The sequence below is a fragment of the Rhodanobacteraceae bacterium genome, from assembly GCA_024234055.1.
GTDB lineage: Bacteria > Pseudomonadota > Gammaproteobacteria > Xanthomonadales > SZUA-5 > JADKFD01.
Genome location: JACKOW010000011.1, coordinates 57672 through 115342, shown reverse-complemented (window position 1 = coordinate 115342; position 57671 = coordinate 57672). Strand labels below are relative to the sequence as shown.

The 57671-nt window shown below is 64.2% G+C and carries 43 protein-coding genes (1 of these 43 only partly in view); 25 read left to right on the top strand and 18 right to left on the bottom strand.

Annotation, left to right across the window (positions count from 1 at the left end):
* Positions 1–2765 carry the 5' portion of a translocation/assembly module TamB domain-containing protein gene (locus H7A19_16425; protein MCP5476417.1) on the bottom strand. Its footprint begins 904 nt before the window's first position, so the window shows 2765 of its 3669 coding nt (coding positions 1–2765); it begins with the start codon at positions 2763–2765; its stop codon lies off the left edge, out of view.
* Positions 2762–4585: an outer membrane protein assembly factor gene (locus H7A19_16420; GenBank protein ID MCP5476416.1), complete on the bottom strand. Its 1824-nt coding sequence runs from the start codon at positions 4583–4585 to the stop codon at positions 2762–2764. Before H7A19_16420 ends, H7A19_16425 begins: the two co-directional genes overlap by 4 nt.
* Before the next feature lie 290 nt (positions 4586–4875).
* On the opposite strand from H7A19_16420, the gene H7A19_16415 reads away from it, so the two are divergent.
* Together H7A19_16415 and H7A19_16410 are read left to right on the top strand one after the other, a co-directional pair.
* The gene (locus H7A19_16415) at positions 4876–6258 is read left to right on the top strand and encodes a DegQ family serine endoprotease (protein MCP5476415.1); all 1383 of its coding nucleotides are present in this window, start codon (positions 4876–4878) and stop codon (positions 6256–6258) included.
* 358 nt (positions 6259–6616) lie between these two features.
* A complete protein-coding gene (locus tag H7A19_16410; GenBank protein ID MCP5476414.1) occupies positions 6617–8263 on the top strand; it encodes an alpha-D-glucose phosphate-specific phosphoglucomutase in 1647 nt (548 codons plus the stop codon).
* A 26-nt stretch (positions 8264–8289) separates the two neighbouring features.
* On the opposite strand, the gene H7A19_16405 is transcribed toward H7A19_16410, so the two are convergent.
* A complete protein-coding gene (locus H7A19_16405; protein ID MCP5476413.1) occupies positions 8290–8637 on the bottom strand; it encodes an HPF/RaiA family ribosome-associated protein in 348 nt (115 codons plus the stop codon).
* A 291-nt stretch (positions 8638–8928) separates the two neighbouring features.
* Here H7A19_16405 and H7A19_16400 point away from each other — a divergent pair, with 291 nt between their 5' ends.
* The gene (locus H7A19_16400; GenBank protein MCP5476412.1) at positions 8929–10173 is read left to right on the top strand and encodes a polyhydroxyalkanoate depolymerase; all 1245 of its coding nucleotides are present in this window, start codon (positions 8929–8931) and stop codon (positions 10171–10173) included.
* 336 nt (positions 10174–10509) lie between these two features.
* Here H7A19_16400 and H7A19_16395 read toward each other — a convergent pair whose 3' ends face one another.
* Complete coding sequence (locus tag H7A19_16395; GenBank protein ID MCP5476411.1) at positions 10510–11271, bottom strand: glucose 1-dehydrogenase; 762 nt, start codon at positions 11269–11271, stop codon at positions 10510–10512.
* 112 nt (positions 11272–11383) lie between these two features.
* Here H7A19_16395 and H7A19_16390 point away from each other — a divergent pair, with 112 nt between their 5' ends.
* Complete coding sequence (locus tag H7A19_16390) at positions 11384–12661, top strand: MHS family MFS transporter (protein MCP5476410.1); 1278 nt, start codon at positions 11384–11386, stop codon at positions 12659–12661.
* Between the two features lie 416 nt (positions 12662–13077).
* Here H7A19_16390 and H7A19_16385 read toward each other — a convergent pair whose 3' ends face one another.
* Together H7A19_16385 and H7A19_16380 are read right to left on the bottom strand one after the other, a co-directional pair.
* Positions 13078–13398 carry a hypothetical protein gene (locus H7A19_16385; protein ID MCP5476409.1) on the bottom strand — a complete coding sequence of 107 codons (321 nt, stop codon included), beginning with the start codon at positions 13396–13398 and terminating at the stop codon, positions 13078–13080.
* A gap of 98 nt (positions 13399–13496) precedes the next feature.
* Positions 13497–14246: a hypothetical protein gene (locus tag H7A19_16380; protein ID MCP5476408.1), complete on the bottom strand. Its 750-nt coding sequence runs from the start codon at positions 14244–14246 to the stop codon at positions 13497–13499.
* A 205-nt stretch (positions 14247–14451) separates the two neighbouring features.
* Here H7A19_16380 and H7A19_16375 point away from each other — a divergent pair, with 205 nt between their 5' ends.
* The 5 genes from H7A19_16375 to H7A19_16355 all read left to right on the top strand — a co-directional run bounded on the left by H7A19_16375 (position 14452) and on the right by H7A19_16355 (position 22436).
* Positions 14452–15867 carry a histidine--tRNA ligase gene (locus tag H7A19_16375; protein MCP5476407.1) on the top strand — a complete coding sequence of 472 codons (1416 nt, stop codon included), beginning with the start codon at positions 14452–14454 and terminating at the stop codon, positions 15865–15867.
* Positions 15864–17783 carry an aromatic amino acid lyase gene (locus H7A19_16370; protein MCP5476406.1) on the top strand — a complete coding sequence of 640 codons (1920 nt, stop codon included), beginning with the start codon at positions 15864–15866 and terminating at the stop codon, positions 17781–17783. Before H7A19_16375 ends, H7A19_16370 begins: the two co-directional genes overlap by 4 nt.
* A gap of 737 nt (positions 17784–18520) precedes the next feature.
* Positions 18521–20335, top strand: coding sequence for a translational GTPase TypA (typA, locus tag H7A19_16365; GenBank protein MCP5476405.1), 1815 nt, complete (start codon positions 18521–18523; stop codon positions 20333–20335).
* 11 nt (positions 20336–20346) lie between these two features.
* Positions 20347–21234, top strand: coding sequence for an Hsp33 family molecular chaperone HslO (locus H7A19_16360; protein ID MCP5476404.1), 888 nt, complete (start codon positions 20347–20349; stop codon positions 21232–21234).
* 185 nt (positions 21235–21419) lie between these two features.
* Complete coding sequence (locus H7A19_16355; GenBank protein ID MCP5476403.1) at positions 21420–22436, top strand: hypothetical protein; 1017 nt, start codon at positions 21420–21422, stop codon at positions 22434–22436.
* 216 nt (positions 22437–22652) lie between these two features.
* On the opposite strand, the gene H7A19_16350 is transcribed toward H7A19_16355, so the two are convergent.
* The gene (locus tag H7A19_16350) at positions 22653–22967 is read right to left on the bottom strand and encodes a hypothetical protein (GenBank protein MCP5476402.1); all 315 of its coding nucleotides are present in this window, start codon (positions 22965–22967) and stop codon (positions 22653–22655) included.
* Between the two features lie 286 nt (positions 22968–23253).
* On the opposite strand from H7A19_16350, the gene H7A19_16345 reads away from it, so the two are divergent.
* Positions 23254–25191 carry an oligopeptide transporter, OPT family gene (locus H7A19_16345; protein ID MCP5476401.1) on the top strand — a complete coding sequence of 646 codons (1938 nt, stop codon included), beginning with the start codon at positions 23254–23256 and terminating at the stop codon, positions 25189–25191.
* Between the two features lie 899 nt (positions 25192–26090).
* Here H7A19_16345 and H7A19_16340 read toward each other — a convergent pair.
* A complete protein-coding gene (locus H7A19_16340) occupies positions 26091–26822 on the bottom strand; it encodes a TerC family protein (protein MCP5476400.1) in 732 nt (243 codons plus the stop codon).
* Between the two features lie 4 nt (positions 26823–26826).
* Entirely contained in the window at positions 26827–27207 is a 381-nt protein-coding gene (locus H7A19_16335) for a diacylglycerol kinase (protein MCP5476399.1), read from the bottom strand.
* 244 nt (positions 27208–27451) lie between these two features.
* Here H7A19_16335 and H7A19_16330 point away from each other — a divergent pair, with 244 nt between their 5' ends.
* From H7A19_16330 to H7A19_16320, 3 genes are all read left to right on the top strand, one after another.
* Complete coding sequence (locus H7A19_16330; GenBank protein MCP5476398.1) at positions 27452–28105, top strand: DUF533 domain-containing protein; 654 nt, start codon at positions 27452–27454, stop codon at positions 28103–28105.
* A gap of 140 nt (positions 28106–28245) precedes the next feature.
* Positions 28246–29250, top strand: coding sequence for a TIGR00266 family protein (locus H7A19_16325; GenBank protein MCP5476397.1), 1005 nt, complete (start codon positions 28246–28248; stop codon positions 29248–29250).
* A gap of 8 nt (positions 29251–29258) precedes the next feature.
* On the top strand, positions 29259–30527 hold the full coding sequence (locus H7A19_16320) for an NAD(P)/FAD-dependent oxidoreductase (GenBank protein ID MCP5476396.1): 1269 nt from the start codon (positions 29259–29261) through the stop codon (positions 30525–30527).
* Between the two features lie 11 nt (positions 30528–30538).
* Here H7A19_16320 and H7A19_16315 read toward each other — a convergent pair whose 3' ends face one another.
* The gene (locus H7A19_16315) at positions 30539–31567 is read right to left on the bottom strand and encodes a GGDEF domain-containing protein (GenBank protein MCP5476395.1); all 1029 of its coding nucleotides are present in this window, start codon (positions 31565–31567) and stop codon (positions 30539–30541) included.
* A gap of 196 nt (positions 31568–31763) precedes the next feature.
* Between H7A19_16315 and H7A19_16310 the strand changes: the two genes are divergently transcribed.
* Entirely contained in the window at positions 31764–32504 is a 741-nt protein-coding gene (locus H7A19_16310) for a hypothetical protein (GenBank protein MCP5476394.1), read from the top strand.
* Between the two features lie 41 nt (positions 32505–32545).
* Here the strand turns inward: H7A19_16310 and H7A19_16305 are convergent, their stop codons facing one another.
* A complete protein-coding gene (locus tag H7A19_16305; GenBank protein MCP5476393.1) occupies positions 32546–36046 on the bottom strand; it encodes a response regulator in 3501 nt (1166 codons plus the stop codon).
* Between H7A19_16305 and H7A19_16300 the strand changes: the two genes are divergently transcribed.
* Genes H7A19_16300 through H7A19_16290 form a run of 3 tightly spaced genes read left to right on the top strand, consistent with a single transcriptional unit; the run spans position 36045 to position 39501 of the window.
* Positions 36045–37589: a 50S ribosome-binding GTPase gene (locus tag H7A19_16300; GenBank protein ID MCP5476392.1), complete on the top strand. Its 1545-nt coding sequence runs from the start codon at positions 36045–36047 to the stop codon at positions 37587–37589. The genes H7A19_16305 and H7A19_16300 overlap by 2 nt on opposite strands.
* Entirely contained in the window at positions 37586–38188 is a 603-nt protein-coding gene (locus tag H7A19_16295; protein MCP5476391.1) for a polyisoprenoid-binding protein, read from the top strand. Before H7A19_16300 ends, H7A19_16295 begins: the two co-directional genes overlap by 4 nt.
* 14 nt (positions 38189–38202) lie before the next feature.
* Positions 38203–39501 carry a DUF697 domain-containing protein gene (locus H7A19_16290; GenBank protein ID MCP5476390.1) on the top strand — a complete coding sequence of 433 codons (1299 nt, stop codon included), beginning with the start codon at positions 38203–38205 and terminating at the stop codon, positions 39499–39501.
* 123 nt (positions 39502–39624) lie between these two features.
* Here H7A19_16290 and H7A19_16285 read toward each other — a convergent pair whose 3' ends face one another.
* Positions 39625–41118, bottom strand: coding sequence for a hypothetical protein (locus H7A19_16285; GenBank protein ID MCP5476389.1), 1494 nt, complete (start codon positions 41116–41118; stop codon positions 39625–39627).
* Between the two features lie 140 nt (positions 41119–41258).
* On the opposite strand from H7A19_16285, the gene H7A19_16280 reads away from it, so the two are divergent.
* Complete coding sequence (locus tag H7A19_16280) at positions 41259–41510, top strand: hypothetical protein (protein ID MCP5476388.1); 252 nt, start codon at positions 41259–41261, stop codon at positions 41508–41510.
* A gap of 133 nt (positions 41511–41643) precedes the next feature.
* Here H7A19_16280 and H7A19_16275 read toward each other — a convergent pair whose 3' ends face one another.
* Positions 41644–42702 (bottom strand): saccharopine dehydrogenase NADP-binding domain-containing protein, encoded by a 1059-nt coding sequence (locus H7A19_16275; GenBank protein MCP5476387.1) that lies wholly within the window; start codon positions 42700–42702, stop codon positions 41644–41646.
* 112 nt (positions 42703–42814) lie between these two features.
* On the opposite strand from H7A19_16275, the gene H7A19_16270 reads away from it, so the two are divergent.
* Positions 42815–44671 (top strand): ATP-binding cassette domain-containing protein, encoded by a 1857-nt coding sequence (locus tag H7A19_16270; protein ID MCP5476386.1) that lies wholly within the window; start codon positions 42815–42817, stop codon positions 44669–44671.
* 388 nt (positions 44672–45059) lie between these two features.
* Here H7A19_16270 and H7A19_16265 read toward each other — a convergent pair whose 3' ends face one another.
* From H7A19_16265 to H7A19_16250, 4 genes are all read right to left on the bottom strand, one after another.
* Positions 45060–46370, bottom strand: a complete 1311-nt coding sequence (locus H7A19_16265) for a HAMP domain-containing histidine kinase (GenBank protein ID MCP5476385.1) — start codon at positions 46368–46370, stop codon at positions 45060–45062.
* 405 nt (positions 46371–46775) lie between these two features.
* A complete protein-coding gene (locus tag H7A19_16260; protein ID MCP5476384.1) occupies positions 46776–47579 on the bottom strand; it encodes a tRNA threonylcarbamoyladenosine dehydratase in 804 nt (267 codons plus the stop codon).
* A 78-nt stretch (positions 47580–47657) separates the two neighbouring features.
* Positions 47658–48179 carry a two pore domain potassium channel family protein gene (locus tag H7A19_16255; protein MCP5476383.1) on the bottom strand — a complete coding sequence of 174 codons (522 nt, stop codon included), beginning with the start codon at positions 48177–48179 and terminating at the stop codon, positions 47658–47660.
* A gap of 226 nt (positions 48180–48405) precedes the next feature.
* The gene (locus H7A19_16250; GenBank protein ID MCP5476382.1) at positions 48406–49260 is read right to left on the bottom strand and encodes a hypothetical protein; all 855 of its coding nucleotides are present in this window, start codon (positions 49258–49260) and stop codon (positions 48406–48408) included.
* Positions 49261–49441: 181 nt separating this feature from the next.
* Here H7A19_16250 and H7A19_16245 point away from each other — a divergent pair, with 181 nt between their 5' ends.
* Genes H7A19_16245 through H7A19_16230 form a run of 4 tightly spaced genes read left to right on the top strand, consistent with a single transcriptional unit; the run spans position 49442 to position 54261 of the window.
* On the top strand, positions 49442–50371 hold the full coding sequence (locus tag H7A19_16245; GenBank protein MCP5476381.1) for an ABC transporter ATP-binding protein: 930 nt from the start codon (positions 49442–49444) through the stop codon (positions 50369–50371).
* On the top strand, positions 50368–51102 hold the full coding sequence (locus tag H7A19_16240) for an ABC transporter permease subunit (protein ID MCP5476380.1): 735 nt from the start codon (positions 50368–50370) through the stop codon (positions 51100–51102). The genes H7A19_16245 and H7A19_16240 overlap by 4 nt, the downstream gene beginning before the upstream one ends.
* A 15-nt stretch (positions 51103–51117) precedes the next feature.
* On the top strand, positions 51118–52992 hold the full coding sequence (locus tag H7A19_16235) for a Gldg family protein (GenBank protein MCP5476379.1): 1875 nt from the start codon (positions 51118–51120) through the stop codon (positions 52990–52992).
* Between the two features lie 3 nt (positions 52993–52995).
* The gene (locus H7A19_16230) at positions 52996–54261 is read left to right on the top strand and encodes a DUF4340 domain-containing protein (GenBank protein ID MCP5476378.1); all 1266 of its coding nucleotides are present in this window, start codon (positions 52996–52998) and stop codon (positions 54259–54261) included.
* Positions 54262–54430: 169 nt separating this feature from the next.
* Here the strand turns inward: H7A19_16230 and H7A19_16225 are convergent, their stop codons facing one another.
* Positions 54431–55534 (bottom strand): WD40 repeat domain-containing protein, encoded by a 1104-nt coding sequence (locus H7A19_16225; GenBank protein MCP5476377.1) that lies wholly within the window; start codon positions 55532–55534, stop codon positions 54431–54433.
* Positions 55535–55820: 286 nt separating this feature from the next.
* Between H7A19_16225 and H7A19_16220 the strand changes: the two genes are divergently transcribed.
* A complete protein-coding gene (locus H7A19_16220) occupies positions 55821–56006 on the top strand; it encodes a hypothetical protein (protein MCP5476376.1) in 186 nt (61 codons plus the stop codon).
* A gap of 429 nt (positions 56007–56435) precedes the next feature.
* The gene (locus H7A19_16215; GenBank protein ID MCP5476375.1) at positions 56436–57248 is read left to right on the top strand and encodes a hypothetical protein; all 813 of its coding nucleotides are present in this window, start codon (positions 56436–56438) and stop codon (positions 57246–57248) included.
* The last annotated feature ends 423 nt before the right edge of the window (positions 57249–57671 follow it).

The following is a 57671-nucleotide window of genomic DNA, read 5'->3' as shown; positions in this document are numbered from 1 at the left end:
CGGATGGTGATTTCGGACCCACCCTCCTCGTCCAGACCGATCAGTCCCTGCAGATGCAGGCGGCCAGGCGCGATGCCCAGATCGCCCTCCAGTCGCAGCAAGCCATCATTCTCGAACAACACGGTCAGACTGCCGTCAGTGGCCTTCAGGCCGGCAGCCGGCAGCTCGAAGCTGAGGGCAGTGGCTTCGAGCTGTCCCTGCACACTCGACGGTTCTGACAGTGGCGCCCGCAACTCGCCGGAGAGCGCGCCGCGCATGGACTGGACTTCAGCCGTCAAACCATCCACCAGACTGAGATCGCTGATGTCCAGATTGGCCACATATTCGCCCTCGGGCGTGTTCAGACCGGTGGCCCGCACCTGGACCTGTCCGTGATCGATCAGGTTGATCCGGGCTCTGAATTCAGCCGCGGCGCTGTCGAAACTGGCCAGACCATCGAAGCCCAACGGCTCCTCCCCTTGGGCGGCGCCGCGCAGCGTGCCGGCTTCAATGCCGAAATCGAGCTTGCCGCCGAACTGGCCCTCGGGATTGAGGCTGAGCTGGCCGCCACCACTGAGCTTGCCGGTGACGGTCCAGTCGCTGGGCGGCGCCCAGGCTTGCAGCTCAGCGAGCGCCAGATCGACCAGATTGATGTCGATCAGCGTCTGCTCGGCGCTGCGCTGCAAGCCGATGCAGGCCCGTGCCGGCTCGGCGCGGAGGCACAAGGGCGCCATGCTGGTAGAATCCGCGGCCAGGCGCAGCGCCGCCGGTTCCTCCAGCGACCAAGCGGCGCCATGGATCGGAGCCAGATCTACCTTGTCGATCACCCCGGTCCAGACCTCGTCGACCAAGGAGCCACCCAGGCCCACCGCGATCTTGCCTCGCGCTTCGCTGGCGACCAGCAACAAGCGATGCTCGGCCTGATTTCCGCTCAAGCTCAGCGTCAGCGGCTTGATCACGGCGCCATCCCGCGTCACTTCCGAGGCGGTCAGCTCCAGCGCCCAGTCGCTACCCTTGCTGATCTCGATCAGGCCGGCGCTGATGCCGTCGCTCTCGAAGTCGCGCAACTGCAGCGTGGCCTCGGTGGCATTCACCCGATCGCCGTCCAGCCGGGTGCTGATTCGGCCACTCACTGTGCCACTCATCGGCGCCAGCAGAGACAGGTCGACATCATTCAGATCGGCGCTGATGGCAGCGTCGTCGGCCACCTTCAAGCCGAGTTTCCCCGAGCCCCAGCCCAGATCCAGCTTTCCGGCCGTGGGACTGGCGTCTGCCCCATCCAGGGCACCGCTCAGAGCAAACGCCTGATCGCGCAGCGTACCCTTGAGGTCCACCTCGCCCAGCGACCAGCGCGTTGCTTCGCCGATGGATACCGATACATGCAGCTTGCCGTCCAATGCGCCCGGCCACTCTGGCACCAACAAGCCGGGATCGAGTGCCGCCAGCGCCAAATCGGCTTCGATGCCCATGTTGTCGCCCAAGGCAATCGCGCCGGACAGGTCGACCCGACTCTGCGCCCAGCTCAGTTGCGAGGGGGCAATGACGATGCGTTCGGGCGTGCCTGCAGCACTGAGCTGGATGGGGCCGGTGGCCTCTCCCTGTTGCCAGCTGCCGACCAGATCCAGCTGCCAGTCGTCAGCGCGACCGCCGAGCTTGAGATCGCCATCCAGACGCGGCGCCGGCTTGGGTAGATCGCCGCGCCAATCGCCCAACCAGAGCCCCTTCATCGTGCCCGTGATCTCACCCGGCTCGGCTTCGGCCGAGAGCGGCCAGAAGCCGCTGAAGGACAGGCTGCCGATGGCACGCGATTTGAGCTCGGCGCGTTCCAGATGGACCTGATTGTCCTCGATACCGATACCGGCTACGGTCAGATTGAGGGTCTTGCCATCGACCGTCACCGGTCCCTGGATGCCGAGCTTTTCATTGGCATAGTCGAAGCTGAGATCGATATCGAGCATGCGCACCGGCGCATCCAGACCAAAACTCCGGAGATCCAGCGACGTGGCGCCAAAGCGTCCCTGCACGCCGGGTGTTTCCAGCGGCTGAGCCAGATTGGCCTCGACATTGACGGCGCCGCCGCCCTCCAGGGACAGATCGACACTGACCTCGTCGAGATCGCCGGACAAGGTCAGCTTGCCGCGATGGGCAATGGCCGGCAGCGTCCACTCACCTTCGCTGGCCAACTCGCCGGCCCAGTCGGCATTGGTATCGACCGCGGCACTGGTGCGCAAGGCGAATTCGCCCTGGCTGAGCGACAGACCCTCCACCTTAAGCTTGCCATCCCGCAGCGCAATCTCGCGCGCCCCCACGGAAAACACGACCGGCGCGTCGCCACCGAGATTGATCTCGTTGGCCAGGAGTTCGATGTTTCGAAGCACCACATCCACCGGCAGGTCGAGCCCACCGGGACGTCCCGCCGCCTCCGCCTCCCGATCTGCCGAGGTCTCGCTGGTCTCTTCAAAGGTATAGCGGGCACCCGAGAGTCGCAGCGATTCCAGACTGAGCTCGCCACCCAGCAATGCCCAGGGCTGCAGCTTCATGCGCAGCTGCACGGCGCTGATACGCACGCCCGGAACCTTGATCACCGGCGTGTCCAGTTCGAAACCCTGAGCCACGCTGCCGCGCAGCTGCTGGTACTCGATGCCGCCGCCAGCCGCGCCCAGCCCGCGTTGCAGGGTCCAGCCCAGCCCGGATTCGGTGTAGAGCAGCCAGTACAGGGCCAGGGACATCAACAGCAGCAGCGTCGCTGCCGCGATGAGCACCCATTTCAGGATGCGCCGCCTCACAGCTCTGGCCCGATGGTCAGGTGCAGGCGAATGCCGGAGCCGTCTCCGGCCACCGGATGCGCCAGATCAACCCGAACCAGTCCCACCGGGGAGCGCCAGCGCAGGCCGACACCGACACCCGCGGCCAGCTCGAAATCACCGGCGTTGAAGGCGTTGCCGGCATCCACGAAGCCAGCCAGACCGAAGTCGCCGAAGAGATGTTTTTCGTACTCGAAGGAGCCTACCGCCAGATAGCGTCCACCGCCGACGTTTCCAAGGGCGTTGGGCGGTCCCAGGGTCTGGTAGGCGAATCCACGCAGACTGCGATCACCGCCGGCGTAGAAGCGCAGCTCCGGCGGCATCTGCTCGAAATCATCGGTCCACAGGGCACCCAGCGCCAGCCGCGCGAACCAGCGATTGCGCTCGCCCTGGGGTCGCAGCAGCTTGGCCTCGGCCCGCACCTGGGCAAAGGCAGCATCGCCCAGCCCGGCGGGCGCGCCGCGCGCCTCCAGGCTCAGGGACCATCCCTGGCGCGGGCTCAGGAAATCGTCGGCCAGACGCCGGGTCCAGCGCACTTCCGGGTAGAACAAGGTGCTTGAGCCTGGAATCTCGCCGGCCACGAAGTCGCCCAGCTGGGCGGCGAGCCCGTAGGCGAACAGACCCTCGTCGTTCTCGCGGATCTTCGAGATCTGCAAGGTGGTGACCTTCTGCGTCGAGGTATCGGTTTCCTCGTCTCGGTAGCCGAGGTTGATGCCAATCGATTCGCGATCCGCCGCGCGCAGGGGGATCAGGTACTGGCCACTCACCGAGTTCAGTCGTTGGCTGAGTTCGGCGCGGCTGGAGAACTTGTGCCCGGATTGGTTGACCCAGCGTCGGGTCATGCCGCCGAGCAGACCAACGCCGCTGTCGGTGCCAAAACTGACACCGCCGGTGTAGACGCTGCGCTTGGCCGGGGAGACGCGAACCACGATGGGCACCGTTTCGCCCACGGCATTGGGCTTGTCAGCAGTGACCTCGACTTCGCTGAAGTAATCGCTGTCAAGCAGACGCTGCTGCAGCTCGATCAGCTTGTCGAGCCGGTAGGGCTTGCCCTGCTCGTAGGGCAGATAGCCACTGAGCACCTCATCGGGCAGCTGCGAGCCCTGATAGCTGGTCGGGCCGAAGGCAAAACGCGGCCCGGACGCGAACTTCAGTTCGACCTGAGCGCTGTGGTCTGCCAGTCGCACGGCGACGCGCTTGCGCAGGATCTCGGCGTCCAGGTAGCCGCGCTCGGCCAGCGCGTCCTCGATCCGGGCCTTGCTGGCCTCGTAGATCCGATGGTCCAGCTGCGCGTCGACAGCGGGCGCGAACTCGGCCACCGCCTGTTTCACCGCCTTGTCCTCGCCCCCCGGGCCGTCCACCGCCAGGGACACCGCGCTGACCTTGGTCGGCTCGCCGGGATCGACCGCAAAGCGCGCCATCCAGGTGCTGCCGTCCAGATCCAGCGTGCTCTTGACCTCGGCATGGTAATAGCCGAATGGCTGCAGCGCCTTGCTCATCTGTGCAGGCGCACGCCCGTAGACGCGACGCACGAGGGCATCGCTGGCATCGCTTCGGGACATCAGGCCCTTGAGCTCCAGTGATCCCGACACAGCCTGGCGCATTTCACCCTTGACCCCGGTGATGAAGATGCGCACCCGCTGCTGGCTGCGGTCCCTGGGTGCAGCACTGCCGGCGGAATCGACCGGCGGCGCCTTTTCCTGGTCGCCCCACAGGGTGGCGCACGCAGGGAGCGTCAGCGCCATGCCCACCAGCAGCAGCTGCCGAAATCTGTTCTTCTTGGGCTTGTGTTTCAATGTCATGGGCCAAACATAGCGCGACTGGCGTCAATATGGACTGACGTGGGCGCCACTGCCCTGAACAGCTCCGGCTAGTCGACGCCACGAATCGTTAAATCTGTCTGATTGGCTGGGCCTGCCGCGGAACCTGAACACCGATTGCTGTCTAAGCCCCGGTATCCCCCTTCCCACTAGAAGATCCTGATCCTATGTCTCAAGCTCGAGTTGGAGTGGTTGTGACCCTGGTGGCCATCGCGATCGGCGCCGGTCTGTACGCGCAATCAGGCACCCGCGCCGAAGCCCAGGCCGCGGAAATGTCGCGCCCGGCAGAGTCGGCTGCGGCCATTTCCAGCAGCGGCATCGCCCTGCCCGATTTCCGTGACATCGTGCGCCGCAACCGCGAGGTCGTGGTGCAGATTGCCGTGCGCGGTGAGGACCGCCGATTCCACCAGCAGTTCGGCGATGACAGTCCCTTTGGCGAGTTCTTCCGGCGCTTCGGTGTCCCCGGCAACCCGGGCGCACCTGATGGCGGCGGACAGGCTCCCGAGCGCCGCGGTTCGGGCTCGGGCTTCATCATCGGCAGCGAGGGCCGCATCCTGACCAACGCCCATGTGGTCAAGGACGCCGACGAAATCACCGTGACGCTGTCGGACAATCGCGAGTTCAAGGCCAAGGTGCTGGGCTCGGATGAACGCACCGATGTGGCCCTGATCGAGATCGAGGCCAAGGATCTGCCGGTCGCCCGCCTGGGTGATTCAGACCAGATCGAAGTTGGCGAATGGGTGCTGGCCATCGGCGCACCCTTCGGCATGAGCTACACCGCCACGCAGGGCATCGTCAGTGCCACCGAACGCCAGCTGCGCGAAACCTATGTGCCCTTCATCCAGACCGATGCTGCGGTCAATCCGGGCAACTCCGGTGGTCCGCTGTTCAACGCCCGGGGTGAAGTGATCGGCATCAACTCGCAGATCCTCTCAGGCAGCGGCGGCTACATGGGGTTGAGCTTTGCCATTCCGATCAACACCGCCACCCTGATCGCCACGCAGCTGGCGGACAAGGGCTTTGTTGAACGCGGCTACCTTGGCATCCAGTTCCAGCCGGTGGGCGGCCGCGAGGCCCGTGCCTTTGGCCTGGATCGTCCGCGCGGCGCGCTGGTGGCCTCGGTGGAACCCGACGGTCCGGCCGAGAAGGCCGGTATCCAGCGCGGCGACATCGTGCTCAGCTACAACGGCAAGGTGCTGGAGACCTCGGGCGAATTGCCGCCCCTGGTGGGCGCCACCCCGGTGGGTGCCAAGGCCAAGATCAAGGTGCTGCGCGATGGCAAGACCAAGGAACTGACCGTCACCATCGGCAAGCTGGATGAAGAAGCGGTGGCGGGCGCTGGCGGCAGCAAGCGCGGTGGCGAGCCGGCCGAGGAGCGCGAAAGTCGACTCGGCCTGGCGCTGTCCGATCTGACCGACGAGCAGCGCGAACAGCTCAAGATCGATGGCGGCGTATTGATCACCGGCGTACAGCCCGGCCCGGCGGCACGCGCCGGCCTGGCCCGCGGCGATGTCATTCTCGAAGCCAACCGCAAGAAGGTCGATTCGATCAGCGCCCTGCGCAAGGCCATCGGCGACGCCGACGAGAATGACGCCACGCTGCTGCTGGTCAAGCGCGGCGCCGGCTCGCTGTTCATCGTGATCGAGCCGGAGTAGGGGCTGGTTGTCGGTTGTCGGTTGTCGGTGAGAGCCAAGCGAGGGCAAGAGGGTACGAAGCATCTTGCATCGTGCTGGCGTCATTGCGAGCGTAGCGAAGCAATCCAGGAGTGTGCGGCGCTACCCTGGATTGCTTCGTCGCTGCGCTCCTCGCAATGACGCCGAGGTAGTTTGTGCTCTCTTGCCGTCGCGTCGTCCCGCCCTCGTGCCCTCATGCCCTCATGCCCTCGCTGAACGTGCCCTCGTGACCTCGCTGAACGTGCCCTCGTCCAAGCCTTCCCGACCTGCTATACCGGCGGCCTTGATTTGACGGAGTCGCGGCCTTGATGTCGCGCTCCCCTTGCCGGAGCCGACCCGCTTGCCTTCCCACTTGAGCCCGCTGGCCGGGCAGAGCGCGGCGCAATTGCCGCCGCTTGATGTTTCCGCACTGCTGAGCGCCTACAGCGATCTGCGACCCGATCCGGGCGTGGCGGCGCAGCGGGTGTCCTTCGGGACTTCGGGCCATCGCGGACGTGCGCTCTCGTGCAGTTTCAATGCCTGGCACGTGCAGGCGATCGCCCAGGCGGTGTGCGAATACCGCCATGCCCAAGGCATCGACGGTCCGCTGTTCGTTGGTTGCGATACCCACGCGCTGTCGCAGCCAGCCTTCGAAAGCGTGATCGAAGTGCTGGCAGGCAATGGTGTCCAGGCCATGATCTCGCTCGGCGGCGAGTACACGCCCACACCTGCGGTCTCGCACGCCATCCTCAGCCACAACCGCAGGCGCAACCAGGGACTGGCCGACGGACTGGTGATCACGCCCTCGCACAATCCGCCCGAATACGGCGGCATCAAGTACAACCCCAGCGACGGCGGTCCGGCCGGCACCGACATCACCCGCGGGATCGAAGCACGCGCCAATGCCTTGCTGGAGGCCAAGCTGGCCGGCGTACGCCGGGTCTCGCTGCGCCAGGCGCTGGCGGCGGACACCACCCGCGAGTACGACTACCTTGGCAGCTATGTCGCTGATCTTTCTTCTGTTCTGGATCTGGACCTGATCGCCGCTGCAGATCTTAACATCGGCGTCGACCCGCTCGGAGGCGCCGGACTGCGCTACTGGCCGCGCATTGCCGAGACTTACGGCCTGAGACTGAACCTGGTCAGCCAGGACCTGGACCCGAGCTTTGCCTTCATGAGTCTGGATTGGGATGGTGCGATCCGCATGGACCCGTCCTCGTCCTGGGCGATGCAGCGTCTGCTCGGCATGGCAAGCAATTTCGACATCGCCTTCGCCTGCGACACCGATTACGACCGCCATGGCATCGTCACCCCCAGCGCCGGTCTGCTGCCATCCAACCACTATCTGTGTGTGGCCATCGACTACCTGTTCCGCCAGCGCACGGGCTGGCGTGCAGGCGCGGCCATCGGCAAGACCGTGGTCAGCAGCGCGCTGATCGATCGCGTGGCGGCACGGCTGGGCCGGGAACTGTACGAAGTACCGGCTGGCTTCAAGTGGTTTGCCGAAGGCCTGCATCGGGGTGAACTCGGCTTTGCCGGCGAGGAAAGTGCCGGTGCGACCTTTGTCCGCAAGGACGGCAATGCCTGGACCACCGACAAGGACGGCATCACGGCGGCGCTGCTCTCAGCCGAGATCACCGCCCGCTGCGGTCGCGATCCCGGCGAGCTCTACCGCACGCTGACCGGCGAACTCGGCGAGCCGCACAGCCGACGGGTCGAGGCCGCGGCCTCCGGGACGCAGCGCGCCCGACTGGGCCGCCTGAGCGCTGCCGATCTGCAGGCCCGCACGCTAGCCGGAGACCCTATTCTGCAGACGCTGGATCGCGCCCCCGGCAACGATGCGCCGCTGGGCGGCATCAAGGTGATCACCGCCCAGGGCTGGTTTGCGGCACGCCCTTCGGGCACCGAAGACATCTACAAGATCTACGCCGAGAGCTTCTGCGACGAGCAGCACCTCGATGCCATCATCGAGCAGGCGCAGCAGGTGGTCGACGCCGCGATCGCCTGATCACGGCGTCAGTTCAGTCGCTGACTTCAGATTTCAGCCGGTCGCGTGTCATCCGCACGGCGGCGGTCTTCCAGCCGACCGAACTGACTGTCGATGACCCTGAGCAGCTTGCTGGTCGCGCCGCTGACCGATAGATCCAGGGTGGCGGCATGATGGGTTACGGCCACCGGCTGGCGCCGCTCCAGACGGGCCTCCAGCGTGCAGCGATGATCGTGCTGACCGTTCTTCTCGCCGTTTTCGTCGCTCAGATGAACTTCGATCCGGGTGATGTGATCGCTGATGCGCGCGAGCGCGCGGCTCAGATCTGCACTGACTCGGGCCACCAGCGCCTCGCGGGCTTCGATGTGGTGACCGGCATTGACCTGAATCTGCATGGTGCTCTCCTGTGGTAATTCAGCGGACGACCTGACTCATCCCGAGCCAGTCCGAGCGCCTTTCCGGTGCTTCAGTAGACGATATATCAGGAAGCCAGCCGCAATCCTCCAACCTTGATCAATGTTGCAACTGACCCCGTCATCGGCGCTCAGCCGTGGCCTCTGCGTGAAATCTGACAGCAATAGGGCCGGTTTGGGCTCAACGATTGCAAATGTAGACCTCTGGCCACTGGCGCTGGTTCCTTGTGCACTGCAACATAGGCTCTGCACCAATTCGGGGAGCGCGCATCCGTGCTGTATCAGATCCATGAGTTCCAGCGATCGCTGATGAGTCCCTTCGTCGCCTTCTCTGACGCGGCGGCAAAAATGTACTCGCAGCCAAGCAGTTTCATGTCGCGACTTCCGGGTGCATCCCGTCTGGCGGCCACCTACGAGCTGCTGTATCGCATCGGCAAGGATTACGAGAAGCCCGAGTTCGGCATCCGCAGCGTTGAGTCGCATGGACACCAGGTACCGATCGTCGAGTTCACGGTGCTGGCCAAGCCCTTCTGCAACCTGATCCGCTTCAAGCGCTTCTCCGACGATCCCGCTACCGTCAACGATCTGAAGGATGATCCGCCGGTGCTGGTCGTGGCGCCGCTGTCAGGCCACCACTCGACGCTGCTGCGCGATACCGTGCGCACGCTGCTGAAGGACCACAAGGTCTACGTCACCGACTGGGTCGATGCGCGCATGGTGCCGGTCGAACAAGGTGCCTTTCATCTGGATGACTACATCGACTACATCCGGGAGTTCATCGCCCATATCGGAGCCGAACGGCTGCATGTGATCAGCGTGTGCCAGCCAACGGTGCCGGTGATGGCAGCAGTGTCGCTGATGGCCAGCGACGGCGAGCAGTTGCCGCGCTCACTGACGATGATGGGCGGCCCCCTCGACACCCGAAAGAGCCCGACCCAGGTCAATGACCTGGCCACCACCAAGCCGCTGAGCTGGTTCCAGAACAACGTGATCCACGAAGTGCCGCGCAATTATCCCGGCCACCGCCGCAAGGTCTATCCGGGCTTTCTCCAGCATGCCGGCTTTCTGGCGATGAATCCGAGCCGCCACATGTCCTCACACTGGGACTTCTATCAGGATCTGCTGCGCGGAGATCTGGAAGACGCCGAATCCCATCGTAAGTTCTACGATGAGTACAACGCCGTGCAGGACATGCCGGCCGAGTATTACCTCGACACCATCCGCGTGGTCTTTCAGGAACATCTGCTACCGCGTGGCGAATGGCATGTGCGCGGCCAGCGCGTCGCCCCGGAAGCGATCAGGAACACCGCCATCTTCACCATCGAGGGTGAGCTGGACGATATTTCCGGGGTCGGCCAGACCCAGGCTGCCCATGCCATGACGCCCGGCGTTGATCCGGCCGACAAGCGCGATCTGACGGTCAAGGGCGCCGGCCATTACGGCATCTTCAGCGGCCGCCGCTGGCGCGAAGTGGTGTACCCGGAAGTGCGCCAGTTCATTCGCGAGCACGCGGGCTAGTCTCAGCCGGCGGCGGCGACGATGGACAAACCATGTTGTCCGCAAAGGACGCCAAGGGCGCAAAGAGAGCAAGGGCCAGCAAGTAGCCCGGGTAAGCCAAAGGCGCACCCGGGGCTCTTCGGCACGCCGTCCCAGGTGCGCTTGCGCTTACCTGGGCTACGAAAAGCCGGTAGCCCGGGTAAGCCGAAGGCGCACCCGGGGCTCTTCCGCAGGCCGTCCCAGGTGCGCTTGCGCTGACCTGGGCGACGAGAGCGTCCAGACAAGTCTGGACCCACAACAGCCTCATGCCCGCAGCCTTTCCCGTGCCCCGTGCCTCGTGCCCCAACAACCAACCTCTCAAATCGCGGTCATGCCGCCATCGATGGTCATGCTGTGCCCGGTCATGAAGGCCGCCTGCTCCGAGCACATCCAGAGCACGGCGCCGGCGATTTCCTCGACCTCGCCGATGCGCCCGATCGGATGCAGGCGACGAATACTGTGCTCATCAGCCAGGCCCTGATCGATCATGCGCTGATACATGGCGGTACGGATGACGCCGGGGCAGACGGCGTTGATGCGGATGCCGGCCTTGCCGTATTCGGCCGCCGCGCTCTTGGTCAAACCGATCACCGCATGCTTGCTGGCGCCGTAGATGGCGTGTTTGGGCGCACCCACCAGGCCTGCCACCGATGCGGTGTTGATGATCACGCCGTGCCCCTGAGTCTTCATCACCTGCAACTCGGCTCGCATGCAGGCCCACACGCCCTTGACGTTGATGGCCATCATGCGATCGAACAGGGCCTCGTCGGAATCGCCCAGGCGCGCGTTTTCTTCCTCGATGCCGGCGTTATTGAAGGCGAAATCCAGGCTGCCGCCGTAGCTCAGTGTCTGCGCCACCAGCGCCTCGATCTGCTCGATGCGGGTGACATCGGTGCGCACGAACCAGGCCTTGCCGCCCTGATCGACGATGGATTGCGCCAGCTGCGCCCCTGAATCGGCAATGTCGGCCAGCACCACCTTGGCGCCTGCCGCTGCAAAAGCCAGTGCCGTGGCGCTACCGATGCCGCCGGCGGCACCGGTGATGAGCGCGGTGCGCCCGGCGTAGTCATATCGAGTCATGGCTGGATCCCGGCAAATTCGAAAGCGCCGATGCTGTTGGATGCCGGCGCAGCGCGCAAGCCTGGGCGGCAAAGATGGCAGAATCCGCCGCCTGCCCGAAGAACACACCGCCATGTCCAGCCACGCCCGTGGAGCCTCCAACAGCACTTCCCGGGTGCTGTTCGCCAGTCTGATCGGCACCACCATCGAATTCTTCGATTTCTACATCTATGCCACGGCGGCGGTGCTGGTGTTTCCACAGTTGTTCTTCCCGGCCAGCGATCCCACCTCGGCCACGCTGCAATCGCTGGCCACCTTCGCCCTGGCCTTTTTCGCCCGCCCGCTGGGGTCGGCCCTGTTCGGGCATTTCGGCGATCGCATCGGCCGCAAGGCCACGCTGGTGGCGGCGTTGCTGACGATGGGGCTGTCCACCGTGGCCATCGGCTTGCTGCCCACCTATGCCAGCATCGGCGTCGCCGCGCCCATCCTGCTGGCGCTGTGCAGGCTGGGACAGGGATTGGGGCTGGGCGGCGAATGGGGTGGCGCGGTCCTGCTGGCCACCGAAAATGCGCCGCCGGGCAAGCGCGCCTGGTTCGGCATGTTCCCGCAACTGGGCGCGCCGATCGGCTTTGTCTGCTCCACCGGCATCTTCCTGCTGCTGGGCGCACTGCTGACCGAGGAGCAACTCTTTGCCTGGGGCTGGCGAGTGCCCTTTCTCGCCAGCGCTGCCCTGGTCTGGGTGGGCCTGTACGTGCGCCTGCGCATCGAGGAAACCCCGGATTTCAAGAAACTGGAAGCGCATGAACGCGTGCGCCTTCCAATATTGTCGGTGATGACTGCGCATCCCCTGACGCTGGCACTGGGCACCGCTGCGGCGCTCGCCACTTTTGTGCTGTTCTATCTGATGACCGTGTTCACGCTGAGCTGGGGCACTTCGGCACTCGGCTACACGCGCCAGGAATTCCTGGAACTGCAGTTGCTTGCAGTGCTCTGTTTCGGCGCGACCATTCCGATCTCGGCGTGGTTGGCAGATCGCCATGGCCGCGGGAGCATGCTGATTGCCGCCAGTCTGACCATTGCCGTTTTCGGAGCCGCATTTGCGCCGTGGTTCGGATCGGGCTCCAGCACCGGCGTGCTGATCTTCCTGGCCGTGGGTCTGGGCCTGATGGGCATGACCTATGGCCCGCTCGGCACTGCACTCGCCGAGCTCTATCCCACCGCCGTGCGCTACACCGGCGCCTCGATGAGTTTCAATCTCGCCGGCATCTTCGGTGCCTCACTGGCGCCGTACATTGCCACCTGGCTGGCCACGAACCATGGTCTGCCGGCAGTTGGCTACTACCTCAGCGGCGCCGCGCTGCTAAGCGCGATGGCCTTCATGCTGCTGTATCGCAAGCGCGCGCCCAGGTGATTCAAGCCGCGTCTCGAGCGGCTGGGCGAAGGCCCTGTCCTGAGGCGTGTGCTGTCAAGAAGCCGGACGCAGAGAACACAAAGGAAAAGCAGAGAGGACGCGAACAAGGGCGTTCAGATTGTTGAGACCCACGAGTTCTGCCGTGCCTGCGTGCCACCTGTTTCGGCCCGAAACTGCGCACGGGCCATGAACCCGGTGTCGTAGGTCATGTTGTCCGCGTCAGCGGACTACGTGACATCCATTTGCGTCACGTAGCTCGCTACGCGAGCAACGTGACCTACAACAGCAAATCAACAACTTGCGATACGGGTTCATGGAGAGCGCAGGAAGGCCGGAGAGCCGCTCGGCGGCTCCGCGGCGATTCTCGCATCACTTTCCGGGAGAGCGCTTCGCGCACTTCCGGGCCACGACACAGATCAGCGTGTCCTACGGAAGCCAAACCGCGCCTTCCACGCATATGCCGCGCCCGGAACTCCTATGAACGCCAAATAGAGAACGGCATTGAGAACCGATGGCTGTGCTCGTGATGAAGATCCGCTCGGGCCCGCGAACAGCATGGATGCCAGGTACCAAATGCCAACGGCAAAGATCAGAAGGCCGACTGCGCTGCCCAGAAACTGACGAGCTCGGCCGCGAGCGAAACATGCGGCGCAGATCAGGAAACAGAATCCGCCGAAGCCATACAGGAAAACCTGCTTGTCACCTTCTTCCGGCCCTGCAACCAGCATCATCATCATGCCCAGCAAGAAGCTGGCCCCGGCCAGGACTGTCCGCGGACCCAAGCCCAAGCCTTCTGCGATCCTGTCGTTTGCCTCGGAATACATCGCACGCGGGCCTATCGTTCTGTCCTCGGCACTATCCCCGGCACGCAACTCGGCACACCATAGAGCGCGCCGAGAAAGGCTGAACTGCCCATTTCGCCATTGGCGCGGCGCTCGTTGTAGGCGGTCTTGCACTGGATCGGGCAGCAATTACGCCCGCCTTTCCAGGGCTCGTTGCGATCACAGGTCGGCACCTGGGTCACACACGAATCGGGGTTCGCGCCCTCCACATCCGTGCACGAACGCCAGGTCTGCTCGCAGCGATCAAGCAGCGCCAGCGGCGTATCCGGATCGTTCTGGTAGGACACCATGCCGCCCCTGATCTGTACCAGCTTGCCGTCGACCGTGGCCACGTGCTCGACAATCTCCTTGGCGAAGGTGGGCAGGCACAGGTGCACCGAATCGTCAGCACCTCGTCCCCAGCGCGCCCCCGGATGCTCGCCCTTGCGGGCGTATTCGGCCAATACGCTGGTCACGGCATCCCGTTGCGCCTTCGGCAGGGAGCCCAGCAGCTTGCGATTGAGCGCGCCCAGCGCGCGGCGGGCGCCGTCCTCGCTGGCGCAGAGCGGTTGAATCTCGGCGATATCCGGCACCCGCGCCGGCTCGATCCGGATCTGCTGCATGTCCTTGGCGGCAGCGCAGGGCTTGTCGCTGAAGACGTGCGAACCATCGCGGCTCTTGCACTTGTAGATCGTGTCTTCGGCAGTTGCGATGCCGGCGGCGCCCAGCAGCAGGAGCATCAGGCCGATGTGGATGCGCGTCATGGATGCAATCCGACGAAAGTCAGCCCGGAGTGTAGCAGTCCGATGAAGCCAAATAATCAAGTCAGAACAAGGGCTGATCGCCCGTTTCCGAGCTTGCAGCCGCCCCTTCTCTCGTCCCTGGCAATCCGCCGACCCACGCGGGGGCGCGAACTCCACCCTGCTCGGTGTAGCCTACGCGGCCTTGTGTACTCTGCTTTGGCTGACCATGAGCATCTTGAAGCCCCGCACGCCCGCCGGCACCATGGAATTGCTGCCGCTCGACCAGATCGCCTTTCAGGATCTGCTCGACACCATTCGCCGCAACTACGAGCGCTTTGGCTTCCTGCCGGTGGAAACGCCGGTCTTCGAGTTGTCCGATGTGCTGTTGACCAAGAGTGGCGGCGAGACCGAACGCCAGGTCTATTTCGTGCAATCCACCGGCAGCCTCAAACAGGGCGATGCGCCGGAACTGGCCCTGCGTTTCGATCTGACGGTGCCGCTGGCGCGCTACGTTGCCGAGCACGAACACCAGCTCAGCTTTCCCTTCCGCCGCTATCAGATGCAGCGCGTCTATCGCGGCGAAAGCGCCCAGCGCGGACGCTTCCGCGAGTTCTATCAGTGCGATATCGACATCATCGGCAAGGATGAGCTGTCGATCCGCTACGACGCCGAAGTGGTGGCGGTGATCGCCAGCGTCTTCCGCGAACTCAGCGTCGGGCCGTTCACGATCCAGCTCAACAACCGCAAGCTGATGCGCAGCTTCTTCGAGCGCGCCGGTGTCGCCGATGTCGAGCAGCAGACGCTGGTGCTGCGCGAGGTCGACAAGCTCGACAAGCGCGGTGCCGACTATGTACGCCGCACGCTCACCGGCGAAGGTTTCAATCTGGCACCGGAGCGGGTCGAGGACATTCTGGCCTTCGTGCAGCTGCGCTCCAGCAGTCACGCCCAGGCCCTGGCCATGCTGGCTGGCATCGGTGGCGGCAATGCCCAACTCGAAGAAGGCATCGCCGAGCTCACCGAGGTGCTGAATCTGGTCAAGGGCTTCGGTGTGGCCGAGTCCAACTACGCCCTGAACTTCTCGATTGCCCGCGGTCTGGATTACTACACGGGCACGGTCTACGAGACGGTGTTGACCGACCATCCGCAGATCGGCAGCGTCTGTTCGGGTGGCCGCTACGAGAATCTGGCCAGCCACTACACCAAATCCAGGTTGCCCGGCGTCGGCATCTCCATCGGCGCCACCCGGCTGTATTTCCAGCTGCGAGAGGCCGGGTTGATCGGCACGGCCGAGAGTACCGTCCAGGTGCTGGTGACGCAGATGGATGCCGCGCTGATGCCGACCTATCTCGACATTGCCACGCAGTTGCGCAATGCCGGGATCAACACCGAACTGGTGCTGGATTCGGCCAAGCTCGGCAAGCAGCTCAAGTATGCCGACAAGGCTGGCATCCGTTTCGCCGTGATCATCGGCGAAAACGAGGTCCAGACCCAGGCGGTGGTCATCAAGGATCTGATCAAGCAGGAGCAGTTCGAGGTGCCGCGCGAAGAGCTGATCAAGGCTCTGCGAGTGGAGATCGAACAGGCCGAGGCACTGGGTGAGCTCAAGCGCCGCGGCCGCAAGTTTTCAGACACCGACGCATGAACAGCAAGCCCTCCAATCGCAAACCCATCGACCTCGACGGCAAGCGCCTGAGTCTGCAGGCGGTGCTGGATATCGCTGCGCGCCGGCGCACGGTACGGCTGTCGAAGGCGGCTCTGCGCAAGGTCCAGGTCAGTGCCGATTTTCTGGCGAAGGAGCTGCAGCGCGGCGAGCCGATCTACGGCGTCACCACCGGCTTCGGTTCGAACGCTGATCGCCTGCTGGAGGACTCCCGGCGCCGCCAGCGCGAGGATGATCAGCAACTGCCGATCGTGGCCGAACTGCAGCGCAATCTGATCATCAGCCACGCCGTCTGCGTGGGCGATCCGCTGCCGCTGGACCTGGTGCGGGCCATGCTCGCCATCCGCATCAACACCCTGTTGCGCGGTCATTCCGGTGTGCGCGTGGTGACGCTGGAGCGGCTCTGCGACCTGCTCAGGCTGGACCTGATTCCGGTGGTGCCGGAGAAAGGCTCGGTCGGCGCCAGCGGCGATCTGGCGCCGCTCTCGCATCTGGCGCTGGCGGTCATCGGCGAGGGCGAAGTCTTCGAGCAGGGTCAGCGCGTGCCCGCGGCCGAGGCTCTGGCCCGGGCCGGGCTGGAGCCACTGACGTTGTCCTTCAAGGAAGGCCTGGCGCTGAACAATGGCACCGGCCAGATGCTGGCTTCGGCGATCCTGGCCGTGGGCCGGCTCGAACACCTGGCCAAGCTCGCCGACATCAATGCGGCGCTGGCGCTGGAGGCCTTCTGCGGACGCTCCGCCGCCTTCGACGCCCGCGTGCATCAGCTGCGCCCGCACCCGGGGCAGATCTCGGCCGCCAGCAACATCCGCCAACTGACCGCGGGATCGCGCCTGGTCGACATTCCCTATCACCGCGTGCCCCGTTTCCACCCCTGGAGCCCGCAGTCGTGGACCGGCGACGAGAGCGATCCGCGCACCTTCGATGTGCGCTGGGACTATGTGCCCAAGGCCGAGCGCGGCGCCCGCTCCCGCCACTACCAGCGCCACCTGCCCTTCCGCGGCGGCAAGAAGATCCAGCCGCAGGACGCCTATTCGCTGCGTTGCGTGCCGCAGGTGCATGGCGCGGTCAAGGACACCCTGGAGCGGGTGCGCGAGATCGCCGAGATCGAGCTGAATTCGGTCACCGACAATCCGCTGATCTTCCCGGAAGCACGTGAAGGCGAGGACTGCGTGGTTTCGGCCGGCAACTTCCACGGCATGCCGATTGCGCTGGCACTGACCCAGCTCAAGTGCTGCATTCCGGTGCTGGCCTCGATCAGTGAGCGCCGACTGGCCAAGCTGGTCGATCCTGCCACCAACGATGGCCTGCCGCCCTTCCTGATCGGCAACGAGGACGGCACCGATTCGGGCCACATGATCGTCCAGTACACGGCGGCGGCACTGGTGAACGAACTGGCCACCAAGGCCCACCCGGCCACGGTCTATTCCATCCCCACCAGCGCCAATGCCGAAGACCATGTGTCCATGGGCACCACCGAAGCCCGGCACGTGCTGGAGATGCTGGGCGACCTGGAAAAGGTGTTGGGCCTGGAACTGCTGGTCGGTACCCAGGCGCTCGAATTCCGGCTGCAGATCCTGGGCGCCAGCTATACCCTGGCCACCAGCCTCGGCGTACAGGCGCTGCGCTCGAAGTTGCGCAATCTGTCGCAGGTCAGCCGCGAGGAGAGCGTGACCCTGGCCGAAGACGTCAAGCGCCTGCAGGCCGATCTCAAGCAGCTCAAGGACGCCCGTCCTGCAGCGCCCATCGCTGCGGTGCTGAAACTGGTGCGTGAACGCGGCATCGAGTTCCTCGCCCACGACCGGTTGCTGACACCGGATCTGGAAAAAGCCATCGCCCTGGCCGAATCCGGCGAGGTGGTGGCGGTTGCCGAGACCGCCATCGGCGAGTCGCTGCTGTAGCGACTCGCGTCGCCCTGCAGTAGGAGCGACCTCGCGTCCCGCTGCCGTAGGAGCGACCTCGCGTCCCGCTGTCGTAGGAGCGACCTCGCGTCGCGACCGTCCTCGCCAAAATCTGGAGCGCATGTGAGTTGCGGCCAGGAGCAAGACGCAGAGAACACGGAGAACCGCAGAGAACGCTGAGAGGAGCAGTAGCCAATTTGTTGGGCTTGTCTCTGCACTTTTCTCGCTCCTCTGCGGTGACCGTCAAGTTTGCGGGCAGAGCACCACTGGCCTGCACAGACTGTGGGAGCGGACTCTGTCCGCGACAGCTTTCCCCAGAACTTTCGATTGCTCTCCACCGATCCTCAAAGGCCGAGCTGTCACGTAGACCCGTCGGATCAACCTGACCTGCTTCTTCCGACCAGGGCCCGTTCGCGGGCAGAGCCCGCTCCCTCCGTGGAGCGAGAGCCATTCTGATTCGGCTTGGATCCGCGTTCTCTGGGCCCCTTCGCGTTCTCTGCGTTGGAGCTTCTGCTTCGGGGAACCCGTCAGTACAAATGGGCGGCGCCCGGGTGGAGCCTCCGGACCAGTCTGGACCAACAACAACTTCGTCACCGCCCGCGGATGAACCTCACCTGAGATCCTGACGCGCGACTCAGTGCGGGTCTGGCTATACTCCGCGCCCGTCTTCCCTGCCCGCCCTGCCCAAAGGCGATGCGCATTGCGCGTTGCACGTACCGGCTGTGCCATCCGAGCCCATGATCGAAAAGCTGCGCAACATCGCCATCATCGCCCACGTTGACCACGGCAAGACCACCCTGGTTGATCAACTCCTCAAGCAGTCCGGCACCATGGGCGATCGCGCCATGATTCCGGATCGGGTCATGGACTCGAACGATCTCGAAAAAGAACGTGGCATCACGATTCTGGCCAAGAACACAGCCATTCGCTGGAATGACTGGCGCATCAACATCGTCGACACCCCGGGACACGCCGACTTCGGTGGCGAGGTCGAGCGCGTGCTGAGCATGGTCGATTCGGTGCTGCTGGTGGTCGATGCCATGGACGGACCGATGCCGCAGACGCGCTTCGTGACTCAGAAGGCCTTCCAGAAGGGCCTGAATCCGATCGTGGTCATCAACAAGATCGACCGCCCCGGCGCGCGCCCGAACTGGGTGGTGGACCAGGTCTTCGATCTGTTTGATCGCCTGGGTGCCACCGAGGAACAGCTCGATTTCCCGGTGATCTACACCTCGGCGCTGAATGGCTACGCCAGCCTGGATTCGGATGCCCGCGAAGGCAACATGGATCCGCTGTTCCAGATCATCACCGAGCGCGTTCCGGCGCCGCCGGTGGATCCGGATGGTCCGTTCCAGATGCAGATCAGTCAGCTGGCCTATTCCAGCTACGTCGGCATCATCGGCATCGGTCGCGTGCAGCGCGGACGGGTCAAGACCAATACGCAGATCGTCGCCATCGATCGCGAGGGCAAGAAGCGCCCTGGTCGCATTCTCCAGGTGCTCGGCTTCATGGGTCTGGAACGCACTGAAGTGCCCGAAGCCCAGGCGGGCGACATCATCGCCATCACCGGCGTCGAAGGCATCAGCATTTCCGACACGCTGTGTTCGCCGGACATGCCGGAGGCGCTGCCGACCCTGACGGTCGATGAACCCACCATCAGCATGTTCTTCTGTGTCAACTCCTCGCCCTTCGCCGGCAAGGACGGCAAATTCCTGACCAGCCGCCAGATCCGCGATCGCTTGATGCGTGAGTTGATGCACAACGTCGCCATGCGGGTGGACGACACCGAGGATGCCGACAAATTCCGCGTTTCCGGTCGCGGCGAGCTGCACCTGTCGATCCTGATCGAGACCATGCGTCGCGAAGGTTATGAACTGGCGGTCTCGCGACCGGAAGTCATCGTCAAGGAAATCGACGGCGTGATGCAGGAGCCATACGAGCTGCTGGTCATCGATCTGGAAGAGCAGTATCAGGGTGGCGTGATGGAGCGACTGGGCATCCGTCGCGCCGAAATCCGCAACATGGAACCGGACGGCAAGGGTCGTACCCGACTGGAATTCCTGATCCCCTCACGCGGCCTGATCGGTTTCCAGACCGAATTCCGCACGCTGACCGCTGGCACCGGCCTGATGTTCCACACCTTCGAGCATTACGGCCCGCAGGTGAAGGGCGCCATCGCCAAGCGCCCCAACGGCGTCATGATCAGCAACGGCACCGGCACGTCGCCGGCCTATGCCCAGTACGCCATGCAGGAACGCGGACGTCTGTTGATTCCCGAAGGCGCCGAGATCTACGAAGGCCAGATCGTGGGCATTCACTCCAAGGACAATGATCTGGTGGTCAATGCGCTTCGCGCCAAGCAGCTGACCAACTTCCGGGCCTCGGGCAAGGATGACAACCTGATGCTGACACCGCCGGTCAAGTTCTCGCTGGAGCAGGCGCTGGAGTTCATCGAAGATGATGAACTGGTCGAGATCACCCCGCATGCGGTGCGTCTGCGCAAGAAGCTGTTGACCGAAAATGACCGCAAGCAGGCGTCGCGCAAGGGCTGAGAGTTTCGTCAATGAGTGATCTGCTGCATGCCTTCGTATTGCCGCAGCTCGGTGTTCGTGGCGCCGCCGTGCGCCTGGAAGCGGGTTACCGGCAAGTCCTGAGCCACCAGCCCTATGTCGCCAGCGTGGGCCGCTGGCTCGGCGAGGCGCTGGCTGCAGCCAGCCTGCTGGTCACCGGCATCAAGTTCAACGGCCGGCTGTCACTGCAGCTGCAGGGCGGAGACGCGCTGCAACTGCTGTATGTGGAATGCACCAGCGACGGCGATCTGCGCGGCATTGCCCGCGCCGCCGACACCGATGTCGACTGGACCGGCGGATTCGCCGCGGCAGCGCATGGCGCGGTGTTGGCGATCACGCTGGAGCCCTACCAGAATTCCGAGCGTTATCAGGGCATTGTCGCCCTGTCCGGCGATTCTCTGGCGGAAACCCTGGAAGGCTATTTCGAGCAGAGCGAGCAGTTGCCGACCCGGCTGCTGCTGGCGGGTGATGGCGAGCGCGCCTGCGGGCTGTTGCTGCAGCGTTTGCCCAGTGAGGGCGGAACCCGCCACGAGATCGATCCGGATGCCTGGAATCGGGTGCTGCACCTGCTCAACACCGTCCAGCCTGACGAGCTGTTGGCCACGCCCAGCACGGAGCTGATCCATCGTTTGTTCCATGACCAGCAGCGCCTCGATGCCGACCCCGTGCCCCTGCACGTACGTTGCCGCTGCTCACGTGAGAAAGTGGCCGATGTGCTGCGTCGCATCGGACAAGACGAGGCGGCGGCGGCTGCCGAACAGCTCGGTCACGCCGAAATCGTCTGTGAATTCTGCGGCAAGACCTACCATTTCGATGCCATCGAGATCGCCCAGCTGTTCAGGCCGGAACCGCCCGTCGATGCACCGGAACGTCCGCAATAGTCAGCACCCGAATATCGTTGTCGGCGGGGTCGATCTGGCCGCTGCAAACTTAAAATTTGCTTTAGGAATCTGCCCTTGTTGCCTGTTTCTGCTATCGTTGGCACAAAATGAATGGGCAAATTCCTGAACACTGGGAACTACCCGACCTGGCACTGGTCAAAGCATTAGAAGACGAGGCAGCCCCGATGCCCGCACCGACCATGACACTCAAGACGCTGACATCTGCAATCGCGCTGACCGTGGCCTCGACAGCCGCGTGGTCGCAGTCTTTTGATTCGACGCCGCTCCCCCTGATTGTGCCGGACCAGGCACATCCCTCGCCATGGCCGCAAGCCGCGGACGGCAGCACCTGGGTCCCGGTGTTCGTCTTCGGCGGTGGCGATTCAATCGGCCTCGGCAACGCCTATGGCAGTGAATCGGCAGGCAATGTCCTGGTGGGCGTGGCTCAGGTGCGCAGTCGCACCGTCAGTGGCGGGGAGACCTTCACCGTGGCGCCGTCGCTGCGCTGGCGCCTGAACGAGAATGCGAGCTTCAATGCCGCCATGACGGTGACCGATTTCGTGCCTTGCCGCAGCCTCATGCAGGCGCCGCTGGCACCGCTGCAGTCGGATGCCTGCGAGAGCTTCTCGGGCCACCGTTCGTCCTCGGCGCTGGGCGTGTCCGGATCGCTCGACCTTGGCCGCACCAGCTTCACGCTGGGATACAGCGAGAGCCCGGCGATCTGGGTGTTGCCCGGCAGCATCGGCCCGGCGGCGGCAGTGTCCACGCCTCAGGCTGCCCTGCCGCTGGCGCCCCTGGCCAGCCAGCACGTGGATCCGGTGCGCACGGTCAGTCTGGGTGGTGAGCTGTCACTGTCAGAGCAGTCGCGTTTGGGCGTGGCCCTGGCCATGTCACGTCTGCCCATGCTCGAAAACAGCCCGGACATCGGCCGCGTGCAATTCAGCGTGGCCTATGGCGATTTCAGCGCCGGCATGGCCGCGCAGATGATCCGCAAGGGCATCCAGACCGTCAGCCCCTGGTGGGCCAGCATGGATCTGGGTGTCAGCTGGCGCACGCCTTGGTCCGGCATCATTTCGGTAGGCGCCCGCAATCTGTTCAGCAGTGGCGAGCCGCCGAAGCTCGGCAACTCGCCAGTGGCCACCGCCAATGAAACCGATGCCTTCAGCCGCACGCCCTATGTGCGCTACGAGCAGGATTTCTAGGCGGGGCGCCTGCCTCGCAACAGATCTGAAGCGGCAGGCACCATGAAGGAATCACCAGCCAAGGAAATCTGGTGCCAGTCTTTGCAGATGGCGTCTGCCGGCAGCCGACAGATGGGCAAGACCCAGGTGCGCCTTCGGCTTACCTGGGCTAGCAGCTGATCCGCAGAATTCTGTCGACGGCGAGGCCAGGCCCCGCCGCCGAGGATCCCATCGAACTCACCAATGACGATGCTGACGGTCATGTTTCTGCCGGGCAATCGCGACACTGGCGCGATTCTGCTTGCCCTGCAGCCTGACCCGCTCGCGCGCCGTCACCACGCCGTCGGCCTTGGCCCGGGCCTCGGCATTGGCAATATGCTGCTGACGCGCCGCCAATCGCGTGGCTTCCGGCCCGGTCAGTGCTCCGCTGGCTACACCTTGCTCGATCCGCTGCCACTGCCGATCCTGGCGGGCGTCCACTCGCGGGGTACCTGCGAAAGCACTGCCGGCCATGACCAGCAACAGTGCAGCGGCGGCCAACTGGGTCTTGATGTTCATGTCTGACTCCTGACGATGGCGGGCGACCTGCCCGCTTTCACCTCATTCAACGCAGCCCGTCGACACCAGTTGACCCGCAGAACTGCGACACGCGACTCGGTTCAGGATGGCCTTCAGCTACGCGGATTCCGTTCCCGCAACGCAGCAGCGCCGCAAATTCCCGGCTTGGCAGCTGCTTCCAGACGAGCAAGCATCGCCAGTTTGCGCCATCATCGGCCGCCGGAACGGGACAGCGCCGCGCGCGCCCGACGACGATCCGCACAGAACATCGGGAGCCGCCATGCAAGCCGCAGCCGCACCACCGCAACTCACATTCCGAGCCGTCACGCTGTCGATCATTCTTGCCGTGGTGTTGGCGGCCGCGAACACCTATCTGGGACTGTTTGCCGGCCTGACCATCGCTTCGGCGATACCAGCGGCGGTGGTGTCGATGGCGGTACTGCGCCTGCTGGGAGGCGGTCACATCCTCGAAAACAATATCGTCCAGACCGGCGCCTCGGCCGGTTCGTCGATTGCCTCCGGCGTCATCTTCACCATCCCAGCACTGCTGATACTGGGCTACTGGGACGACTTCAAGTACTCCTGGGTGCTGGCCATCGCCGGCCTTGGCGGACTGCTAGGCGTGCTTTTCTCGGTGCCTCTGCGGCGCTCGCTGATTGTTGACCAGGGCCTGGCTTTCCCCGAAGGCAAGGCTGCCGCCGAGGTACTCAAGGCAGGCGACAATCCCTCCGAAGGTGTGCGCCTGCTGGCCATTGCCGCTTTCCTGGGCGGCTTCGTCAAGCTGGCCGCAGGCAGCGGCCTGCGGCTGATCACAGATACCGCGGCGCATGCGACCTACTTCGGCAAGTCCATTGCCTACGTCGGCACCAATCTGTCGCCAGCACTGTTCGGCGTCGGCTATATCGTAGGACTCAACATCGGCATCGTCGTACTTGCCGGCGGCATTCTCGGCTGGAATATCGCCATGCCGATCTACAGCACCTTCTTCATGCATCTGGATCCGGCACTGGCCACAGCGGTCGTCGGCGCCAGCGCCGAAGATGCAGCCTACGCGATCTGGTCTGCACAGATACGATACCTGGGCGTGGGCGCCATGCTGGTGGGTGGCGTCTGGACACTGATTTCGCTGCGCAATTCGCTGTTTTCCGGCATCAAGAGCGGTCTCAAGGCCACCAGCAGTCTGGCCGGCGCAAAGCCACTGCACACCGACCAGGATCTGCCGATGAAGGCGATTCTGATCGGCATTGTCGTGTTCACCATTCCGCTGGCTCTGCTCTATCACGCCATCGTCGGCACCTGGGGTATCAGCCTGATCATGACCATCATCATGATCGTCGCCGGCTTTCTGTTTGTCTCGGTGTCCGCCTACATGGCCGGCCTGGTTGGATCCTCCAATAACCCGGTTTCGGGCATCACCATCTGCACCATCTTGTTTGCGGCGCTGGTACTGGTACTGCTGATGGGCCGCGATGCGGCCATTGGCCCGGTGGCAGCCATCATGATCGGTGCCGTCGTCTGTTGTGCCGCCTGCATTGGCGGCGACAATCTGCAGGACCTCAAGTGCGGCTATATCGTGGGTGCCACTCCCTGGCGACAAGAGGTCATGTTGGCCATCGGCGCGGTGTCCTCGGCGCTGGTCATGGCACCGGTACTGAACCTCTTGGTCAAGGCCTACGGCTTGGGGGTACCGACGGCCGAGCATCCGAATCCGCTGCTCGCTCCGCAGGCCAATCTGATGGCCTCGGTCGCCAAAGGCATATTCGGTGGCCAATTGCCCTGGGGAACCATAGCCGTGGGCGCCGGTATCGGTGTTCTGATCATCATCCTGGACAGCTGGCTGAAGGCGACCGGCAAGACCTTCCGCACGCCGGTATTGGCCTGCGCCGTGGGCATCTATCTGCCGATCGAGCTCAGCGTGCCGATCTTCTTCGGAGGGCTGGTGGCGCATCTGGTGGAGCGCCGTGCCAAGCTCAAGGCCGAAGATCACGAAGGCCGCGATCGGCTGCACCGCAAGGGCACGCTGTTCTCGGCGGGCCTGATCACGGGTGAGGCACTGATGGGCATCTTCATCGCCATTCCGATTGTCGTCGCCGGCCGCCCGGATGTGCTGGCCCTGCCCGAGAGCCTGCATTTCGGCGGATGGCTGGGACTGCTCATGGTCGCCGGCATTGCCTGGTTGCTGTATCGCGAGGCCCGGCCGCAGGCGAACTCGGCCTGAGCGGTCGCGACACAAGGTCGCTCCTACCCAGCGCATAGACTGCCCGTAGGAGCGCCCTTGCGGCGCGACCATCACCCACCGGGATCCGCAATCTTCGGCAGCTGACCGCCAGAATCTGCAACGCGGAGAACGCAGAGGGCCGCAGAGATCGCAGAGAGGAGCTGGATAGACCAAGTCCGCTCTCTCTGCGATCTCTGCGCCTCTTTGCGTTCTCTGTGTTGGGCTCCGGCCAGCAACCCGCCGCGGTTTCCGATTTTCGCGACGGCGTGGGACGCTGCGGTCGCGACACGAGGTCGCTCCTACCCAGCGCACAGATTGCCCGTAGAAGCGCCCTTGCGGCGCGACCATCACCAGGCGGGATCCGCAATCTTCGCCGGCTGACCGCCAGAATCGTCAACGCGGAGAACGCAGAGGGCCGCGGAGATCGCAGAGAGGAGCTGGTTGGACCAATTCCGCTCTTCTCTGCGATCTCTGCGCCTCTTTGCGTTCTCTGTGTTCGGCTCCGGCCAGCAACCCGCCGCGGTTTGCGATTTTCGCGACGGCGTGGGAGGTTGCGGTCGCGACACAAGGTCGCTCCTACCGAGCACTGATGGCCCGTGGGAGCGCCCTTGCGGCGCGACCATCACCAACCGGGATCCGCCATCTTCGCCGGCTGACCGCCAGAATCTCCAACGCGGAGAACGCAGAGGGCCGCAGAGAGGAGCTGGTTGGACCAATTCCGCTCTTCTCTGCGATCTCTGCGCCTCTTTGCGTTCTCTGTGTTCGGCTCTTGCCAGCAACCCGCCGCGGTTTCCGATTTTCGCGATGGCGTGGGACGCTGCGGTCGCGACACGAGGTCGCTCCTACGGCGGGTGGGCTGATCTGCGGTCGCGACACGAGGTCGCTCCCACCAGGACCTGTTACTCGCCGTCGATCTGGACGCGCTCGCTGCGTCGTCTGGCCAGGATGTTGAGGGCCTCGACACCGCCCGAGAAAGCCATCGCGAAATACAGATAGGCGCGCGGAATGTGGAAATCGAAACCGTCGGCGATCAGCGCCACGCCGACCAGGATCAGGAAGGACAAGGCCAGCATCTTCAGGGTCGGCCGGCGCTCGATGAACTCGGCGACGGGATTGGCGGCCAGCAGCATCACGCCCACCGACACCAGAATGGCCGTGACCATGATTGGCACATTGTTAACCATGCCCACCGCGGTGATCACCGAATCCAGCGAGAACACGATATCGATGACGGCGATCTGGATGATCGCGCCCCAGAAACTCGCGGCGGGCCGGGTCATGGGCTCGTCACTGCTGTCGCCTTCAACTTCGGCATGGATTTCCATGGTCGCCTTGACCAGCAGGAAAAGTCCGCCGACGATCAGCACCAGATCGCGGATGGAGAATCCCATCTCGCCGATCTTGAACAGATTGTGGGTCATGCCGGCCAGCCAGGCCAGACTGAGCAACAGCATGATCCGGGTCACGCAGGCCAGGGCGATGCCAAAGCGGCGGGCGCTGGGACGCTTTTCCGGGGCGAGTCGGCCGGTGACGATCGACAGGAAGACCAGGTTGTCGATGCCGAGGACGATCTCCAGTGTCGATAGCGTCAGCAGTGCTATCAGCCCTTCGGTGGTGAACAGCTGTTCCATCGAATCAGGAGCCCCCCAGGTATCGGGGAAGCAGAATCAAGGACCAGGTCACAACCACGTTGACCATGCACAGGAACACCGCCGCCGAGCCCATGTCCTTGGAGCGACCTGCCAATTCGTGGTACTCGGGCGTGGTCTTGTCGACGATGGCCTCAACCGCACCGTTCAGCAGTTCCACCGTCAACACCAGCAACAGCGAGCCAAGCATCAGGATCCGCTCGATGGCATCGGCGCCCAGGTACAGCGCCAAGGGCGCCAGGATCACGAACAGGTAGACCTCCAGGCGAAACGAGCTTTCAAAGCGGAAGGCCGCCCGCAGGCCTTGTGCCGAATAGCCCAGTGCCTTGATGACCTGTCTTGGTCCGCGCCCTTCGATACTGGCCATGTAGTCTTTTCTCAAACCGTCGCGCACGACCGGATCGCGAGTATCGCGATTGCTGGCGTCGGGGAAAGTTGCACTGAACGAGAGCTGCGCAAAAAATGAACGATCGGCATCGCGCAACATCTGGGTGAAACAGTCAGCCTGCAATGATCGCATCGTGCCCTTCGATCAACAAGCGCGAGACGTTGGCTTGAGACTTGCCCCGGTCCGCGCGAGTATCTGTTGTTTACCCTGTGGAGTCGCGCACGTGTTCAATGTGGAGAAACTGCTGGGCCAGATGCTCGCAGGCGGTGTAGGTCAGGGCCGGAGTCGGCGCCAATCCTCGATGATTCCGGGCGTCAGCAAGGCGCAGCTGGGCGTGGGTGTCATCGGCCTGGCCATGGCTGCCTGGGAGCACTACAAGGGTCAACAGAGTGCTGCCGGCAGCGCAGCACCGGTGAGCCCGGGCACTGCCATGCCACCGCCACCCCCGCCGGCCCCAGGGCTGCCGCCGGCAGCCTCGGCGCCACCGCCGCCGCCCATGCCGGCCGGCGCCCAGGAAAGCTCACCAGACCGCAACGCCGACGCCAGTCACCTGATCCGCTCGATGATCGCCGCCGCCAATGCAGATGGCCAGATTGATGCGCAGGAGCGCAGTGCCATCCTCGAACGCGCGCTCGAAGCTGGCCTTGATCCTGCCACCCAGCAATTCCTGATGGGTGAACTGCGCACGCCAGCCACGCTGGAACAGATTGCGGCGGCAACGCGTCCGGCGCTGAAACTGGAAACCTATGCGGCAGCCATGATTGCCATCACCATCGACACCGATGCCGAACGTGAATACCTGGATCGCCTGGCCGGCGCTTTGGGCCTGAGCGCAGAGGACCGCGAGCGCGTGCATCAACAATTGCAGCTGGGTTGAGCACGCAGCTGTCTGGCAACGCGCAGGTGCGGGTGATTCCGGCCCGCGAGTGAGGCGGGTCACGTTCTGACTCTGCAGTATCCGCCCCCCAGCCTACGCGCCAGGCACCATCCATTTCCCAATCATCGGAGAGCTTTGTCATGCACCAGTGGTACTTCAGCTACAACGGGCAGCAGATGGGTCCGCTCGAACATGCCGCTGCGGCAGCCCAGGCGCAGCGTGATCCCAGCGGTTTCTGCTGGCGCAATGGTTTCGCCGAGTGGCTGCCGATCGCCAATGTGGCAGAACTGCGCGCCGACGTTACACCGCAGGCGCTGATTCCGCCCCCGCTCGGTGCGCAGCGCGCCGACGAGATCGACTATGTCATCTACGGCGAAGACATGCAGTTCGTCGAGATCGAACTCGACCCCGGCGAGAGCTGCGTGGCCGAAGCCGGCACGCTGATGTTCAAGAATCCGGTGATCAGCATGGAGACCGTGTTCGGCGACGGCAGCGCCAAGGCTGCGAGCGGCGGCTTTCTCGACAAGCTGGTCGGCGCCGGCAAGCGCCTGATCACCGGCGAGAGTCTGTTCACAACCGTGTTCACGAATACCGCACCCAGCGGCAAGGCCAGGGCCGCCTTTGCCGCGCCCTACCCCGGCACCATCATCCCGATGACGCTGAGCAACTACGGCGGCACGATCATCTGCCAGAAGGATGCCTTCCTGTGCGCGGCCAAAGGCGTGCAGATCGGCATCTTCTTCCAGAAGAAGATCCTGACCGGCCTGTTTGGTGGCGAGGGCTTCATCATGCAGAAGCTCGATGGTGATGGTCTGGTGTTCGTGCACGCTGGCGGCACCGTGGTCGAACGCGAACTCAAGGCCGGCGAGACCCTGCAGGTGGATACCGGCTGCGTGGTGGCCCTGACCAGCAGCGTGCACTTCGATGTCGAACAGGTCGGCGGCATCAAGAGCATCCTGTTCGGCGGCGAAGGCCTGTTCTTCGCGCGCCTGACCGGCCCTGGCCACGTCTGGCTGCAGAGCCTGCCCTTCTCACGACTGGCCGGACGTATGTTGTCCGCAGCGCCGCAGCGCGGCGGCAGCAAGGGCGAGGGCTCGATCCTGGGCGGCCTTGGCGGCATCGTCGCGGGCGACAGGGACTATTGAGTTTGGCGATGCCGGTGAGCCTGGATCGCCGCCGCCCGCGCCTGATCGTGATCGGCGGCGGTTTTGCCGGACTCTGGGCGGTGCGCGCGCTGGCGCGGGCGCCGCTCGACATCGTGCTGATCGACCGCTGCAATCATCATCTGTTCCAGCCCTTGCTGTATCAGGTGGCCACAGCCGGTCTGTCGGCGCCGGCCATCGCCGCACCCCTGCGGCATATCCTGCGCCGACAAGCCAATACCACGGTGCTGATGGCAGAGGTCAGTGCGATCGATACGACCGGACGCCAAGTCCGGTGCAGCGACGGTGCCATCATCGACTACGACTATCTGCTGGTGGCCAGCGGCGCCACTCACGCCTACTTCGGGCATCCCGAGTGGGCTGCATTCGCGCCGGGACTGAAGACCCTGAACGATGCCATGGCCATCCGCGGCCGCATCCTCGGCGCCTTCGAACAGGCCGAGCGCTGCCCGGATCCAGAGGCGCGCAGCGCCTGGCTGAGCATCGCCATCATCGGCGCCGGACCGACCGGTGTGGAACTGGCGGGCACCGTGGCCGAGATTGCCCGACACACGCTGCGCAGCGAATTTCGCCACAGCGACCCAACCCGCGCCCGAGTACTGCTGATCGAGGCAGGTGCGCGGGTGTTGCCCGCCTTCGACCCGGTCATGAGCGAGAAGGCCCGCTTGCAGCTGCAAAAACTCGGTGTGGAAGTACACCTGGGCGCCCCGGTTTCCGCCATCGATGAGCAAGGGCTGATCGTCGGCAAGGACAGGCTGGCGGCGCGAACGGTGATCTGGGCGGCCGGTGTTGCCGCCTCACCGCTCGGCGCAATGTTGGGCGCGGACTGCGACCGCAGCGGCCGCGTGCTGGTATCCGCGGATCTGTCGCTACCCGGCCGCCCCGAAGTGTTCGTCGCCGGCGATCTCGCCAGCGTGAAGAACAAGGACGCGCCCGTGCCCGGCACGGCGCCGGCAGCCAAGCAGATGGGCAAGCACGTGGCGCAGGCATTGCAGCAACGCCTGCGCGGGCGTGAATCCAGCGCCTTCCGTTATCGGGACTTCGGCCTGCTGGCGACCATCGGCCGTATGGCGGCGGTGATCCAGTACGGTCGACTGAGGCTGTCCGGCCTGCCGGCCTGGTGGTTCTGGCTGGCAGCGCATGTGTACTTTCTGATCGGCTTCCGCAATCGACTGGTAGTACTGATCGACTGGGCCTGGGCCTACTGGACCCACGAGCGCTCCGCCCGGATCATCTTCGGCGACCGCGACAAATGCTGAACTTGGCAGGTTCAGGCGCCTGCGCGCCGGCGCTCCATGCTCGGTGGCGCACTGTGGGCGCTTTCGCGCTCATCGACCACGACCTGATCGCGACCGCCGTGCTTGGCGGCGTACAGGGCCGCATCGGCCCGCGCCAGCCAGCGTGACCAGTCCTCGCCCGCCCGCAGGCTGGCCACGCCGGCCGAAACGCGCACGCTGCCGCCAGGGCTGCGCAGGCTGGTACGGATGGTGTCCTGCAACTGAAACAGCAGCTGTTCCGCCCCGCGGCTGTCGGTGCCAGGCATCAACAGCACGAATTCCTCGCCGCCATAGCGATAGAGCCGATCCTGCTTGCGCGTGCCGCGCAGGATGAGCCGGGCAAACTCGGCCAATACCTGATCACCCGCCTTGTGGCCGTGCTCATCGTTGATGCGCTTGAAGTGATCGAGATCGAACATGGCCAACGAGTATTCCTGCCCGTCGCGGGCAAACTGCCGTGCTGCACGGGTGAGGTCCACGTCCATCAGCCGGCGATTGCCTGCATTGGTCAGGGGGTCGCGCGAGGCAAGCACTTCCAGTTGTTCACGTTGGGTGGCAGTGCGCTTGGCGAACAGGAAGGTGCAAACGCCGACGAGCGTGATGGTCACCAGGAAGGAAATCAGCTCCAGGCGTGAATCGAAGACGGCCTGATGGGTGGCTACCGACAGCACCAGAACCACATTCAGTGCCACCGCAAAGCGCCGTGTGGCCAGGAAGAAATTGGTCACCACCACCACGAACACCCAGAACAGGCCATGATGGCCGAACATCAGGGTGATGGCGGCGCAGCCCAGCGTATTGAAACAGGCCATCAGCAGCCCGGCACGACGCATGTTGCCGCTGATCCAGGCATAAGCCATGTTTCCAAGGATCGAGACGACGATCAGCGCGTCCACCAGGCCCAGCAGATACTCGCCCGCCGCGAATCGGTAGACCGCAAACGGGAAGATGCCCAGCGCCGAGTAGCCACCGAAGAAGGTGATGATGGCCAGATCAAAATCGCCTTTCAGGCGTTCGAGCATGCTCTCCGATCCCCCGTCACGGCTCGCATTCGTCCTGCGAGTGTCCGGCCTCGGCCCGGGATATGCAAGTGACTATTCATCTCGATTTCACGGTGGGGCGTCTGCGCCGCAGGCGCAATTCCGATCGGAGGTTCACGACTGCGCCGGAATCGGCGATGCTTGCGCCCCCGCATAGCCTGAGCCGCCGGCGACGCCCATGTCCGTAGCCCTAGTCCTGTCGATCCTCCTGCAGACCATCTGCGTGGTGCACGTGCTGCGCACAGGACGGCCGTACTGGTGGGTCTGGGTCATCATCTTCGGCTCCTTTGTTGGCGTGGCCGTCTATGCCCTGACGCAGATGCTGCCGGACCTGCAGAACGATCCGCGCGCGCGCCAGGCGGCCAAGGGCATTGCCAAGACCATCAATCCGGAGCGGGATCTGAGGCGCTTGCGCGAAGAACTGGCGCGCGCCGACACCGTGCAGAACCGCATGCGCCTGGGTGCCGAATTTCTGGAACTGGACGAGCCGGCCGAGGCTGAAGCCGTGTTTCGCGAGTGCCTGCGCGGCCTGCACGCCGAGGACCCGGATATCCTGCTGGCGCTGGCGCAAGCGCAGTTTGCCCAGGACAAGGCGCAGGACACCCACGACACACTGAATCACCTGATCCGGGCCAATCCGGACTTCAAGTCGCCTGAAGGTCACTTGCTCTATGCGCGCACGCTTCAGCAGCTGGGGCGCGATCAGGAGGCTCTGGCGGAATACGAAGTGCTATCCGACTCCTATCCCGGTGAGGAGGCTCGCGTACGCAAGGCCGAGCTGCTGCGTCAACTGGGCATGGAGGGCGATGCCCGCACCGTGCTGGAAACGGTGCTGTCACGCAGCAAGTTGGCTCCGGCCTTCTACCGCAAGGCCCAGCGCGAGTGGATCCACCGCGCCAAACAGCTGCTGAAGGACTGATTCGGGGATACGGGCCCGCCGGCGACGGCACCGCTGCGCGTTCATGGCCGTCCCAGCACCGCCAGCAGGGTTGCCACCAGGCGTTCTGGCCGCACCGGCTTCAGCAGATGGGCGCGGAAGCCGGCCTCCACGCTTAGGGCCAGATCCTCCGGGGTGCCGCGCCCCGTCAACGCGACCAGCGGCAGTTGTGGCTGCTGCAATTGCAGTGTCTGCGCCAGCTCAACGCCGCTCATGCCAGGCAGGTCCCAATCGATCAGTGCCAGCGACAGAGGTTGCTGCTGGGTGAGGATCAGGGCGCTGAGCGCATCGGCAGCCAGATGCACCCGCGCGCCGAGCGCACCCAGCTCCTGCAGCAGCAGTTCGCGCGCGACCGGATCATCGTCCACCACCAGAACCGCTCGCCCCGACAGGGACGCTGGCGCTGCGCCATCAACCATTGCCCTCGGCAGGTCAGTGGCAGCGCCTGATTCAGATGCCAGCATCAGGTTGAGGCTGAACACGCTGCCCTGTCCAGGCGTGGATTCGACGCTGAGACTGCCGCCCATGCGCTCGGCCAGGCTGCGGCTGATCGCCAGCCCAAGACCCGTTCCCGGTGCCGCGCGCTGGTCCCCGACGCGCTCGAATGGACGGAACAAGCGGTTGGCCTGATCCGCGCTCATGCCCGGTCCTGAGTCGCGCACCCGCAGCTGCAACTGATCGCCGGCACGCTCGGCGTCGATGTCGACACCACCACGAGGCGTGAACTTGATCGCGTTGCTGAGCAGATTCTCGACGATCTGCAGCAAGCGCGGCGGATCGACCAGCACCCGCCAGGTCGGATTGATGGTGGTCCGGAACCAGAGCCCGCGTTCGGCTGCCTGCTGCGAATAGCGCGCCAGGGTTGCATCGAGCAGTTCAGCGAGTGTCACCGCCTGCAGCGGCAGCCGCTCAGCCCCGGCCTCGAGTCGGCTCCAGTCGAGCATGTCGTCGAGCAGATTCAGCAGCTGCCGGCCAGCGTCGTTGAGCAATTGCAGATGGCGTCGCCCGGTTTCCGGCAGAGGCTGTTCACCGAGCAGGCGCCCCATGCCGAGCACGCCATTGAGTGGATTGCGGATTTCATGGCTGAGCTCGGCCACCAGTGCCGTGCGCTCCGTCGCCAGCTGTTCGGCCCATTCGGCCTGACGTTGGGTCTCGCGCCAGCGCTCAGCGCTGCGCCGACGCAATTGCCGCCAGCGTTCGATGACCGCCACCGACAGCACCAGCAGCAGCGCGTATGCGGCCAGAGCCCAGCCACTGCGCCACCAGGGCGGGAGAACGGTGAACGCCCATTCGAGCGTGTTCACGGCGGCTCGGCCATCACCGTCCCAGGCGCGGATCTGCAGGGTGTAGTCGCCGTCGGAGAGCCCACCGAATCGGCGCTCGGGATCGGCACTGGGTTCGGTCCAGTCATCTTCCCAGCCCGCCAGGCGAAAGCTGAATCGTTGGGCATGGGTGCGCGCCAGCGTGTTCAGGCGTACCGACAGCAAGAGTTCACGCTCATCGGGCTGCAGCTCGGCGCGCCCAAACGGCTGCAGCTCGCGCGGGCCATCGGGGCCATCCACATGGATCTGCTCGAAACGCAGGCGCGCAGGCACCGCCGGAGCCGAGGCCATGGCAGTATCGACGCTGATCAATCCGGCCTCGCCGCCTATCCACAATCTGCCGTCGGGTTCAGCCAGAAAGGGCCGATCGCTGAATTCGCGTGAGGGCAGACCGTCCCGGCCATCAAAAGTCTCCAGACGATCCTGCTCGGGGAAATAGCGGAACAGACCCTGCGGCCCGGCCATCCACAGCGCGCCTTGCTGCAGCCACATGCCGCCCAGAGTCTGAAATTCGGCGAAGGCGCGCGGAGCGCGTCGGGCATCGCGATAGAGACCGCCGCGCCACAGGTAGTGCACCAAAGTGCCATCGACGAAGGCAAAAATGCCACCGCCGCCATCGACGCTGTAGGCATCCACCCGCGCCGTGGGCAACAGGGACTGCCAGCAGCGGCAATCCGCATCCAGTCGCAGCAGGGCCCGATCCGTGGCGACCCACAGCTGACCGTCCAGTCCCTGGCCCAGTTGCTGGACTTCAGTGCCGATAAGACCGTTCTCGCCGAAGAGGTGCCGCTCAGGCTCGCCAGTGCGCGGATCGATCGCATTCAGCCCGGCGCCCATGGAGGTGGCCCAGATGCGGCCATCGTGGTGCTGGTAGAGCAGATCGACATTGCCATCGACCAGTTCGTTGGCCGACCATTGCTGCAACAGGCGCAGACCACCATCGGCTTGAGGCTGCAGTCTGAGCAAGCCTCCTTGATGTCCCACCCAGAGTTCACCGCCGCTCGCCAGTACCGCCCAGACCCGCCATTGCCCGGTGCCGGGCAGCGGCACGGCCTGAATGCGGCCGGTCGTGGGCGTCAGGCGGTGCAAGCCGGCGCCGAGGGTGCCAATCCACACCAATCCGTCGGCATCACGGGCAATCCCGCGCACCCGCCCGTTCAGCAGTCCGCTGCGGGCCAGTGGATCCGGCTGCCATACCGCGAAGCGATCGGCCGATCTCGGCAGGTGCAGCAGTCCACCACCGCTGGTACCGAACCACAACCCGCCACTGTGATCGATCAAGGCAGTGCGCATGCCCTCGGCCGGAATACCGCCACGGCTGCCCGGGGTATAACTCAGCCTTTGCTCGACGCCGTCCAGCACATGAAGCATCTCGCCGCTCCCGCCGATCCAGTCGCCGCGGGCATCGGCCAGGAGCAGTCTGGCCCGACCGGGCAATGCCAGCTGTGAGAGCTCCTGACACTGTAGCGGCTGGGAGCCTTCGATGCTGCACAGGCGGCCATCCGAGGTACTGAACCAGGGCCTACCTCGACGCTGGGCGATCGCGAATACCGGCAGCGGATCCGGGCCGAGAGCGGCATCGGGGGCGCTGAATCGGGCGCTGTGCGGGTCGAAACGCAGCAGGTGCTTGTCCATCGTACCCAGCCACAGCGCACCGGCCTGGTCGAGCGACAGATCGAGAATATGGCCGCCTCCCAGATCTGCAGGGATGGAATGCTGTGCCACGACCTTGCCATCCAGATTCAGCTCCAGCAAGCCCGAACCATAAGTGCCTACCCACAGACGCCGGTCATCGCCGGCCAACGCCCAGGCTTCCAGCTGTTCGGCCTGCAGCATCGCCGCCAGGTCGAAACGGAGAAAATCATCACTCTCGGGGCGCCAGCGGGCCAACTGCCCACCCTGGGTCGTCACCCAGAGCTGTTGCCTGCCATCGATGGTCATGGCTTCCACCGAGATCGAAGCCAGCGCGTTGGGCCTATCCTGACGCGCGGGATAGCTCTTCATCACCTGCCCGTCAAAACGCACCAGTCCATTGGCCGTGCCGATCCAGACACGGCCCTCGGCGTCCTCGGCCAGCGCCTGGATCTGCTGCGAGGGCAGTCCATCTTCGGTGCCGATGTGCCGGAATACTGGATCGGAGATAAGTGGCTCGGCAGCCACGGCTTGCAATAGGCAGGCCTGGACGACGAACATCAGTCCCATGGCCCAACCGCAACCGCCAGATTCTGCACCCGCCATCTCCGCAGCCCCCCGTAGCCTGCGCATCCGCCTGTTGCTGGCCGCCATCGTCGTCGCCAGCGCTCTGGGTCTGATCCTGTCGGCCATCTACGCCACCGATGCCGCCCTCTCGATCATAGAACGGCTGCAGCGGCTCCCTTTGTGGCTAGGAGTGCTCACCGGCGGCTTTGTCTCAGCGCTGGTGCTGGTGACCGGCTGGCTGCTGTGGCGGCTGCTGCATCCGCGGCGCCAGGGGCCGGCAGCGGTGTCCAAGTCCATCGACCGGCCATCGATCGAGGCCCGCATTGCCAACCCGGCGCTGCAGGGGCTTGCCGATCCGCTCAAGGCCGAGCTGGTGGAACTGGATCAGCGAGCGGCGCTGGAGCAGGTCTTCGTCGCCCTGTTCGGCGATGTCAGTGCCGGCAAGAGTTCGCTGATCCGGGCGCTCGTGCCCGGCAGCGAAGCCCGCGTCGACGTGCTCGCCGGCACTACCCGCAGCGTGCGCCACTACCAGGGCACGCTGTCGGGTGGGCAAACCCTGATGCTGGCGGACGTGCCCGGCACCAGCGAATGGCACGGCGAGAGCCGCGCCGTCGCCGCCCGTGAAGAAGCGCTGCGTGCCCATGTGGTGGCCTACGTCTGCGACGGCGATCTCAGCCGCACCCAGGCCGAGGAACTGGCCTGGCTGGGCCAGTTCCACAAGCCGGTGTTGCTGCTGCTCAACAAGTCCGATCGCTATCGCCCCGAAGAGCTGGCCGCGCTGCGCCAACGCCTGCAGGAGCGCACCGGCGTGAAGCCTCTGGCGATTTCCGCTGGCGGCTCGGAGACGGTGGACGTGCGCGCTGCCGATGGCACGATCAGCACTCGGGAGCGCCCGCGCGCGCCGCAGATCGAGCCGCTGCTGGAGGCGCTGAGCGACATCGCCCGGCGTGGCCCACAGGCCTACGAGAAGGGCCGTCAGCACGCTGTGCTGGGTGCGCTCGACCTCAAGCTGGACGCGATCGAATCCGACGAACGTCGGCGGCGGGCGGCCACGCTGGTGCGCGAATACGCCCGCAAGGCGGCGCTGGGGGCGATGGCCGCCGTGGCCCCGGGCAGCGATCTGGTCATCCAGGGTGTACTCGCCTCGCGGCTGCTGTCGGAACTCACCCAGCTCTACCAGGTGCCGATGCGCAGCATCGATCTGGACAACTTCATCGAGCTGGCCGGCGGCCGATTGCGCGGCACCTCGGCACTGATACTGGCCATCGCCGGCAACGCCCTCAAGGCCTTTCCAGGCCTCGGCACCCTCGGTGGCGGTCTGATCCATGCGGTCGCCTACGCCATGATCTTCGACAGCCTCGGAAAAGCCGTGGCCGATACTCTCGATCGTGGCCAGGGATTTGATCGGCAGCAGGCCCTGGCCCAGTTCGACAGCAGCCTGTCGGACCGCAGCCGACTGCTGCAGCTGGCCCCGGACATGCTGAAACTGGCGCTGGACGTGCGCAAGGAAATCGAGTCGCCGCCACAGACCCGGGAGACACCGTGAGCAGATCTCTGGCCCTGTTGCTGCTGTGCCTGGCCGGCATCACCGCGGCCACCGCGGCGCCCGTCGACTATCGCTTTGATCCAGTGCATTCGCAACTGCTGTTCTTCGCCGATCACATGGGTTTCTCGACCTCGATCGGGCGCTTCACGCGCTGGCAGGGCGAGTTCAGCTACGACCCCGACAACCCCGCTGCCAATCGGGTCGATGTCAGCATCGACATAGATTCGCTGGAGATGGGCGACGCCACGTGGAATCGCACGCTGCTCGGCCGCAAATGGTTTGCCGCCGAAGCGTTTCCGCAAGCGCGCTTTGTCAGCCAGCGCTTCGAGACCATTGACGGCGAACACGCCATCATCCACGGCGAGCTGACACTGCGCGGCCACAGCGGTGAAGTGGCGCTGGCCGTGCGGATCAACCGCCAGGGCATCCACCCCTACACGCTGAAGGACACGGCCGGCTTTTCGGCTACCGCCACGCTCAGCCGATCAGCGTTCGGCCTCGATGCCCTGCAGGGCACACTGGCAGACACCGTCGAACTGCGCATCGAGGTTGAAGGCCAGCGCCTGAACTCGGTCAATCGCCGCCCGCGCAAGCGCTAGCAAAGGCCCCATCGATGAATTCCGACGTACAGACCCCGCAGCAGCATCGCCATCTGGCGCAAACCGTGGACAGTCTGCGGGCCCTGATCGACGATCCGGCGCTGCCGGCCGAGGTACGGCGGGCGCTGGAACCCGAGTTCGCCGAGATTGAACGCCTGATCGACAAGCTCGAACAGGGCGAGTTGCACGTGGCGGTGTTCGGTCGCGTCAGTGTCGGCAAGTCGGCGCTGCTGAATGCGCTGATCGGTCAAAGTCATTTCACCGTGGGCGTGCTGCATGGCACCACCACGGCGCGCGAAAGCGCCCAGTGGCAACGTATCGGCGACTCCGGGGTACATCTGATCGACACCCCGGGCATCAATGAGATCGACGGCGCCGAGCGTGAGCGTCTGGCCCGACACGTGGCCGGGCGCTCGGATCTGGTGATCTTCGTGGTCGATGGCGACCTGACTGCCACCGAGGGCGAGGCCCTGAAGGAACTCGCCGCCACTCGCCGGCCGATGTTGCTGGTGTTGAACAAGGCCGATCGCTACCTCGCGGCCGAGCGCGAAGCATTGCTGGAAAGACTGCGCGTCTACACCCAGGGCCTGTTGCGCCCGCAGCATGTCATCGCCGCCAGCGCCCTGCCGGCACCGCGTCGGGTGATCCGCGTCGAGGCCGATGGCAGCGAGAGCGAATCGATGGAAATACCGCCGCCGGATGTGGCCAGCCTGCGCGCCACCGTGTTTGATGTGCTCGCCAGCGAAGGCAAGACCCTGGCCGCGCTCAATGCCGGTTTGTTCGCCGGGCGCCTGAGCGACGAAGTCGGCAAGCGTCTGACCGAAGTCCGTCGCGACGTCGCCGACAAGCTGATCCGCAACTATGCGTTGGGCAAGGGCGTGGCCGTGGGCCTGAACCCGGTGCCGCTGACCGACCTGGCCGCCGCAGCCGGCTTCGATGTGGCGCTGGTCACGCACCTGGGGCATGTCTATGGCCTGCCTTTCACCAAGGCTGAGGCTGGCGAACTGGTACTGAAGATTGCGGCACAGATCGCGCTGCTGATGGGGGCCATCTGGGGCGTGAACGTGCTTGCCAGCGCGCTCAAGGGCATCAGTGTTGGACTATCCACTGCGCTGACCGCAGGCGCCCAGGGGGCACTCGCCTATTTCTCCACCTACATCACCGGACGCGCTGCCCAGGCCTATCTGGCCAACGGCAAGAGCTGGGGCGAACGCGGACCCAAGCGGGTGGTCGAGGACATCCTCGGCAGCCTGGACCGGGATTCCATCCTGCGCGACGCCCGCGCCGAAATCCTCGCGCGTCTGCGCAACTGAGGCGGGCCAGCAACGCGTTTCGCAACCCGAGGTGACTCGCGCAGCGGTTCACCGGCCAGCCAATTCGTCTGAAAGCCCGGGCCGCGCGAAGCCCGGCCCGGGCACCATCAGAACAACAGGCTATCAGCCCTTGACCGCCTCACCGACACGCTTGGCAGCAGCCGCCTTGTCAGCCGGCTTGCCGCGCTTGTCGACCACCAGCGAAGGCGTACCCGGCTCCAGCATCTGCAGTGACTTCAGGAACTCGATGATCTCGGCCTGACCCTGCGCTCCCAACTGCTCGAAGGCCACGCGCGAGGCAGCCGCTTCGCCACCGTGGGCCATGATGGCCTCGGTCAGCGTGGTCAGATCGCCGCGATGGCCATAGGGCGCGGAATTGCCGGCATCCCACAGGCGTCGAGTCAGGAACACTTCGGTTGAGATACCGCCCTGCACCACCTGCTCGTTGCAGTAGTGACGAACCTGCGCATCGCAGAGATTGTGGCGCTTGAGATCGGTGTAGGCGCGGACATTGATGCCACCACCGGCAGCGGCCTCGAAGCGCGGCAACTGACCCTGGGTGGTCATGTCGAAACTGAACACCTGCGCGACTTCGTTGGGCTTCAGGTTGCCATCCGGGTTGTACGGATTGGGCTCGGTGAACTGGGTGGTATTCAGTTTCAGGGACGGCACGTGGCAATCGGCGCAACCGACGGTTTCGAACTTGCGTTCACCGCGGATGACCGCACGCAGCGCACCGACGTCGTCCGGCAGCACCTGCCCCGGCGTATTCAGCGCGGCCTGATAGATGGTGGTCGCAGTGATGTCGCCCACGGTCAGCTCATCGGCGACGCCGTCCTGATCGAAATCGGCAGTGCCAGTGCGGGCGGCGCCGAAGCGCTCGACCGACTGCATGCCGTGGTGGTGGTTCATGGCGTTGTTGGTGAACTCGCGCAAGGAGATCACCGCGCCCTTCTGGTGGAAGGGACGAAGGATCAGATCGGCATTGATGCCCTCGATCTCGCTGGTGTCCACCGTGCCGTCGGCATGGGCGGTGACGAAGCCGAAGTTCACGTTCTTGGTGGTCAGGGCCAGACGCGTGGTGCGGCCGGTGCCTCGCGCGGCGCTGAGCGCCTGTTCACGGATCATCTGCAATTCCGCGGTCATTTCACGAGCGAGCATCTCGATGCCGGCCGTGCCCTGCATGCCCAGCGTATTGCGATCGTTGCTGAACTGGGCGTTGACCGATTCAGTGACCGGATCCAGGGTTTGCGCCAGCACGAAGACATTGGCGACGATGTCGCCGCCGCCGCCGGAGAAAGGCTGGTTGTGGCAACCGGAGCAGGAATTGGATTCGGGGGCCGAGGTGCGGATGAAAGCCGGTGCGCTACCGGGCACACGCGCGGCGCCACCGCCGGTCGTACCCGGCCGACCCTGACCGTCGAACATGTTGAACTTGGCCTGGAACAGCAGCTTGCCCTGGGCAAAGAGCTGATCGAAGGTCACCGCACCGTTGTCGATCTGGGCTTGATCCAGATGATTTTCAACGATCGGGCCATCGCCGATGGTGACGGCCGATGCTGCGATCCACGGCACCAGGCCGGCAGCCAATGCCAGAGTCAGATGGGTCTTGCGCATACTCGTCTCCTGCAGATTTGATGGGACGCGGCCCTCGCTCCCGAAGAGGACGGTGGGTCTACGTCATGAGGCGCTTCGCTACACGCCGGTGCTTTGCAGCCTATGCGAATTCACAGAGAATAGACGTAAATAAACGTCGTGTGAACGCCACTGGTCTGCAACACACGCTATTCCCACCGACGCTGGCTGGGTGCAGGCGCACGGTACGCATCCGTATCGAACCCGATCAGGGATTGGCACTACATTTTGCCTACCACAGCCCGCATCTGAGTGCTGACCCTGAACTCGGCGACGCCCATCGCACCGCCTTCCAGGCCGCCTGCCAGCATGCCGACGCCGATCAGGTGGATCGTTTGCTGGCCTGGGTCAGGCAGCCGCGCGGCGGGGCTTGACCGGTCTTGCGGGAAGGCTTGAGAGCACGAGGGCGTGAGGGCACGAGGGCGAGAGGGCACGAGGGCACGAAAAATCAAGAGCTGCGATGCCTGCTCAAGCGTGCCCTCTTGCCCTCTTGCCCTCTTGCCCTCGTCAACGCACCCTGGCGTACTCAACCCCCTTGAGCTTGCGCACGAAGTTCGAACCCATCAGCAGCGACGGCGTGTAGAAGCCCGCATGCGGACCGATGTCGGTGGCCAGGAAGCGAGCGATCCGGAGGGCCGACATCGCCGTCAGCGCGTAGCCATTGGGCGTGGTCAGCGTGGCCGCGCGCACATCGCCGCGCGGATTGCGCACCTCTCCGTAGACATAGGCGTGGCATTCACCGCGGCGCTGCGCCGAAGGCCCTTGGACGCTGGCTTCGACCCGGCGCTTCAGCAACCACTGCACCGGTGCCAGACCCAGCAGGGGCGTCAGCCAGCGCAGGCGTCGCAGATTGGTGATGGTGCGCGGCGGCATCGCCATGTAGACCTCGATATTCTGAATGCCGGTGCTGACAAATGCCGTGTAGACATCGCCCCAGGGGATGGTCACGCACTGACGACTGCCGCGCGGAAAGTTGATCTCGCGGCGCTTGTAGCCGAGCGGCACGCGGATCAGCTCGCCGTCGCGGCGGATGCGGCCACCCTTGCCCAGTCCCTCGATGCCGGTCAGCGCCGTACCGCGGCTGGGGCCACCCTCGGCGTCGAAAGCCAGCAGCAGCTCGTTGGCATCGGGCAGATCCTCCCGGAGCATGGCTGCCAGACAATCGGTGGGCACCACGTCGAATCCCACGCCCGGCACCAGCGCCACGCCATGCTTGCGCGCGGCACCGTCGTTGGCATGGGCATAGGCAAAGACGTCGATCTCGCCGGTGATGTCCAGATAATGCGTGCCTACCTGCAGGCAGGCGGCAATCATCGGCGCGGCGGTCTGCGAGAACGGACCGGCGCAATGGAGCACGGCGCGCATACCCTCCAGACCGCGACGCAGCGCCTGGGTGTCGGACAACTCGAAGCTGCGATGCGGCAGGCCGAATTCGAGTGCCACCGACTCGGTACGCGCCGGATCACGGCCTGCGACCACGGGCTTGTACCCGGCCGCGATGGCCTGTTCCAGAATCAGACGTCCGGTATACCCATAGGCGCCGTAGACCATCCACGGTTCTCCCATGCCGCCTCCCCGCTGCATGCCTTGCTGGCGTCCCTATGGTAGGACATTGCGGGCCGGTCTTCGCCACCTGAGGCAGCAGAACACTGCGCGGCCAGCGGGCCTTGTATTCCCGATGATCGGCACAAACTCCAGCCTTTGCGTCCATCCCAGCAGGAGGCGCCCGCAGTTGTGCGGGTGCTTCGCCGGGTCGATCACTTCCCATTCCCAGACCTGCCCGCCTGTGACCGAAAAAACCCGATCCATTGCGCCGTTGGCGGCGCTTCGCCCTTTCCTGCGGCCCTATCGGGGTCTGATCGCCGGCGCTCTGGGCTTTCTGCTGCTGGCCTCGGTGGCCTCGCTGTCGCTGCCCAGCGCGGTAGGCCAGATGATCGACCACGGTTTTTCCAAGGCCAACGCCGAATACGTCGACAAGTACTTCCTGGCGCTGCTGGCCGTGGCCATGCTGCTGGCCGTCGGCACCGCGGCCCGCTTCTACTTCGTCACCCGGCTGGGCGAACAGGTCATGGCCGACTTGCGCCGCGCGGTCTACGATCACCTGCTGCGACTGGACCTCGGCTTCTACGAAAACACCCGCACCGGCGAACTGCTGAGCCGGCTGACCGCCGACACCGAGCTGATCCAGACCGTGGTCGGCTCCAGCGCCTCGGTGGCCTTGCGGAGTCTGGTGATGCTGGTCGGCGCCCTGATCATGCTGGTCATCACCAGCCCGAAGCTGTCGATGCTGATCGTGCTCGGCATCCCGGTGGTGGTGGCGCCGATCCTGATCTTCGGTCGCCGGGTCGAAAAGCTCTCGCGCGAGAGCCAGGACCGCATAGCCGATTCCTCGGCCATCGCCGGCGAGACCTTCAACGCCATCCACACGGTCCAGGCGAATGTCGCCGAAGGCCGCGAGTCGACCCGTTTTGGCGACGCCGTGCGGCGCACGCTCGCCACCGCCACCAAACGCATTCGCATGCGCGCCAGCCTGACGGCCGTCGCCATCCTGCTGGTCTTCGGCGCCGTCACCGTGGTCCTGTGGATCGGCGCCAAGGCGGTCCTGGCCGGCACGCTGACCGGCGGCGAACTCGGTCAGTTCGTGCTCTACGCGGTGCTGGCGGCCGGTTCGGTGGGCGCCGTCAGCGAGGTCTGGGGCGATGTCCAGCGGGCCTCGGGTGCCATGGGCCGACTGGCCGAGCTGTTGGCCATCCAACCACGTATCCGCGACCCTGAAATTCCAACCGCCGCGCCCGCTGCGCTGCAGGAACACATCTGCATCGAGGGACTGCGCTTCCATTACGACTCGCGCCCGGACGTGGCCGCGCTGGAGGGCATCGATCTGGAAGTGCGCAGCGGCGAGACCGTGGCCCTGGTCGGGCCGTCCGGGGCCGGCAAGAGCACGCTGTTCCAGTTGCTGCTGCGCTTCTACGACCCTGCTGCCGGCCGTATCACCGTCGACGGCACCGATCTGCGCGATCTGCGCATCGCCGATCTGCGTCGCCTCTATGCGCTGGTGCCCCAGGACCCGGTGATCTTCGGCACCAGCGCGCTGGAGAACATCCGCTACGGTCGCCCCGACGCCAGCCGCGAAGAAGTGGAAGCCGCCGCACGTGCTGCGGAAGCCTACGATTTCCTGGCCGCACTGCCGCAGGGGCTGGACACCTACCTCGGCGAGCGCGGCGTCCGCCTGTCCGGCGGCCAGCAGCAACGCGTGGTCATTGCCCGGGCACTGCTCCGCGACGCCTCCGTCCTGCTGCTGGACGAAGCCACAAGCGCGCTCGATGCGCAAAGCGAGCGTGCCGTACAACAAGCGCTGGAACGGCTGATGGCCGGCCGCACCACCCTGGTCATCGCCCATCGACTGGCCACCGTGAAGAAGGCAGACCGCATCGTCGTGCTCGACCACGGCCGCATCGTGGCCCAGGGCAAGCACGAGGAATTGCTGGCCCAGGGCGGCCTGTACGCCGAGCTGGCGCGGCTGCAGCTGGTGTAGTTGCGGGGCACGGGACACGGGACACGGGACACGGGACACGGGACACGGGACACGGGACACGGGGAAAAGGCTATGGGCTTTGGGCTTCTGTAGTTCCAGACTTGTCTGGATCTACTGCGGCTCAGTCATCGCCGGCCGCCGTTGCGCCCTCCAGAGCAACGGTCCGCGACATCGATCTCTTGTCTCATATGAAACTCTAACCGCTCTTCTTCGCGCGCTCCCTGCTTTTCCTTTGCGTACTTCGCGTCCAGCTTCTGGCTGCAGCCTGCCTGACGGCAAGCTCGTCGCCTCACCGGTCGCGCCGCAAGGGCGCTCCTACACAGGAGCGGGACGACTGGCACCCGAGACCTGAGCCTTTCCCGTGCCCCGTGCCCCCTGCCCCGTCCCTTCAACACCCCACCTGCCGGCAATCGGGGAAACGCACCTTGACCTTCGTGCCCTCGCCCAGCTTGCTCTCGAATTCGATCGGCCAGCGGAAGCGGTCGGACAGGCGCTTGACGATGGTGAGTCCCACGCCGATGCCTCCGCGGCGGCCGTGCTCGGCTCGGAAGAAAGGCTGGAAGATCTGCTTGAGGTCTTCCTCCGACATGCCGACGCCGGTGTCCTCCACCGTGACCATGCCCGGATCGACGATCACGCGAACGCGGCCTTCGTCGGTGTAGCTCACGGCGTTGCGGATCAGGTTGCCAATCAGCACAGCGACGACTTTGGACGGCGCGTGCAGACAGAACTGGGCGTTCTCGACGATTTCCAGCTTGATCGGCTTTTCCGCCGCCAGTGTTTCGGCACGCTCCATTTCCTCGCAGACCACCGAGTTGATCGAGAAGTCATCGGCAGGAAGCGCGTTCTCTGCCTCGCGTGCCATCAACAGGAAGGCCTCGATCAGCGCCTCCATGTCTCGCGCCGAGCGCAGGATGCGCTGGGCGTTGCGCATCGAGTAGTCGTCCAGTTGGCCGTCGCTGATCAGTACCTCGCTGGCCATCTTGATCACTGTCAGCGGCGTGCGCAGTTCGTGGCTGGCGTCGCGAGTGAAGTTGCGTTCGCGGTCGACGAACTCGGAGATGCGCTTGCCGAAGCCGTAGATCGATTCGGACAAGGTCAGGGTCTCGCCCTCGATATCGGGCGGCATGCGCTCGGGCGCCAGGGCGCTGAAATCGGGGTTCTTCGGATCCCAGCTGCGTACTTCGTTGGCCAGCCAGATCACCGGCGAGATCGCGCGGCGCGAAAGCCTGTAGGTGAGCCAGGTGGCGAGATAGATGAACATCAGCACCAGGGTCAGCGGCACCAGACCGAAAAACAGCGCCAACTGACCGATATGGGCCTGATCGATGACCAGGAACAGCCGACCTGGCTTGGCATCCGACACGAACACCAGCGCCCGACTACCATTCTGGCGCAGAACGTGGAAGCCCAGGTCCAGCCCGCGCAATGCCGGCGGCACCACTTCATCAGTTTCGCCGGAGCGCTGCAGATAGCCCTTCATGTTGTGGGTATCGGGCGTCGGATACACCGGGTTGCGTTCCAGCAACTCGATGTAATGCGTGGTTTCCTCGCGCAAGGCGCGCTTCATCAACACGTCTTCGAGCACCGCCGCCGCGCCATAGACACCGAGCACGGTACCGCAGGAAATGGCGGCCGCCTGCAGGATGAAGGCGATACCGATCTTCGCACGCAGCCCGGATTGACCGTGGTGGGTCATTGGCAACCTCTCACTGGAAAGCTAGCGCCGCATTCTGAAGGGAAGTTCCTGCAAGCGGCGCGAAGAGCATCCCGACCAATGTAGGTCGTGGGTGTCGCTTAGCGGCTCTCCGGCGCATTTCACCACGCCCATGCCAGGGAACGCGCACCCTCGGCCTAGCCCGCACATTTCATGAGGGAACGCGGATGATCGCGAAGGGCTTTGCGCCGGAATCGAGACGAGAGGAGGAGCAATGGTTGTTCCATTGCGACGACGAGCAACGAAGAGTCCGGCGCAAAGAACGAGCGAGGGCCGCGTTAGCGAGGCAATGGCAGCGAACAGTTTGTCATTTCAACCAATTCGAGGATTTCCGCGTCGTTCCAACGAAGTCGGGCCATTTCATCGCGACCTCATGAAATGTGCGGGCTAGCAGCCTGTCCTGGCCAGCAAGCGCCGGATCAACTCGCCCACAGCGACAAAGGCGAAGGCGCCGGTGACGTGAGTGGCCGCGCCCAGGCCGCCACCGCAATCGAGCCGACCTTCCTCCAGCGAATCCGGCTTGGCCGAGCAGACTCCGCCATCGGCGCTGGGATAGCGCACGTTCTCCAGCGAATACACCGCGGGCACGCCGAAATAGCGCTTCGGTCCACGCGGATACTTGAACTCCTCACGCAGCTTCTTGCGGATCAGGCTCAGCAGCGCATCGTGTTCGGTGCGCGACAGATCACGTACCCGAATCTGGGTCGGATCGACTCGACCGCCGGCCGATCCGGACACGATGATCGGAATCTTGCGACGCCGACAATAGACAATGGTTTCGACCTTGACCCTGAAGGCATCGCAGGCATCCAGCACCGCATCGAAGCCGCCCTCGCCGATCAGATCCAGATTGGAGGGCGTCAGGAAATGCGCCAGCGGCTGCACCTGAAGCGCAGGATCAATGGCGCGCAGGCGCTCTGCCAGCACCTCGACCTTGAGCTTGCCGTAGTTGCCTTCGAGTGCATGCATCTGCCGATTGGCATTGGAGACGCAGACCTCGTCGCCGTCGATCAGCGTCAGCTTGCCGATCCCGCTGCGCGCCAGCGCTTCGGCAGCCCACGAACCCACTCCGCCGACGCCGATCACCAGCACGTGCGCGCGCCTCAGGCGCGCGAGGGCATCAATGCCATACAGGCGGGCGATGCCGGCAAAGCGAGGATCGATGGCAGCAGAAGCAGAAGGCAGGGACATGGGCGCGCCGGACGCGATGAGAAAACCTGAGGGGGGCGAAGTAAAGCAGATCGACCGGGCCGCTGCACCGGAGTTGCGTTACAGCGCTCGCCTGCCCCAGAAGCGCTCCATCACCAGATAGGTGAAGGACGCTGACCAACTGACCAGCACGAAGCCGGCCAGGGATTCGACGGCGGCGAGGAAGCGCAGAGGACCGACCGGCGCCAGATCGCCGTAGCCCACGGTGGTGTAGGTGGTGGCCGAGAAGTACATCAGGTCCAGGAAAGGCGGGTGCGGCATGCCGGAGATAGAGCCACCATCGTGGACCTTGTGGACAATGGCGTATCCAACGGCGAAGAAGGTGATCTCGACGGCGTGCATGACCAGCACGCCGATGATGCCGAACAGCACCTTCATGCGCCGCGGCCCGAGGTGGATCTCACCGAGGTTGCGCTGCAGCAGGGTCAGTCCTTCGTAATGCAGCAAGACCGAGGCAATGATGACGCCGATGGTGGTTGTTACCACCGCCAGCGAGCTGAGCCAGTGACCCGGCGTGGCTGCACCGATCTCCTGCACGCTGCTGGCCATCGCCGCCAGCACGGCGATTCCGCTTCCCGTCATCTCACAGTGTCCTCTGATTCAGGGGCGAAGCTCCCCTGCGCTGAAACGCGCTCCTGATCACACCCCGACACGGCCCGGCAACCCAAGCTGAAGTAGCCGCACCCGTCCCTGCGGAGCGCGTCCACATCGATCTCGGCCGGCACGAAGGCGAGGCGCCAGTGGCATGGATAGATGGCCGGCGCGTGCCATGGTTCCCGGCGTTTGCGAGGGCCGATTCAGCCGGCCATCACTTCTTCTTCGGCGCGAATGCCTTCTGCAGCAGACCCGCCGAAAACTCCGGCGCGTTCACATGGCCCACGGCATAGCGATACAGCGCCGCCGAATAAATGCCGGTCAGTGCCGCCTGCATCAGCGCCAGCAGCATCGTGGCAATGACCCCGGTGGCTGCAATCGTGGCGGCCAGGGCTACTTGATGGGAGGTTGCTGCCGGCACCGCCAGACCCAGCGTGACCATCCACAACAACACATAACCGAGGCCGAAGATCAGCCCCATGCCGCCCTGGCCAATCAGATTCTCGCCCCAGGTCTGCTTGAGCAGCAGTGCGCTCTCCTTGACCGCATCGAGCGGACCGATGTCACGGTGCACCAGCACCGGCACCACCATGAAGGAAGCCACCGTCCAGGCCGCCCCGAACAGACCAGCGATGATCGAACCCAGCCAGCCCGCGCGTTCTTCGATGGCGCGCAGAATCATGCCCACGGTTGCGGCGATGGCGGCGTAACCGAGTATGGTGCCCACCTTCGACCAGGCAATGCGCAAGCCATCGGCCACGGTCGGGTCCTCGCCCTCCAGACGCATCGAGGCCGCGCCCACCAACGCGGTATTGAAGAAGAAGATCACGAAGTACTGGGTCAGATAAAAGGCGAAGGCCCACACGAACCAGACGGGCGACATCTCGTCCTTGTTGAAGGCCCCGGCGTGTCCCTGGCTCCACCAGAACAGCGGCGCCAGGAAGCTGGCCGCCACGATCAGGGCTGCCACCGACGAGACTGCCGGGAACACCAGCAGTTCCTTGTCCTTGCCCAGTACCGACGCACTGGCCTTGATCAGGGCCCAGCTGCGTGAAAATCGTTCGAACATGGGGAACTCCAGGGGGCTTGCTGCGGTCGCAGAAGGTTAGCCTTGCGCGGACGCAAGGAGAAGGGTGCATTCCGGCTTGATTTGTCGGGCAATGCCCCCAGATGCGCAGCTTTCGTGCTTGGGGTCCGCTGAAAATCCACCTTCCACCGTCTACTCGGTCCACTACTCTCGTGCCAATAAAATGATAGATATCAAGAATTTAACGAAGAGATACGGGGATCTTCTGGCAGTCGACTCGGTGAGCTTCACCGTCTCTGCCGGAGAAGTCCTGGGCTTCCTCGGGCCCAATGGCGCCGGCAAGTCCACCACCATGAAGATGATCGCCGGCTTCCTGACACCGACATCCGGTTCGATCAGCGTCTGCGGTTTCGATGTCGAGACTCATGCGCTGGAAGCCAAGCGCTGCATCGGCTATCTGCCCGAAGGCGCACCCTGCTACGGAGAGATGACACCGTCGGGCTTCCTGAGTTTCATCGCCGACATCCGCGGCATTGCTCCCGGTGCCCGCGACCGGCGCATCCAGGAAGTCATTGCCCGGCTGGGACTGGAACGGGTAGTCGAACAACCCATCGAAACCCTGTCTAAGGGCTTCAAGCGCCGAGTCGGCATCGCCCAGGCCATCCTCCACGATCCCAAGGTGCTGGTGCTGGACGAACCCACTGACGGCCTCGACCCCAACCAGAAGCACGAGGTGCGCTCGCTGATCCAGGGCCTGGCCAAGGACAAGATCGTGATCGTGTCCACCCACATCCTGGAGGAAGTGCACGCCGTGTGCACCCGCGCCATCATCATTGCCAACGGCAAGGTGGTGGCCGATGCCACACCCGACGAACTGGAAGCCCGTTCGCGCTTCCACAACGCCGTGACCCTGCGCGCCGCTGACCTGCCGGGGCTGAAGACCGCCCTGACCCAGGTCAACGGTGTCGATGAAGTGGTCATCGATCTGGAAGACCAGGTGGTCACCGCCTTCCCACGCAAGGGTCAGGCCATCTTCGGTCCGATCAGCCGCATGATCCAGGATCGCAAGCTCGACGTCTCCGAAGTGCTGCTGGAGCGCGGCCGCCTGGATGAAGTCTTCCGCACCATCACCCAGACCGGAGCCCGCTCATGAATCCAGTCAAAGTGATCTTCAAGCGCGAACTGGCCAGCTATTTCGCCACGCCGGTCGCCTATGTGTTCATCGTGATCTTCCTGGTGCTGGCCAATGCCTTCGCCTTCCAGCTCGGCGGTCTGTTCGAGCGCGGCCAGGCCGATCTGCGACCCTTCTTCGATTTCCATCCCTGGCTGTATCTGTTCCTGGTACCAGCGGTGGCCATGCGCCTGTGGGCCGAGGAGCGCAACAGCGGCTCCATCGAGCTGCTGCTGACATTGCCGGTGACCCAGTTTCAGACGGTGCTGGGCAAGTTCCTGGCGGCCTGGGCCTTCGTCGGCATTGCCCTGGCGCTGACCTTCCCGATCTGGATCACGGTCAACTACCTCGGCGATCCTGACAACGGCGTGATCATCGCCAGCTACATTGGCAGCCTGCTGATGGCTGGCGGTTTCCTGGCCATCGGCAGTGCCGTGTCGGCGGCCACCCGCAGTCAGGTGATCGCCTTCATCATCACCGTGGTGATCTGCTTTGGCCTGCTGCTGGCCGGCCATCCGATGGTGCTGGGCTTTGCCAAGCTGGCACTGCCGCAGTGGCTGGTGGACGGCGTCGCCTCGCTGAGTTTCATCACCCATTTCTCCTCGATCAGCAAGGGCGTGATCGATCTGCGGGACCTGATCTTCTTCGGGCTGCTGATCGGTTTCTTCCTGTACGCCACCTCGGTGGTGATCGACCTCAAGAAAGCTGACTGACGGAGACCCCTGACGATGAACGCGATAACCAAACGCGCCTCGGGCGGCCTCGTGCTGCTGCTGCTGGCGCTGCTCTTCATCGGCGCCACCGTGATCAGCAATCTGGTGCTGCGCGGTGCCCGACTCGACCTCACTGCCAACAGCGAGTACACGCTGAGTGACGGCAGCAAGGAAATCCTCGGCAAGATCGACGAGCCGATCAATCTGTACTTCTATTTCTCCGACGAAGCCTCACGCGACCTGGCGCCGATCCGCACCTACGCCCAGCGCGTGCGCGAGCTGCTGGAGGAGATGGCCAGCCGCACCGGTGGCAAGATCAAGCTGTCGGTGATCGACCCACAACCCTTCAGCGAAGAGGAAGATGAAGCGGCCGCCGCCGGCTTGCAGTCGGTGCCGGTGGGCAGCACCGGCGCCAAGCTGTTCTTTGGCCTGGCCGGCACCAACTCGCTGAATGGCAAGGCGGTCATCCCCTTCTTCCAGCCGGACAAGGAAGTCTTTCTCGAATACGACATCGCCAAGCTGATCCAGAATCTGCTGCAGCCGGACAAGCCGGTGATCGGTCTGCTGTCCTCGTTGCCGATCGGCGGCGGTTTCGATCAGACCACGCAGAAGATGTCGGACCCCTGGGCGGTGATGCAGCAGCTCAGCGAGCTGTTCGAAGTGCGTCCGCTGGGGCTGGACCCCAAGACCATCGACCCGGCGGTCAAGCTGCTGATGGTGGTGCATCCCAAGGCACTCAGCGACGACACCCTGTACGCCATCGACCAGTTCCTGCTGGGCGGCGGTCGCCTGCTGCTGTTCGTGGATCCGAACGCCAATGCCGATACCAGCGGCAACGATCCCAACAACCCCTCGGCCGCCATGTTTGCCGACAAGAGCTCGAACCTGCAGAAGCTGCTGAGCCACTGGGGAGTCGACTACAAGGCCGACGAGGTGGTGATGGATCGGGCGCTGGGTCTGCAGGTGCAGGTCAGCCAGACCGAACCGCCGGTCATGCATCCGCTGATCCTGGGCCTGCGCGCGGCACAGATGAACGATCAGGATCTGGTGAGTGCCAAGCTCGATCTGATCAACATCGACACCGCTGGCCATTTCAAGCTCAAGGAAGGCGCCACGGCCACGCTGGAGCCGCTGCTGCAATCCAGCTCCGAAGCCGGCACCATCTCCACCGAGCGCATCCGCTATCTGCCGGATCCGCGCGAGCTGCTGAAGGACTTCACCCCCAGCGGCGAGAACTACATCATCGCCGCGCGCCTCAGCGGCAAGTTCACCAGCGCCTTCCCGGATCGCGCCAGCCAGCCCGGGCACATCGCTGAAGCCGCCGAGCCGGTGCAGGCCATCCTGATCGCCGACACGGACATCCTCAGCAACCGTCTGTGGGTGCAGGTGCAGAACTTCTTCGGCCAGCAGCTGATCTCGCCTTTCGCCGACAACGGCGATCTGATCGTCAACTCGGCCGACAATCTGTCTGGCTCATCGGCGCTGATCTCGATCCGCGGTCGCAACAGCAGCACGCGGCCCTTCACCGTGGTCGAGGACATGCGTCGAGCCGCCGATGAGCGCTTCCGCACCACCGAACAGCAGCTGCAGGAACAGCTCAGCGAAACCGAGCGCAAGCTCAATGAGCTGCAGGCCAACAAGAGCAGCGAGAACGCGATGATCATGTCGCCCGAGCAGCAGGCCGAAGTGCAGCGCTTCCAGAACGAAAAGGTGCGCATCCGCAAGGAGTTGCGCGATGTTCGTCGCAGCCTCGATCAGGACATCCGCAGCCTGGGCAGCCGCACCAAGTTCATCAACATCGCGCTGGTGCCGATCCTGGTGATCATTGCCGCCCTGCTGTTCTGGCATCTGCGCCGCAGCCGTCGCCGCGCAGTCATGGGAGGAGCCTGAGCCATGATGCAGAAACGCTTGTTGTCCCTGCTGCTGATCACGGTGGCGGTGCTCGGTATCGGTCTGATCCTGACCCAGCGTCAGCAGCCCATCGTCGAGGGTGTCAGTGAATCGGGACCTTTGGTGCCGGGCCTCAGCAATGAACTCAACGACATCAAGGCCTTGCGCATCACCGGCGCCGGCAATGCGCTCATTGCCGAGCTGACGCGCAAGGACTCGGGCTGGGTGGTTTCCAACCGGCACGACTATCCCGCCGATTTCGACAAAGTGCGCGAGTACCTGCTGAAACTGGCCGATGCCAAGCTGCGCGAGGCCAAGACCAGCAAGCCCGAAAACTACGCACGCCTGGGTGTGGAAGACCTGGCCGGTGCCGAAGCCAAGGGCCTGGGTGTGGAACTGATCGGCACCAAGGCGCCGGTAAAGCTGATCGTGGGTATTGCCTCGGGCGGCGGCTCGCCCGGCACCTTCGTTCGGCGTGCCGACGAAGCGGCCAGCTACCTGGTCAGCGGCGATGTCATCCCCGACAAGGAAGGCGCCAACTGGTTGGCACGACAGATCATGGACCTGCCCTCCTCCGAGGTCTATTCGGTCGCGGTCACCGCGCCCGACAAGTCCGTGCTGAAGATCGACAAGCCCGACGCCAGCCAGTTCAACTACAACGTGGCCAGCGTACCCAAGGGCCGTGAACTGAGTTCGGAATCAGCCGCCAACATCATCGCCGGCGCCCTCTCCAGCGTGACCCTGGAAGACGCACTGCCGATAGCCGAAGCCACGCCCGACCCTGCCAGCACCTGGACTGCCCAGTACCTGAGTTATGACGGCTTCGCCGTCGATACCACGGTCTGGGACAAGGACGCCAAGACCTGGGCCACCTTCGCAGCTCACGTCGACGAAGCACAGCTGGACGCCTGGCTGGCCAAGGAACAAGCCAAGGCCGACGCCGCGCGGGCCACCGCCGAGGCCGAAGCCGCCGCCAAGGCCGAGAGCGCCAGCAAGGCCAGCGAGGGCGCCAAGGACGACAACGCCACCGACACCGCCCAGGCCGAGCCGTCCAAGGACGGCGCCGACGCTGATTCCGCCACCGCGGACGCCCCACCCCTACCGCCCGCCTTCGACGCCGAGAAGACCAAGGCCGACAAGCGGGCCGAACTGGACAAGCGCGTGGCTGAACTCAACGAGAAAACCGCCCCCTGGGCCTATGCCATTCCCAACTGGAAGGCGGCCAACATCAAGAAGAAGATGGACGATCTGCTGAAGCCCAAGAGCTGATCACCACCGGGCAAGGCGATACCCAACAGGCCGCGGTCTTCGTACCGCGGCCTTTTTCTTGCCCGATCCGCGCAGGAAGTGCACACCGCCGTCCCCAGGGATTCGGCAATCGGGTGTTCGGATCCGTCAGCCGCGATGGCGATCGCTGCGCCCATTCCCCGGATGTGCTTCAGGCGCCTGGTTCTTGGCTGCCAACGATCTCACGCACGCGCTGGACGACTTCGGCGAGCACCGCGTCGTCAAATCCGACCAGGCCACCAACCGGGCCCTGACTGAGGAAATCCGCGAAGCCCTGCTGCACTGCCGAGCCGCCCAAGCCGTAAACATCGTCCCCGTAGAACAGCAAGCCCTTCGTTTCGATGCGAATTCCCTCGTAGCTGCGCGTACTGGTATTCCATTGCCAGCAGTTCTTTGCCGGGAACGAGCCCGAGTCGACAAGTCGATCCGCCGCCTGAAGAATGCGCTGCCAGGGCGTCGTGATCAGAGTCGCCGGTGTGGTCGGCACCGGGTAGACCAACAGTCGCTCCTGCTGAGCAATCAGGATGATCTGCGCGCCGCCCATGATCGCCAGCGCGTTGATCAACTCGGCTGAGGGCAGCGGAGCCACACAGAAGGGCCCCGCGAGCGGCAGACGCGGAGAATCGGACGGCGTCGAAGTCGCCTCAAGTCGAGGCGCCCATACCCCCAGCCAGCCGCGACCGGCGATCGCCAGCTGGCGCGCGTCGGCGCTCCAGGCCATGCCCCAGGTGCCGGAACGGGTCTCGGCGTGGCCGATCAGATCCAGGCTCGCCAGTACCCCGGACTTCCGGCGTGCGCTGAGGCGCAGCGTGTGTTGCCCGCGTAGGCTGGCAACAAGACGGCCATCGGGCGTGGGACAGCGCCTGGAATCGCCGTCGATGCGGTCCGCGAAATCCATCGGCAGGATGGCGTCAGGTGCTGCTGCGTTGTAGGCGAGAGCGCGGTGGCGCCTGCTCGCGCCATCAGCCCTGGCCTCCAGCAGCGACCCATCAGACAGCGACCACACCCGCATGCCGCCCCACAGATTGATCGCTGCCAGGCGCTTGCCATCGGCGGAAAATGCCAGCGAGTGGGCCTGATGCGGCAGCCCGGAATAACAGCCCAGACGCGCACCGTCCGACAGACGCCAGACCACGACCGGGTGCGATGGATCACCGCCACACGCCAGCAAAGTCTCATCGCGCGACAGCGCCAATGAATAAATCGTGCCCGGATGCTTGATGCGGCCAATGCTCTCGATCGTGTGATCCAACATGCCGATATTCACCACGGGAGCGGGCTGCAAAGAACAATGCAAACAACATCCATGGAAAAGCAAGAACCATGAACCCACTTCGACACCGCAGGCAGCTGTAGCCCCAGCGATTGTTGGGGTACCGAACAACCCTTGGAGACGATTGACGGGTGAGGGTCATGGGTGTCCGCAGCAGTAGTCGAGGTCGGTGATGGGTGTTCGCAGTCGTCGGTGTCCGCAGTCGTCAAAACGTACACAAACGGAGTCGACGAGTAGAATCGAGATGACCAGCCAGTCGAGGCGCACCATGGCAACCGCGTTCAAGCAGGAAGCCCACAACCTCATCGATGCCTTGCCGGACAGGGCCTCGTGGAAGGATTTGATCTATCAGGCGGCGCTGCACCGCGCCATCGACCGAGGGTTGGCGGAGGCCGACGCAGGCAAGCTGATCCCGGTGGAAGAACTGCTCAAGGACTACGGAATTACGGCATGAAGGTGTACTGGACTCCCGGTGCCATGAGGCGCCTCAAGGAGATCGAGACCTACATTGCTGAATGCGGCTCGCCCGAGATCGCACGCAACGAAGCAGCGCGGTTGATCCGGCGCACTTTGACACTCGAGCAACCACCGCTGATCGGAAAGCGGCTGACACAGTAAGCGAATGCCGAGGTGCGGCAGTTGCTCGAACGACGTATCGGCTGATCTATCGAGTGACAGCCTAGCGCATCGAGATCATCACGGTGCTGCACTACCGACAGTTGATGCCGTCTGACCTGAAAGGAATGTGCTGAGTGTCGGAGATGATCGCGGGGTGAGGTTCATGGGTGTCCTCGGCTCAGCGTGAGTTTTTCCGATGGTTTGGAAGTGGATCAAATTGCAGAGTTGTATAGCCAGCCACTCACTCTCCGGAACGGATTATCTTATGAGCGACATTAATGGAGTTATTTTTAGAGTCGTGATTGTACTGTCCGCGCTCTTTGCAGATGTAGCAATTTGCTCGACTCTGCCAACCTTTGCGAATAGATTGGAAGAAAAATATTGCTCCGAAGCGCATGCCAACCCATGGCAGGACCTTGTGAATAGCGGGCAACTCAGGGAGTTCACGTTGAGAGCGCGCGGCATTAGGATTTCGGAAGCCCCTTACTTCTGGTGTGCCGTCAGGCGAATTTCTGTAACGGAGATCATGTGGCCCAACGACGAAGGGTTCTATTTAGCAAGAACACTCGGTCAGCTATTGGCAATAATTCTACCCAATTACATATGGAATGATCCTTATCTGGAGCCCTATTCTTTAGAGGACGAGGATGCATTGGAGGCGCTTGCGCGAGGTATAATTAATATCAATGATGGAATAATTTCCCCGTGCGCACTCTCTGTGCAAATCGAAGAGCGAAGGATTAATGTGCTCCGCGATCTGGCAGAGGTGCTAGGAGAAAAAAGAAGTCCGCTAGCAGAGTTGCGATGCAAAAATAGGAGTCTACTGGAGATCGCCGCGGCAAACGGAAATTCAGCTGATTTTGGTAAGATATTGTCGGAGGGCCATCCTTTTTATCACCCAAGCTCGAATGAACTGTACGCGGCAGTCGAGTCCGGATCTATGCAGATGCTGGAGTTCCTGATCGTGTATTCCTACGAGCCAGAAGAAATAAGGCATGCGTTGCAGCTAGCGCAAAGATTGCATGAACCTCTGCGTTCCAGAGCATTGGCCCTGGTTTCCGGTGGTTCTTATTACTAACCCGGCAATCAAATATGTGCTAGTATTCTGGCATGAACAAACCCGACGCACGCAAGCTTTCCGACGACTCCCTCCGGGTCTGTGCTGTTTCGTGTGGAAAGTAGGGCTTGACGCTTAGCTGCTCCGCAGGTGTTCTTGCCAGTTTTCGTTGACCAGGACTGTCCATGAGCGATCCGATGTTGGGCCTGTTCACGCACGCGCTGGGCTTGGTTGAGCCTTGGCATGTCGATCGAAAGCGGACACCTGCGTCCATTTTCGCCGGCGGCTTGCGGGGTGCCGGCCGGATCCGGAAGTGACCGAAAAGACAGAAGCGGGGAAGGGGTCGGGCGTCAGGGGACCTGTTGTGCGGCACTTTCGGACCGTGCGGTGATGCGAGCCGAGGGGGAATTTGTCTTGCGGCAGGTCGGACCATGCGGCGAGCCA

Coding starts and splice junctions, on each gene's coding strand:
- H7A19_16420 (MCP5476416.1), bottom strand. CDS start 4,585: ATGACATTGAAACACAAGCCCAAGAAGAACAGATTTCGGCAGCTGCTG.
- H7A19_16415 (MCP5476415.1), top strand. CDS start 4,876: ATGTCGCGCCCGGCAGAGTCGGCTGCGGCCATTTCCAGCAGCGGCATC.
- H7A19_16405 (MCP5476413.1), bottom strand. CDS start 8,637: ATGCAGATTCAGGTCAATGCCGGTCACCACATCGAAGCCCGCGAGGCG.
- H7A19_16395 (MCP5476411.1), bottom strand. CDS start 11,271: ATGACTCGATATGACTACGCCGGGCGCACCGCGCTCATCACCGGTGCC.
- H7A19_16390 (MCP5476410.1), top strand. CDS start 11,384: ATGTCCAGCCACGCCCGTGGAGCCTCCAACAGCACTTCCCGGGTGCTG.
- H7A19_16385 (MCP5476409.1), bottom strand. CDS start 13,398: ATGATGATGATGCTGGTTGCAGGGCCGGAAGAAGGTGACAAGCAGGTT.
- H7A19_16380 (MCP5476408.1), bottom strand. CDS start 14,246: ATGACGCGCATCCACATCGGCCTGATGCTCCTGCTGCTGGGCGCCGCC.
- H7A19_16375 (MCP5476407.1), top strand. CDS start 14,452: ATGAGCATCTTGAAGCCCCGCACGCCCGCCGGCACCATGGAATTGCTG.
- H7A19_16370 (MCP5476406.1), top strand. CDS start 15,864: ATGAACAGCAAGCCCTCCAATCGCAAACCCATCGACCTCGACGGCAAG.
- typA (MCP5476405.1), top strand. CDS start 18,521: ATGATCGAAAAGCTGCGCAACATCGCCATCATCGCCCACGTTGACCAC.
- H7A19_16360 (MCP5476404.1), top strand. CDS start 20,347: ATGAGTGATCTGCTGCATGCCTTCGTATTGCCGCAGCTCGGTGTTCGT.
- H7A19_16355 (MCP5476403.1), top strand. CDS start 21,420: ATGCCCGCACCGACCATGACACTCAAGACGCTGACATCTGCAATCGCG.
- H7A19_16345 (MCP5476401.1), top strand. CDS start 23,254: ATGCAAGCCGCAGCCGCACCACCGCAACTCACATTCCGAGCCGTCACG.
- H7A19_16340 (MCP5476400.1), bottom strand. CDS start 26,822: ATGGAACAGCTGTTCACCACCGAAGGGCTGATAGCACTGCTGACGCTA.
- H7A19_16335 (MCP5476399.1), bottom strand. CDS start 27,207: ATGGCCAGTATCGAAGGGCGCGGACCAAGACAGGTCATCAAGGCACTG.
- H7A19_16325 (MCP5476397.1), top strand. CDS start 28,246: ATGCACCAGTGGTACTTCAGCTACAACGGGCAGCAGATGGGTCCGCTC.
- H7A19_16320 (MCP5476396.1), top strand. CDS start 29,259: ATGCCGGTGAGCCTGGATCGCCGCCGCCCGCGCCTGATCGTGATCGGC.
- H7A19_16315 (MCP5476395.1), bottom strand. CDS start 31,567: ATGCTCGAACGCCTGAAAGGCGATTTTGATCTGGCCATCATCACCTTC.
- H7A19_16310 (MCP5476394.1), top strand. CDS start 31,764: ATGTCCGTAGCCCTAGTCCTGTCGATCCTCCTGCAGACCATCTGCGTG.
- H7A19_16300 (MCP5476392.1), top strand. CDS start 36,045: ATGGCCCAACCGCAACCGCCAGATTCTGCACCCGCCATCTCCGCAGCC.
- H7A19_16305 (MCP5476393.1), bottom strand. CDS start 36,046: ATGGGACTGATGTTCGTCGTCCAGGCCTGCCTATTGCAAGCCGTGGCT.
- H7A19_16290 (MCP5476390.1), top strand. CDS start 38,203: ATGAATTCCGACGTACAGACCCCGCAGCAGCATCGCCATCTGGCGCAA.
- H7A19_16285 (MCP5476389.1), bottom strand. CDS start 41,118: ATGCGCAAGACCCATCTGACTCTGGCATTGGCTGCCGGCCTGGTGCCG.
- H7A19_16275 (MCP5476387.1), bottom strand. CDS start 42,702: ATGGGAGAACCGTGGATGGTCTACGGCGCCTATGGGTATACCGGACGT.
- H7A19_16270 (MCP5476386.1), top strand. CDS start 42,815: ATGATCGGCACAAACTCCAGCCTTTGCGTCCATCCCAGCAGGAGGCGC.
- H7A19_16265 (MCP5476385.1), bottom strand. CDS start 46,370: ATGACCCACCACGGTCAATCCGGGCTGCGTGCGAAGATCGGTATCGCC.
- H7A19_16260 (MCP5476384.1), bottom strand. CDS start 47,579: ATGTCCCTGCCTTCTGCTTCTGCTGCCATCGATCCTCGCTTTGCCGGC.
- H7A19_16255 (MCP5476383.1), bottom strand. CDS start 48,179: ATGACGGGAAGCGGAATCGCCGTGCTGGCGGCGATGGCCAGCAGCGTG.
- H7A19_16250 (MCP5476382.1), bottom strand. CDS start 49,260: ATGTTCGAACGATTTTCACGCAGCTGGGCCCTGATCAAGGCCAGTGCG.
- H7A19_16245 (MCP5476381.1), top strand. CDS start 49,442: ATGATAGATATCAAGAATTTAACGAAGAGATACGGGGATCTTCTGGCA.
- H7A19_16240 (MCP5476380.1), top strand. CDS start 50,368: ATGAATCCAGTCAAAGTGATCTTCAAGCGCGAACTGGCCAGCTATTTC.
- H7A19_16235 (MCP5476379.1), top strand. CDS start 51,118: ATGAACGCGATAACCAAACGCGCCTCGGGCGGCCTCGTGCTGCTGCTG.
- H7A19_16230 (MCP5476378.1), top strand. CDS start 52,996: ATGATGCAGAAACGCTTGTTGTCCCTGCTGCTGATCACGGTGGCGGTG.
- H7A19_16225 (MCP5476377.1), bottom strand. CDS start 55,534: ATGTTGGATCACACGATCGAGAGCATTGGCCGCATCAAGCATCCGGGC.
- H7A19_16220 (MCP5476376.1), top strand. CDS start 55,821: ATGGCAACCGCGTTCAAGCAGGAAGCCCACAACCTCATCGATGCCTTG.
- H7A19_16215 (MCP5476375.1), top strand. CDS start 56,436: ATGAGCGACATTAATGGAGTTATTTTTAGAGTCGTGATTGTACTGTCC.